This window comes from Sneathiella sp. (assembly GCF_036960985.1).
Lineage (GTDB): Bacteria > Pseudomonadota > Alphaproteobacteria > Sneathiellales > Sneathiellaceae > Sneathiella.
Genome location: NZ_JBALWD010000001.1, coordinates 171,737 through 214,496, shown reverse-complemented (window position 1 = coordinate 214,496; position 42,760 = coordinate 171,737). Strand labels below are relative to the sequence as shown.

Genomic DNA, 42,760 nt, shown 5'->3' with positions numbered 1-42,760 from the left:
CTGACGCCAGAATCAACGGGAATGAAATCGCAAGCAGAGATTAGCGTTTTGACGCGTCTTGCTGCTTCAACAGTAGGCGCGACCACTATGGACAGACCTGAATGGGTTGCAGCACATCCATCAAAGGCTGAAGTCTATGTGGCGCTAACGAATAACAAAAACAGAGGCAATAAACCCAATAAAGGCGGCGATGAAACGCCAGTTGGCGGTCCAAACCCTCGAGCAGCAAATAATTACGGTCAAATTGTCCGGTGGCGCCCGGATAATGGTGATCACTTGTCACATGAATTTGAGTGGGACCTTTTTGTCGTAGCAGGCAATCCGACTGTTCACAAAGACGCTTATGCGGGCTCAAAAAATATCAATGCAGGCAACATGTTCAATGCGCCGGACGGCTTGAAATTTGATTCGAAAGGCCTTCTGTGGATCCAGACGGATGGCAAGTATTCAAACAAAGGGGACTTTGCCGGAATGGGAAACAACCAGATGCTGGTGGGCGATCCCGAAACAGGGGAGATCCGCCGCTTTATGGTAGGGCCTAACGAATGCGAAGTGACCGGTGTTACCTGGAGCGCAGATCGTAAGACTATGTTTATTGGAATTCAGCATCCCGGTGCAAAAGGCGGTGGTCATTACCCTGAAGGTGGACAATCTGTTCCAAGATCAACCATCATCGGCATCATGCGAGATGATGGCGCGGTTATGGGATAAGAATTTCTAGATGAGTTTTGGTCAGGGTAATCCTGACCAAAAGCTGACTAAATGCTATTGAAATCTCCGCTACGACCTTTGCCTGCAGCAAATCGGGCAGCGCCGGCTTGTGTTTCCTTGGCTAGTGGTTCCAACCCGCCTATTGCCTCATTTACTAACGCGGCGGGCAAACCCATATTCCATTGTTGATGCGCAGACATCCGGTCGGCACGCATACAAAGTTGTGGAAATTTAGCTATTTCACGGGCCAGTTCGAGAGCTACGTCCAATGCTTGCCCCGCAGCCGTTTTACGATTAGCCAAGCCAAATTCGTAAGCTTCTTGAACTTTGACGGGTCTACCCGTCAGGACCATATCCATGGCTCTGCTTTGCCCGATAAGACGAGGAAGACGAACCGTACCTCCGTCGATGAGAGGGACGCCCCAGCGGCGGCAAAATACGCCGAAGATAGCGGTTTCTGACGCGACGCGAAGGTCGCACCAAAGCGCTAATTCTAAGCCGCCGGCAACGGCATGGCCTTCGACCGCCGCAATTACCGGCTTTGATAAAAGCATTCTTGTGGGCCCCATTGGCCCTTCGCTATTTGGATCATGACCGATGTCAGGGCCGCTTTTTGCAGCAACTTTTAAGTCAAAGCCGGCACAGAATGTCCCCTCCGCACCCGTTAAAATGGCAACAGATTGTTCGTTGTCTTCGTCAAAAGCCTTAAATGCTGTCCTCAATTCCTCCGCAGTTTCCGGGTCGACAGCATTGCGAGCATCCGGGCGATTTAGTGTGATAATCGTAATGGGGCCGTTATAGTCGATAATCAAAGCCATATTATTTCTTCCTTAAATTGAGCATTAATACAGTCGAACAGTTCGGAAAATTGCGTTGAGTTCTCAAGAGCTGTTCAATTCCTGAAATGGTACTATATGAGTTCTAGTATATCTGAAGAAAGGGCGATGCGTGAGATCTGTTGGTGAAATAATTAAAGTTCAGGACAAAATGCAACAGAATTATGTCTATGAATTAGTGGCACCCGTTGGCAAGAATTTTGATGAAAGTTTTCAGCCGGTTTTTACACCTAAGCAAATGCTGGAAATGGGAGTATTCGAAGGAAAATACTGTAATGATTGCACGGATGAATTTCCGGTCGACTGGTTTGATAAAGCTAAAATCAGTAATATTCCGGATGTAACGTTAAACTATTTTGGCATAAAAAGCCGACAGTCGCTGTCCGTCTGGAACGAAAAAGGATGGATATATGGACCTGACCCTCGAGGATGGTTTCAATGGTATTGTCGATATTTTCTGGGACGCCGAATTGATGAACTAGACAAGATTCAAATCAGGCGTTGGCGTGCCTTCAATCGACATGCCGGGCAAATTAGGGCTAACTGTGAACCTGGCAATATTTTCTGCCGTCGCCGACAACGACAAGGTCTTTTACAATGGTCATATGATCCTTTGATTTAGTTTCTTTTGAACTCTCGTCTGGAAATGTAAACACCGCTTGCGATTACTATCGTGATCCCGATCCACGTCCAGAGATCTGGGAATTGGCCGAAAACGATTAGACCGAAGACACTTGCGCTGACGATCTCTGCATAGGTAAAAGGTGCAAGCATTGGCATTTCGCCCAATTCAAAAGCTTTGATAATCAGATAGTGACTCACAGTTCCCAGGGCTCCCATGGCCAGCATAAGTAGCCAACCAGTCAAGTCGGGGGAGGACCAATAAAAAGGGACGACAGCGGACATTATCGCCGTTCCAAAGATCGCGGTTACAAGCAATGTAACCAGGGGTGGGCTCGATTTGGCGAGCTTACGCGTGTAAAGTAAATAAAGGGCGTAAAGGACCGCAGAAGCAAGTGCTAAAGCGTATCCCCAGCTGATACCCTGGATATCTGGACGCAAAATGACAAGAGCACCTGCAAACCCGATAAAAACAGCAGTCCATCTCCGCCGGCCTACTTTTTCTTTGAGGATAAAAGGCGAGAGGGCCGTCATAATCAACGGCGCCACAAAGAATACAGCCTTCCCATTCGCCAGGGGAATAAGGGCAAGAGCTGCAAAAAATAAAAACGTATCGCCCAGCAAGAAAGCGGCGCGAACTATTTGCAGTTTAAAGTTCTTCGGTATGGAGAATTCGATCTGATTGCTCATAGCCAACAGCGGGATGAGTGTCAGAAAATGAAAGGCGTAGCGGGCCCAAACAACTTGGACCACGTCAAAGCTTTGTGTTAGCAGTTTGGCTGTGCCGTCCATAACTGGAACCAAAAGCATGGCGATCACCATAAAAGAGATAGCGAGCGCGGGCTTTTGACTACCAGTCACGTTTGAAGGCTAGCGCGCTTGCTGGATCGCATCCCACACTTTCTGAGGTGTGGCAGGCATATCTAGATGGTCAACGCCAAGTTCTTCTAGGCCATTCAGTGCTGCGTTGATAATCGCTGGCGGGGCGGCGATGCAACCGGCTTCTCCACAACCTTTAACACCCATCGGATTCATGGTGCAGGGAATTTCAATTGTCTCGTAAGTAAGGTCCAGCGGAATATTATCGGCCCGCGGCATACCGTAATCCATATAGGACCCGGTAAGAAGCTGTCCATCTTCGCTATAAACGGTGTTTTCAGTTAGTGCTTGCCCAATTCCTTGGCCGACACCACCAATCACTTGGTGCCTCACTAACGCCGGATTCACGATGGTGCCAAAATCGTCGACGATAACATAGCGCACAACATCTGTTGTGCCTGTATGTTCATCAATCTCAACTTCGGCGATATGGCACCCATTTGGATAGGTGAAAGCTTCCAGCGTGATACTGGCTTCTGAATCCAATCCTTCGGCCAAGTTCTCTGGCAGTTGTCCCAACCCACGTGCCCGGGCCGCAACTTCCAGTATGCTTATCTTCCTGTCCGTACCGGCAATTGAGAAATCCCCCTCTTCAGCGGAAAATTCAATATCTACAGTTGCTGCTTCTAGAAAATGACCGGCAAGTTCTTTGCCTTTTTCGATCACTTCATCACTGGCTTTGTGGATTGCTGGCCCCTGAACTGTAAGTGATCGGGATCCGCCGGTGCCGCCGCCAGTTTTTATTTTATCCGTGTCGCCTTGGACAATTCGAATATTCTCGAAGGGGACTCCAAGCCGCTCGGCAACAATTTGTGAATAAGCAGTTGAGTGGCCTTGCCCCGAAGACTGGGTACCAACGGAAACCGAGACGATGTCATTTTCTTCAAATCGAATAAACGCAGATTCTGTTGGGTTTCCTGCAGTTGCTTCAACATAAAAACACATGCCAATGCCGCGACGTAAACCTTTGGCAGCAGATTGGGATTTCCGGCTATCGAAGCCATTCCAATCAGCCTTTTCAAGCGCTCGGTTCATAATACGTTCAAAATCGCCACTGTCATAAACACAACCTGTTGAAGTGGTGAAGGGGATTGCTGCCGCAGGAATAAAGTTCTTTCGCCTTAATTCTTCGGGCGGCACACCGAGGTCCTTTGCGGCCGCATCCATTAAGCGTTCGATTATGTAGATTGCTTCGGGTCGCCCAGCGCCACGATATGCATCTACGGGAACAGTATTCGTGAAAACCCCTATGCAACGATAGAAGAAATTTGGAATATCATAAACACCCGGCATTACTTTTACCGTTGCCACCGTTGGGATAAGCGGCCCAAATGTTGATAGATATGCTCCCAGGTTGGCGTTCGATGTGACCTTCATTCCTGTAATTTTAAAATTCTCATCAAAGGCCAATTTCGCATAAGTGTAGTGATCGCGCCCTTGTGTATCCGAAAGAAACGCATCGGAACGTTCTCCGGTCCATTTTATTGGTTTTCCAAGTTTGCGAGATGCCCATACGGCGGTTGCACATTCCGAATAAAAGAATAGTTTCATGCCAAAAGCGCCACCCACATCCGGTGTGACAACCCGCATTTGCTCCTCAGGAATATGTAAAACTGCATTGGCCAGCAGAGATTTTAAGACCCAGCCACCTTGCGTACCCGAATATAAGGTCATCCGTTCTGTGGCAGCGTCCCAATCGGCGATGACGCCGCGTGGTTCCATGGAATTAACAACAACACGGCTATTGATCAGTTCCAACGAGCAGACATGTGCCGCTGTGTTGAGGGCGTTGTCAGTATTACCTTCTTCTCCTTGTGCCCAGTCAAAGGCCACATTATTTTCTACTTTATCATGGACCAGAGGATTTCCGTTTTGATTGGCAGTCTTTGTGTCGATTACGACACCCAATTCTTCAAAATCGATAACGATAAGTTCAGCGGCATCCTTCGCTTGATCAAGGGTCGTGGCGATAACAAAAGCAATATTGTCTCCAACATAGCGGACCCTATCTATTGCCAATGTCGGATGCCCTGGATCAGCACGGTCACTACCATCCTGATTTTTCAACGGGATCATACAGGGGAGCTCGTTTGCATTATCTGCTGCAAGCTCTGCACCCAGAATAATGTCGACGACCCCGGGCGATGCTTTCGCATCTGTAATATCGATGGATTTAATGTTGGCATGTGCTACTGGCGACCGAAGCATAAAACTATGCAACTGGCCGTCAATGTTGATGTCGTCCGTATATTCACCGGCACCTGTAACAAGACGGATATCTTCTACTCGCGCGACAGACTGATTTACACCGAATTTCACCATTCTTTTGATCCACTTTTATGCTTGATGATCTCGTTGACCACATGTTGTTTATAATACTATTAGGCGAGACATTGATAACTACAAGAGCTGATTTTCTGTTCGCGCTATTTTGGGTGTTCCCAGACGATTCCAGTATCGATTAAATCTTCTATTTCGGTTTCTGCAAAGCCGAGCTCTTTCAAAATATCTCGCCCATGCGCGCCGAAACCGGGCGGAACAGATTTGACGGATCCAGGAGTTCTGCTCATCTTCACCGCAACACCTGTGCCAGAATAACCGTCTTTTTCAACAACCATATTTCGGTGCCGAGTATGAGGATGGTTTAAGGCTTCCGGGACGGTCATCGCAGCGCCCGCGGGAACCCCGGCAGCAAGTAATTGTGTTGCGACGGCGACACCGTCTTTGTCTTTGAACATTTGATTGAGCGCATCGTTTAGTTCAGCGCGGTTTTTAACTCGAAGAACGTTATCCGCAAACCGTGGGTCATTTGCCAATTCCGGTGTGCCCAGTGAGGTGCATAATTTAATGAATTGTCCATGGTTGCCGACGCCTAAAAATACGGGAACTGTGCTCGTTTCATACAAATCATAAGGTGCAATATTAGGATGAGAGTTCCCGGTAAGTTTTGGGGGGTTATCGGACATTAAATAATTAGGCGCATGAGGATGTTGAAGTTGAATGCCTGTATCATAAAGGGACGCTTCAACAGATTGACCCTTACCTGAGGTATGTCGTTCGTTGACGGCCATCAAGATACCGATTACGGCGTTCATCCCCGTACCTAGATCAACTAATGGAATGCCGAGCCGAACTTGTCCAGATTCGGGAGAGCCGTTGATGCTGATAAGACCAGCCCAGGCTTGGATAACGGCATCATATCCTGGAAATCCGCCAAAAGGCCCATCGGCGCCAAACCCAGTTACGCGACAATGAATGAGGCGTGGAAATTCCTTGGATAAAAAGTCTTCGTATCCCAATCCCCATTTTTCGAGGCTGCCTGTTTTGAAATTCTCGAGCATAACATCAGCTTCGGATAGGAGTTTAAGTAGTATTTCTTTGCCCTTATTTTGCCTAATATCCAGAGATATCGACCGCTTATTGCGATTGGTTCCGGAGAAGTAAGCAGAAAGCCCATTTTTGTCGAAGGGAGGACCCCATCCGCGGGTTTCGTCGCCTTGCGGAGGTTCAATTTTTATGACTTCTGCACCATGATCGCCAAGAATTTGCGTACAGAAGGGGCCGCCCAACACGCGGGAGAGGTCGACCACTTTCAATCCGGTTAGGGCACCTTTACTTGACATGACAATCCTTTTTTCTTTTATTCGATGGTATATTGGTGAAGTCCATATCTACTTATGCGTTTCAGCCAGTTTTTGCAAATATGGTCTCTGTGAAATTCGGATAAACCTCCGCAATCTTGCTTCGTACCTTATGATCTAAGATATGGAGAAGAGCGGGATCTGGCGGGTCTGTAGCCGGAACATCGACGGAATAATCAAAATCGAAGCCAGTATTATCAAGAATATCTTCCAGGGAACTACTTGGGTGAACAGAAACAAGGGAAAAGCGTTTTTTGTCTCTACTGAAATGGAAAAAACCCTTGCTCGTCAATAAACCGAAAGGGCCACCTTTTCTATAAACATGATCTTCCGAAGTTCCGGGTGCGCTGACAAAATCGACATTTTTGACTAGCGTTCGACGTGAGTGCTCTTCGCGAAACAAGATAACCTTCGGTACTAGAAAATAAAGGTAAGCGGACCCAAAAGTGCCGGGCCATCTTGGTTGTGAAAGCGGATAGTCACCCCGTCCCATTAAGTTTATATTTGCTTGTCCATCGATTTGCCCACCGCCCAGGAAAAACGCATCAATACGGCCTTGCGCCGCGCAATCGAAAAGTTCGCCTCCACCGCCCGTGAAAAAGTTATTGGAAACGGACCCCAGAATATTTACATGCCGAGGAGCTCCCCAAGCGGCTTTTGCAAGAAGTGCGCCGGCACCCGGTATCGGTGAAGCTGCACCAACGGCCACATGATTGCAGTTACGCAACAGGCCTGCAATCAAGCAAATCAAGGCTTTTTTTTCATCACTCAAGCTCATGCCGGGATGCTTTCATTATAAACATAACGTTGAAGGTATTCTGCAAAGCCTTCATCAGACCCTGCCATTTGCATATATGTCTTTAAGTGTTCATCATCCCCGCCACCGGTAAACCAAAAGGGTAGCGGCCAGCTCCCTCCGACGGCTTCAGAAATTTTATCAACATAAAGAGCGGGCAGGACACCTGCAGCCATCTTCTCGTCATCAAACAAGCTTCCATCGATGACTTCATCGACGGTTACCAATGTTGATTTGGAGGCATGTGACATATTGATAAGTTCGCGTTTGCGACCTACCCAAACATTTCCTTCTTTGTCGGCATAAGGCGCATGAAACAGGGCAAAGTCCGGATTAATTGCCGGAATCGCCACTATTGGATCTTCTGATTCATTGAAAGGGTTTTGTAGTGTTATCCAATCCGGGTGGTGATCGAGAATGTGGCTTCCGATGATGCCGCGTAACGGCATAAAAGGGATTCCTTTTTGTGATGCTTGCAACCCGGCATGAATGGCTGGGCACGTTGCATCGACAAGTATTAATTCGCCTTCCCGGACAGATTTGGTAAAGCGTGGCGCAGGGCCATATTCACCCAAAGTAAGCGCAGAGCTTTCAAGCGTTCTGACACAGCCCGCGCCAATCAATAATTCAGCCTGTAACCCCGTCGTCGGTGCCCCGACAATATGTAAATCCTTGACACCCTTGCGAATTAGGGCCCGCGTCGCCGCCATGGAAACTCCAGCGTAATCAGCGGGTATCGCCATTTTTGCGCCATCTTTAATGGCGATAACCAGTTCGTCAATCGCCACTATCGTATCTGATAAGGACATATGCTTCTTATTTCCTGTCAATTTGCCCGTTTCTATTATGGTTGCTTTCTCATCTCTCTGACAAGGATAAATGGCGCGGCGCCGATCAGTAGGGATATACCGGAATATAGGAAAACCGCATCGTAGGTTCCAGTCAGATCATACAAAAGGCCGGAAAAATACGATCCGCTGGCCATACCGATGCCACTGCCCACTGAAATGCTACCATAAATCGTACCAAAGTTCTTCCCCCTGTAAAGGTGGGAAGCGATGGTTCCTATCATGGGCCCGCGGGATCCCATTGAGAGGCCAAAGCAGAGTATAAAACCGTATAGCGCCCAAACTTGATCAGGTGTTTCAAAGGACCATAGAAATAGAATGGCAGCAAGGGTTACGATATAGCTTCCCATCGCCGTTGTGAGGAGGCCGATACGGCGAATAAGGTACCCCGACCCAATCATCCCAACCGGGATAAATAATCCAGTTATACCAAAACTAACGGATGCCTCAATTGGCGGCAATCCAACTTCAATCAAGTAAGTGACGGCCTGAATTATGACGGAAAACATAGCACTGCCGGTGAAGCAAAAAACAGCGGAGAGGCCCCAAAATGGTATTGTTCTAACCGCTTTTGACATGGTCCAAATGACCGGCAACACTGCATCTGCTTTGGGAGACGCCGTTGCAGCGCTTTTCCGCCCGGCTGCAAGTTTTCGCCAAGGTAAAAACAAGATTACCGGAAGCGCAACTAACACACATATGCCAAGTAAAAATTCGGCCTGTCTCCAGCCGAAGTTCGAAATAAAAATCTGAGATAAGCTAAGACCAAGAAGGGTGCCCGCGCCGAGAGCAGAATAGATTATGGCTAACGCCAAAGGCAATTTTTCGCGAAACCACCGACTGGCAAGGGCTGAATTGGTGACGTTGCCACAACAAGCAGCTGAGAATCCGACAAGGATGCTTATACTCAGATAAAAGAACCAGATATTGTCCGCCATTGCCGCTAGCATGAGGCCAGCGCCACCAGACAGGATACCGATACTGTAGACATTCCGCGGGCCCAGACGATCAAATAAAATACCGGCGATCGGCCCCGTCAGACCCGTAAAGAGTGCGCCAAGAGAGTATATCGAAGCAATGGTTCCGCGAGACCAACCGAACTCAACACCCAATGGGGAGACTAGATTCGGAAAATTTTCATAGGAAAAACGGCCGATCATGCCAATCAGAAAACAAACGGCTAGAATGCCAATCGCAATCGCCGTAAATTCTGACGGTTTCGTAGTTTTCAAGAGCCTCGCTCCAATTTTATTCTTTTTGTTTGAGCAGATGAGGTCGTAGTCGCGAAATACTGAAATCGTAAACTCGACAAGAGAGTGTTTCTAAAACTAGCAGATATTTTTCAAGATTGAAATATTCATTGCTTTAATCCTTGCGGAAGACTGCTGAGGCTAACCAGCCAGCGAATAGTGCAACTAAAATTGCCGCAATGCCGTACAAAGCTGGGTAATCTTGAGCAAAATCAAAAATTGTGCGGCCAACGCCGGATTTTTTTATGAACAAGGGTGACGTTTGAGCACTGATCAAATCACCGCCGCGAAACAGGTAAAATTCTGCGACATAATTGCCAACCGGTACATTTGCAGGGAATTCGATATTTGTTCTAAACAGAGTGTTTCCAAGAAAATGAATATCCGTTTCCTGGTCGGAATAAAGATTTTCTTCTGTTTTCTTGCGAACTATGGCTTCCTGAAATGGCTGGCTCTCTTCGGCATTCTCCGAAGATTGAAAGCTTAGCCGGGTCGGGCCGATTTTCAACCGGTTTAATACATTCGCAGAAGTAATATCTGCAACCGGCTTCGTGCTTACCATTGCGTAAAAGCTGGGAACCCTAGTGAATTCGATTGATTCCGTATTTACCCAGATACCGGCAACCCTGTCTTTCCGGCGGACCACTACTTTTTCTTCCGGCCCTCGCACGACAATGATGACGTCGCCATGTTCTGCATAGTTAAGATCAGCGCCTGTTTCCGTTGCGCCGAACAACAGCAACTCGGTTCCAGTGAAATCTGATGTAACGGAAATCAAATGCGATGAAATATCTGTTACTAAAGGAGTGCTGGCGGGCGCCTTTTGCGAGGTCGTCATGCTGGATGCGGCAACTACTATCAGGAACAAAAAGAAATTTTTCATATATCTCAATGCCCCCCCGCTATGCCTAGAGAATAGAGATCATCGGGCGTCACGATTAAGTCAAATGCCAGTTTCGCACAAACAATTAGAACCATAAGGGCAAGGAGGCTACGGAGTTGCTCTCCTTTCATCTTCGTTCCAACCCGTGTGCCAATTTGGGCGCCAATAACTGCGCTGCTCATCAGCAACATCGCCAACATGACGTCGACGGTTTGAGTATTAATTGAATGTAACAATGTCACGTTAGCTGTGACGAAAATGATCTGAAAGAGAGAAGTGCCAATAACAACGGTCGTGGGCATTCCTAGTAGATAAATCATGGCGGGAACCATGACAAAGCCGCCACCAACCCCCATTATCGCCGATAAAATGCCGACGAGCGTGCCGATGCCCAAAGGCATGAGTGCGCTAATGTATAGTTTTGATTTACGAAATCGCATCTTGAAGGGCAAGCCGTGAATCCAATAATGTTGATGCAATTTCTTTCGGCGTGTCGTTCCCTTTTTGCTTTTTATTAACGCGTTTATACTTTCGACAAACATTAAGCTGCCAATTACGCCTAGAAAAATGACGTAGGAAAGTGAGATCAAAAGATCGACCTGACCCATATTCTTGAGGACGGTAAATATCCATGTACCAAGGCCGGATCCAAAGATGCCGCCGACCAACAGCACGCCACCCATCTTGAAATCAACGTTGCCGCGTCGCCAATGGGCAAGAACGCCAGAAACGCTGGCTGCTGTAATTTGATTTGCTTCGGTTGCGACAGCGACGGCGGGCGGGATACCGATGAAAATCAGCAGCGGTGTCATAAGAAAACCGCCGCCAACACCAAACATTCCAGATAGCAATCCGACTGCTCCACCCATACCCAATATCAAAAATAAATTGACGGATATTTCAGCAATGGGCAGATAAACGGACATGCGGCAATAGGAGCCTTTAAAAGGAGTAGACGGGGATCGTTCTAACGATTCTCCCCGCTATACTATAAAAACAACGTAATTGTAATCACTTGCTAATTTTTTTTTGAATAGGCGCCTACTATATTGGTAATTGATCGTTTTACCAAAGGCGATAATCTAGTTAGATTGGTGGAAATATAGTGGGTGCGTTAGTGCCCATACCCTAATCTGTTTTTGAGTTTGAAAAAGGACCTGTTGTGAGATGCGCATTCTGTATGTCGGCAATTTTAATGAAAAGCACGATGGAACTGCGTATTACGATTCCAACAGAAAGCTTGCCAACGGATTTGTCAGAAATGGCCATCAGGTTTACCAGTTCAGTGATCGCGATATTGCCCGTGCATCAACTGTATTTCGATCCAGAAAATTTGGCGTAATACCGGCCAATCTTCGGCTGGTTGAAACGGCAAAAAATATTTGGCCTGATCTGTTGTTTATAGGCCACGCCGATCCGATTTATGCGAGAACTTTGAAGCAGATCCGTAAGGCAGTTCCACATATAAAGATTGCTGTATATGATTTTGATCCTCTCTGGCAGGAGCAGACGGTCCAAAGAACGTTGAAACATGCTGAATTGGCGGATGCAACTTTCATTACGACAGCTGGACCAGAATTACAAAAATTTGCATTAAACGAAAATGTAGTGAGCTTTTTTCCAAATGTATTGGATGAAAGTATTGATAGTGTTCGTGCATTTGAAAACCCGTCGCCGAAACATCGACTGTTCTATGGTATGGGAAATGCGAAGCCAGATAGCGAACGGTTTCAAATAGGCACAAAAATATTGGATGCTTTTCCGAATGAATCCATGGAGATCCTCGGCATGCGTGGAAAACCTCCGTTATCCGGAATTTCCTATCACCGTGCTATTGGAGACTCGCGAATGGGCCTAAATCTTAGTCGAGGGGAAGTTTTCCCGCTTTATAGTTCTGACAGAATGTCACAATATACTGGAAATGGGTTAATGACACTTGTCCATCGTCGAACAGGCTATGATCAAATTTTTAAAGACGATGAATTGGCTTTTTACGATGATTTTGACGAGTTGATCAAATTAATAGCCTATTATAATTTACATGATGATGAGGCACGCGAAATAGCCCAAAAAGGATGGCGCCGTAGCCATGATATATTCAGTGAAACCCTGGTTACAAAATATATTACAGAAGTTACATTTCGGGAAAAATTGAGCGAAGATTATCAGTGGCCGACCGATTTGTACTCAGCTTGATTTTACGAACATCGGCGTCTTTCAATTCGTTAGGCAGACGGCCGATTAGCCACATTTAAAACATTCGAAAGTCACTATATAGTGACCAAACATGATAAGTGAATGTGGCGGGCCGGTTCTTTTCCGCAAAGAGAATGTGAGGACTAAGCAGGTCGATATCCGCCGATGACGTCGACTACTATTAAAATTGGATTGAAGGTGATCAAGGATGTAACGAGTCCAATGATCGCCAAGGCCGTCCCAAAAGATGTAGTCGGCGACAAAGGGAAGAAGAGTGTTACCTTAATTAACAGGGCCAAAACTCGGACTATGCCCGTATTCTATATTGCATGCAGTATTATTTCTTGAAACCAGTCGCTAACGCAATAAGAGACGTAGGTCGGTCACATAAAAAATTCTTCTCGATAAGATTGACGTTTACGTAAACGTAAACTATATTCATTGTCAGCAACAATAATGAGTATGATATGAACGCGAACACAAGAATCAGCCTTGACGACAAGGCCCATTTTTCGATAGCAGATCTCGCCGAAGAGTTTGGCGTGACCTCTCGAACTATCCGGTTTTATGAAGATAAAGGGCTTGTTAGTCCAGAGCGGGATGGATTAACTCGAATTTACTCTCGCAGCGACCGCGGACGGCTCAAAATTATTCTCCGTGGTCGACGCCTGGGTTTTAGTCTGCAAGAAATCAAAAAGATGTTGGATATGTATTCTCCAGAAGGAGAAGCGACAGATCAGCTGAATTACACTCTTAAAAAATGCAAAGACCAACTATCGAAGTTGGTCAGCCAGCGTTCAGATATAAATGAAGCTATTTCGGAACTTGAAGAAGGGATCCGAGATCTTGAGGCTCATTTGTCGTCTGGTAACAATGCTGGAAAAAAAAGTAGTAAAAAAATCGCTTGATGAATAAGCGTTAAGATTAGGCAGATTTAGAACAATCATCCTTGGTCAAGCCGAGGATTGCTGGAACAACAGTGAACCGGTCCCTATAAACCGATCGCAATAAACGATAGTCTGAAAGGAAACTTTGATAATGAAGAACGTAGTAATAGCTGGGTACGCTCGTTCCCCCTTCACGCTTGCCAATAAAGGTGAAATGGTCAAAATTCGACCTGATGAAATGTCTGCACAGGTTGTTCGGGGCCTTATCGAAAAAACAGGTTTGAACATAGAAGACATTGAGGACGTGATTTTCGGAAGCGCTTTTCCAGAGGCTGAGCAAGGTCTAAATGTTGCGCGGATGATCAGTTTTCTGGCGGGAATACCAAAGACAGCAGCTGCTACGACCGTAAATCGGTTTTGCGGTTCCTCCATGCAATCTATCCATATGGCTGCGGGCGCTATTCAAATGGGTGCGGGTGACGTTTTCATTTGTGGTGGCATCGAAAGCATGACACGTGTGCCAATGGGTGGTTTCAACCCGTCTCCACATCCACGATTATATAAAGAATATCCAGAAGCATATGTCTCGATGGGCATTACGGCAGAAAATCTCGCGAACCAGTATAATATTTCCCGGCAAGAACAAGAAGAAATGGCTGTTGAAAGTCACGCACGAGCTGCGGCAGCGCGTGAAGCTGGAAAATTCTCAGACGAAATAATTCCGATTGTCGAAGGAAATATTCGGGTTGAGCAAGATGGTTGTATTCGGCCTGAAACAACGTTGGAAACACTGGCAGGTTTGAAACCTGCCTTCGATGCAGAAGGGTCAGTAACAGCGGCGACGTCGTCGCCTCTGACGGACGGTGCATCGGCAACTCTTGTATGTTCAGAGGAATATGCAGATGCCAATGGCCTGACAAAAATGGCACGGATTAAGTCCATTGCCGTCGCGGGCTGCGCGCCGGAAGTCATGGGTATCGGCCCTGTTCCAGCAACTGAAAAAGCCTTGGCGCGCGCCGGGCTTACCTTAAAAGATATCGATATCATTGAACTCAACGAAGCCTTTGCAGCTCAATCGTTGGCAGTTTTGAAAGCCGCCGGCATGAGTTATGACAATACAAACCTCGACGGTGGAGCCATAGCTTTAGGCCACCCTATGGGGGCGACAGGAGCTCGGATCACAGGCAAAGTTGCAAGCCTGCTACAGCGCGAAGGAAAATCATTAGGCCTTGCTACCCAGTGTATTGGCGGCGGTCAAGGCATTGCGACAGTTCTGGAGGCTTGCTAATCATGGCTATTGAAAGAGTAGCCGTCATTGGCGCTGGTGTGATGGGTGCCGCAATTGCCGCTCATGTCACCAATGCAGGATACCCAGTTGTGCTTCTGGATATCGTGCCAGATGGTGCTAAGAACAGGAATATGCTGGCTGAAGGCGCGGTGGCTACCATGCTGAAAACCAAGCCAGCGCCCTTCATGCATAAAAAAAACGCGCGACTTGTTGCTACGGGAAATCTGGAAGATAATCTCGATATGGTCGCCGATTGCGATTGGATCGTCGAAGCCATTATCGAGCATCCAGGCTTGAAACAGGATCTATACAAACGACTGGAAGCTGTCCGAAAAGAGGGTTCAATCGTCTCCTCTAACACGTCAACAATTCCATTGAAAACGCTGATGGACGGCTTGCCGGAGAGTATTCAAAAAGATTTTGCCATCACTCATTTTTTTAATCCGCCGCGGTATATGCGGTTGTTTGAATTAGTCGGCGGCGCGCTTACGCGTAAAGAAGTGATTGAAGATCTCCGGAAATTCGCAGACGTGGCGTTGGGCAAAGAGGTCGTAGATTGTTACGATACGCCCGGATTTATTGGCAATCGTGTCGGTATCTATTGGTCATCCGTTGCAATTCGGGCGGCCTACGACCTGGGATTGACTGTTGAAGAGGCGGACACTGTTTGCGGCAAGCCGATGGGCATTCCGTCTACCGGAATATTCGGTCTTGGCGATTTAACCGGGATCGATTTGGGCCCAAAAGTAACGGCATCGATGCTCGCGGAATTGCCGAAGAGTGATCCGTTCCCAAAAGAATATGATGAAAATCATCCGATGAACGCTATGATTGAGATGATGATTGCCGATGGATATACAGGCCGCAAAGGCAAAGGTGGTTTTTACCGTATCAACAAAGAGGGCGGCAAAAAAACTAAGGAAGCTCGTAACCTCCAAACGGGTGAGTACGCCAAAGCTGTTAAGCCCCAACTGGGATCGGTTAAAGCGGCCAGAAAAGGTCTGCGGGCTCTAGTGGAATTTGACGACAAAGGCGCAGAATACGCGTGGACAATCCTGTCCAAGGTTATTTCGTATGCCGCGTCGTTAGTTGGCGAAATTGCCGACGACATCATCGCAATCGATTTGGCAATGAAAACAGGGTACGCGTGGAAGTACGGCCCGTTTGAACAACTTGATCAGTTGGGAAACCAGTATTTCGTTGATCGCCTTATAGCCGAAGGGCTTCCTGTTCCGGAATTTTTGAAAAAAATAGGCGATCGTCCGCTGTTCAAAGAAGAAGGTACAGACGCTTTCTATATGACAGCGGAAGGTGAGTATGCCGTTGTCCCCGCAGAGGATGGCGCCTGGACGCTGGCCGATATCAAGCGTGGCAATGAACCTATCAAAGCGAACAAGGGCGCCAGCCTTTGGGATCTTGGCGACGGAGTTGCCTGCCTTGAACTTCACACGAAAATGAATTCTATCGATCAGGATGTCGTTGCCATGCTGACCGAAGCTAGCAAAATTGACAAAAAAGGCTTTAAGGCTCTAATCATTGGCAACGATGCGGATAATTTTTCCGTAGGTGCAAATGTGGGCCTTGCCTTATTTGCCGCTAATGCCGCTATGTGGCCTGTCATCGAGAATTCCATCAGTGAAGGGCAGAACGCCCTGATGAAATTAAAATATGCACCTTTCCCAGTTGTCGCCGCACCTGCGGGCATGGCTCTTGGCGGGGGCTGCGAGATTGTTCTTGCGGCTAATGCCGTACAAGCTCATGCGGAAAGTTATATGGGCTTAGTAGAAGTCGGTGTTGGTGTTCTTCCGGGTTTTGGCGGCTGTAAAGAACTTGTAATGCGGGCCATGACAAACAAAAGGCGACCGGGGGGTGCAATGCCAGCATTGTCTGGTGTTTTCGAAGCTATTTCGACAGCGAAAGTCGCGACAAGCGCGGCGGAAGCACGGGATATGCTTATTTTACGTGATGGAGACGCGGTTACCATGAACCGCAAGCGGGTCCTTGCGGATGCGAAAGCAAAAGCGTTGGCCATGGTTGACAGTTATGAAGTGCCTGAGCCAATTGAGGTGAATTTGCCTGGACCAACGGCTGCTGCTGCTTTTGATATGGCGGTCAGCGGATTTGTCACGTCGGGACGAGCGACAGCTTATGATGCGGTTGTTGGCGCTCAGGTGGCTCATGTGGTCACAGGCGGAGACACAGATATCACGGAAACGATTACTGAAAAGAAAATGCTGCAATTGGAACGTGATGGCTTCATGACTCTAATCCGCAATCATAAAACTCTTGATCGTATTGAGCATATGCTCATGACCGGCAAGCCACTCCGTAACTAGAAGGGACTTCTGAAATGCCAATTTATAATGCCCCCGTAAAGGACATCAAATTTGTACTCAATGACCTTCTCGGCGTTGACAAAATGACCAATATGCCTGGTTTCGAAGATGCAACGCCAGATATGGTGGATGCCATTTTGACCGAAGGCGCCAAATTAATGAGCGAGGTAATCCAACCGCTCAATTTGGTTGGTGACTCCGAAGGGTGCACGTGGAACGATGGAGACGTGAAAACACCGACTGGTTTCAAGGAAGCTTACGACGAGTATCGTCAAGCAGGCTGGATGGGACTGGACGCGGATCCAGAATATGGCGGGCAAGGCCTACCTCATGTTATCGGAATTGCGTTTGCAGAAATGATGAGCTCGGCGAATATGGCGTTCGGCATGTATCCGGGCCTAACGCACGGTGCCTATGCCTCCATTCATCGCCACGGAACAGACGAACAGAAGCAGACATGGTTGCCAAAAATGGTGACCGGCGACTGGACCGGAACGATGAACCTGACGGAACCTCACTGCGGTACGGATTTGGGCCTTATGCGGACAAAAGCGGTTCCGCAAGAGGATGGCAGCTACAAAGTCTCTGGCACGAAGATTTTTATCTCGGCCGGTGAGCACGATATGGCCGATAATATTGTCCATCTAGTTCTGGCTAAAATTCCTGGCGGTCCAGAAGGCATTAAAGGCGTGTCTCTATTTATCGTGCCGAAATTTCTTCTAGATGCCGATGGCAATCCAGGCGAGCGCAATGGTGTTGCCTGTGGTTCCATCGAGCATAAAATGGGTATCCATGGAAATTCGACTTGTGTCATGAATTATGACGACGCAACAGGTTATCTTTTAGGGGATGCCCACAAAGGGATGCGGGCAATGTTTACCATGATGAATGCCGCACGCCTAGGTGTTGGAATTCAGGGATTGAGCCAAGCGGAAGTTGCCTACCAAAATGCCGTTGTGTATGCGAAAGACCGTATTCAGGGACGCTCAATTTCTGGTGTGAAAGCACCGGAAAAAGCCGCTGACCCTATTATTGTCCATCCAGATATTCGTCGTAATCTCCTTATGATCCGTGCTTTTACAGAAGGGGCTCGGGCGCTGGGTCTTTGGGCTGGTTTGCAGGTCGATATGGTTGAAAAACACCCGGACGCTGATAATCGTAAAGCATCAGACGAAGCTCTCGGCCTTCTGACACCTGTAATTAAAGCCTATTTCACAGATATGGGTTTTGATTTAGCTGCAACCGCAATGCAGTGTTTCGGCGGTCATGGATATATTCATGAATGGGGCATGGAACAGTTCGTTCGTGATGCTCGGATCACACAGATATATGAAGGCGCCAATGGTGTTCAGGCACTGGATCTAGTCGGTCGGAAACTACCACAGAATCTGGGCAGAAATCTGCGTCAGTTCTTTCATCCTGTTGACGCTTTTATTCAAGAAAACATGATGGATCCTGAGATGAAGGATTTTGTCATGCCGCTCGCTAAAGCTTTTGCCAAGCTTCAGCAGGGAACAGCAATGCTGGGCGAGAAGGGGATGAAAAACCCTGATGAAGCCGGTGCAGCATCGACGGAGTATCTTCGGATGTTTGGTCTGGTGGCTCTTGGGTTTATGTGGGCTCAAATGGCCAAGATTGCAAAACAAAAGCTGGCTGACGGCGCAGAAGATACGCAGTTCTTTGAAACGAAACTTGTCACCGCCCGCTTTTTCTTTGAGCGGATGATTCCGGACGTATCGTCACTTCTGGTGAAAATGAGTGCCGGATCGGCAACTATGATGGAACTCGACGCCGAAGCATTTTAATCGTCTAAGGTACCAAATGCGAAAGGCGGGACTTTGTCCCGCCTTTTTATGTTTCGAAGCGAATTTTTGGGTATCTGATCTTTTTGATTGGTGTCTGTTCACCGTGTCCGTTAGAATAAGACAAGAAATTGACAAATTGTCATTTATGAAAAATGTCGCAAAAATAAAAAAATCGAGGTGACGAAGATGATTGAACGTTCCATTTTTAGTGAAGAACATAATATCTTTCGAGGAACAGTCCGCCGGTTCTATGAAGAACACATCATGCCTCATCACAGTCAATGGGAAAAGGACGGGCAGGTAAGCCGTGAGGCTTGGCTTGAAGCCGGAAAACAAGGTCTGCTTTGTATGCCCATCCCTGAAGAATATGGCGGGGCTGGTGCCGACAAGCTTTATAGTATTATCATGATGGAAGAGCAGGCGCGAGCCGGTGCGACCGGACCTGGTTTTGGACTGCATTCTGAAATTGTGGCACCGTATATTCTCAATTACGGCACGGAAGAGCAGAAGAAAGAATTCCTGCCAAGAATGGCGAGGGGCGAAATCATTGGCGCTATCGCCATGACGGAGCCGGGAACAGGTTCGGATTTGCAAGGAGTAAAAACCCGGGCTGTGAAGGATGGGGATGATTACATCATAAATGGATCTAAGACATTTATCACCAACGGTTTTATGTCCGACGTTGTGATTGTTGTAACGAAAACTGATCCGGAAGCTGGTGCAAAGGGAACCTCTTTGTTTCTCGTGGAAGCAGATCGCGATGGTTTTGATAAGGGCCGAAATCTCGAAAAATTGGGATTGAAGGCCCAGGATACTGCTGAATTATTCTTTGACGATGTTCGTGTGCCGGCTACCAATATGCTGGGTGGTGAAGGCAAGGGATTTTTCTGTCTGATGCAGGAACTGGCTTGGGAACGGCTGCAAATTGCCATTGGCGCCACGGCGACAATGGAAGCTGTATTGGATGACACAATCGAATATACGAAGAACCGAAGTGCTTTTGGTAAGAATATCATCGAGTTTCAAAATTCCCGATTTAAGTTGGCTGAGGTTAAAACGGAAGTTCAAATTGCACGCGTGTTTGTCGATAAATGTATCGAAGAGTTGTTGAAGGGTGAGCTTGATGTGGCGACCGCCGCCATGGCGAAATATTGGACTTCGGATCTCGAAAACAAAATTATTGACGAATGCCTGCAATTGCACGGTGGCTATGGTTATATGTGGGAATATCGGGTGGCTCGTGCCTATGCAGATGCGCGAGTCCAGCGCATTTACGGCGGAACGAATGAAATCATGAAGGAACTTATCAGCCGTACATTATGACGATTGTCGGTTAGTAGCTTGCTCGACTTGCCGTCATTTTAGTGCTACCTCTTACTGAAAAAGGAGAGGCACGTGGACGCATATGATCTTGTCATTAGAGGCGGACTAATTGTTGATGGGACGGGCAATCAGCCGTATATCGCCGATGTAGCGATAGATGCCGGGAAAATTTCCAAGATTGGCGACATACCCGAAAAAGGTGGTGAGGAGATTGATGCGCAAGGATTGATCGTTACGCCAGGCTTCGTTGATATTCATACGCATTATGATGGGCAAGCAACCTGGGATGATCGGATGACACCGTCGTCACAGCATGGCGTAACCACCGTTGTTATGGGGAATTGCGGTGTCGGTTTCGCGCCTTGTAAGGCAGAAGACCATGATCGTCTCATCCGACTGATGGAAGGTGTCGAGGATATTCCTTTTCCGGTCCTAACAGAAGGCCTGCCTTGGAACTGGGAAAGTTTTGAGGATTACCTTTCCAGTCTGGAAGTAAGACGTTTTGATATCGATGTTGCAACGCAGCTTCCGCATGCTGCGCTTCGTGTTTTCGTTATGGGGGAGCGCGGTGCCAATCGGGAAGAAGCGACAGAAGAAGATATCGCGCAGATGGCGGCAGTCGCGCGAGATGCGGTTGAAGCCGGTGCCCTTGGTTTTTCCACCTCCAGAACGCTCAATCACCGCACATCTGACGGACAACCCACACCGACATTGACAGCAAGTGAAGCTGAATTGACCGGCATTGCTATGGCGCTGAAAAGTGCGGGAAAAGGTGTTTTGCAGTTTGTTTCGGATTTCGATGAACCAAAAAAAGAAACAGCGATGTTACGCCGTATCGTGGAGAATTCTGGGAGACCCTTGTCAGTATCTCTTGCGCAATCAGATGTCGCGCCGGAAGGTTGGCGGCATACACTCCGTACGATGGAGGAAGCGACAGCTGACGGTTTAACCATGAGGGCTCAAGTGTGTGGTCGACCGGTAGGTGTTTTGTTGGGACTGGAGCTAACGCTAAATCCGTTTTCTGGACATGATGTTTACAAGGAAATTGCAAAACTACCGTTTGAAGAACGGGTGGCGAGACTCAGGGAACCAGAATTCCGTACCCGCTTGCTCAGTAGCATGCCAGAATCCAAAAACCCGTTTGTGACTAACATGCTTCGTAATTTTGGGAAAATTTTTGTCTTGAATGATGCGCCAGATTATGAACCTTCAGAAGAATGTACTCTCGCCTATATGGCTGTGGAGAAAGGTGTTTCTCCACAGGAACTTGCTCTGGATTTGATGATGGAAGACGACGGTAAAGGGATGTTGTATTTGCCGTTCCTGAATTATGCAGGTTCGAATCTGGATCCGTCCTACGAAATGCTAAAGCACCCGAACACAGTACCCGGGTTGTCTGATGGTGGCGCCCATGTGGGAACTATATGTGACGGATCTTTTCCAACAAGTATGCTGACCCATTGGACGCGAGATCGAACGCGCGGTCCAAAGTTTCCGTTGGAGTGGATTGTCAAACGGCAGTCTTTCGACACCGCGGAAGCTGTTGGATTGATGGACCGCGGCTTATTGAAGTCGGGCTATCGTGCAGATGTAAATGTCATTGATTACGAGAACCTGACCCTGCATAAGCCCGGCGTTGCATATGATCTTCCAGCCGGCGGCCGCCGTTTGACCCAGACAGCGTCAGGATACGTGGCTACGATTGTTGCGGGTGAAGTCATAAGCCGGAATGGTGAACCAACAGATGCCCGGCCCGGTCGCCTGGTTCGTGGTGCGAAAAAAGCGCCGCAAGCAAGCACCTCCGCGTAGGAGTGGCTTAGCGTTCTTCTGATGACGTTTTGTCGGCGATGTTCAGAGCTTCCGTTGGATCTGTGTTCAGATCCGCTTGTAAAAATGCCTCTGTTTCCGGAATAGCAATATGCAAATCTGTTTCAAAATGCAGCATTGCGGTAAGATCTCTGGCTTTTACCTTCATTAAATGGCCACCCTTTGCCAAATCTTTCGAAATAAAATGAAGATGGTATCCAGAGATATTTAGTGTTTTTGCATATTCTGGCGACCAGAATCCGACCAAAGTGCCTTCAATATTCTCGAATGTAAATTCGCTTTGATGGGCTGTTGCGGCGACGAGATCTTCTCCCGAATGTGCTTTGCAGGCAGCACGTAAATCGATTTTTTCGAAGAAACCTTCAAGACGAACACCGACGAAAATATTTTCGGACGGGCGTGAAGAATTAAGGAATTGTTCTAGTTCACCTATATTGCCGACAAAGGGTATCTCTTGCGTTTGGTCGGTTTCAAAACGGGTTACCGTCGCGAAAGGGGTTGTCCAGTCATCCTCCGCCTCTCGTGTGATCCCATCTGCTCCTGCTTGATAACAGCGGCCATCCAGCATCACCATTTCGCCGTCCAAATTGTCGAAAGTCCCGAGACCAAAATCGCCATGGGATTTTAAGTCACTGACACGGGTGCAACCTTGAAAAACACCTTGGACAAGGGCACCGCTGGTCGACACCTGAAAAATGGAATGATGCTCAAGCCCCAAGGCAGTGGAAACAGTTTTTTCCAGAATGTGGGACAAACTATCGCCTGTCCGCTCGACTTCTTTTTGAAGAGCAGACCAAACACTTTCAGAAACACGGCAATTCAACTGTTTCTGCATCTTCTTATCCCATGCCTTCCTATCCCGATCCCGCACCGACTAAATCTATCATGATATAAACAATCCAGGCATAACTAACGCCAATAGAGAAGATAGTCACGGGCAGAACCAGCCGTGAAAACTCCCAAAAGTTAAAAGGCTGGGCCCCAAATTTCTCGGCTTGCTGAACAACGATGACATTACTTGCGGCACTTATGATAAAAAGATTGCCAGCAAGCGTACTCATGCTGGCAAGCAGCATTAATGTCGCTTCATTCGACTTTGTTAGTAAGTTGAGATAAATTTCCACGACCGGAACATTTGAAAAGAGCTGACTGGCCCAAAAAGCAATATTGGTGACAACAGCGGGCTCATTCAATCGTGAATGCCAAGGGCCTAAGATGGTTTGTAAAGCACCTGATTCAAGAACAGAACCGGTCACGACAAACATCGCAACAAAGAAAACAAGGGTTGCCCAATCAACTTCTCGCGCGACGGTTATGCGCTGCGGGGAAAATAAATAGACCGGAAGGCAGGCAATTAAACTTAGCCAGCCTAATGGGATATCAAGATTAGGCAGGCTGTCTTGCAGAACACTGTCACCAATCACCAGCACGGCGAGTAAAATCGTACTAAGGTAAGCTGGCCAGGACTTGTTGGCGGTAGGATGCGGTAAATCGACGGGTTTTTGGTCTGTTGGTGCTTCACGATCGAGACAATATTTGTACCAAAAATATGCGAATATCATCGACAGGATAGTCGGAACGGCAAGCCAATATAGGAAAGTTCCGATTGGATTTGTGAAATGCCCATCGGCAACAATCAAAATATTTTGGGGATTGCCGACGGGTGACATCATGCTCCCCACCGTTACGGCAACACATAAGGCTATGAGAGGAATAGCCGGACGAATCCCAAGACTGGCCGCAATTGTAAGCGCAATGGGCGTACCAATTACCGCAGCTGCATCATTGGTTAAAGCAGCGGATCCAATGGCGACAAGTGCCATGAAATGAATGAGTGTACGCGAGGTCTTGATTTCGCCCTCGCAAAGAAAAGTACTGATCCTATGTGGTAATCCACAATCATAAAGCGCATGAGCGATTGAGAATACGCCGAAGAGGTAAGCAATAACATTCCAGTCAATAGCTGCTAACGCTTTCGACGGCGTTATTTCACCAATTAACAGTAAGATAATAGCGCCGGCCAGCATGATCTGCCAAATTCGTACACGATCAGGAAGCCACTGCCGAATTGAGATAAAGAAAAAAATTGCAATAGCAATGGCCAGACTGATCGTCATCGGATAATTCTCAACACGCTTTTAAGCTATTTTTACGAACTGTAAATTTTCAGAATACTAAAAGTTTATTTAATACAATCATATCATTCCTATGCTAAAGGTAATATTTCGCGAGACCAGCATTTTTTTTGCACTTATGGGTAGAATAAATAATATTTTTAGAAACGCCTCTTCTTGCTTTTTTGCGGAGTAAGCAATGAATTTAAATAAACCTCTCCTTGGTGTGAATTTTTTTGCCGGGGATGTGCTTGCTGGATTAGGTCCATATTTGGCCATCTACCTGTTGTCTGTTTTGAAATGGTCTCCGGGGTCCATTGGTATCGCCTTGGCTCTTTCTACGATCTGTACCGTCATTGTCCAAACACCTGCTGGAGGCATCGTAGATACGGTGCGCTGGAAGCGAGGTTTATTGGCGATTTGCGCAGTAACAATTGCTGTCAGTGCGGTTGCTATTACTTTCTTTCAATCACCCTTTGCGATTTATGCTGCGCAAATGGCTATCGGCGTTGCGTTGGCTTTCGTCGGCCCAAGTATTGCTGCCATTACATTGGGGCTTGTCGGACCCGATAAATTTACGGCGCAGACGAGCGCTAACCAGGCCTGGAACCATGCGGGCAATATGATTGCCGCAGCCCTGGCCGCGGGGATAGCTCTGTGGATTTCAGTGCTAGGTGTTTTTTGGCTAATTGCAATGATGACCATTGGCATGGTTGTTTGTATTTGGATGATTAAGGCCGACGCCATCGATCATGAGGTCGCGCGGGGGGGAGAAACTCTCGAAGGCACTGCTGAGAAGCAGCCGTCCGGCTTTGCAACGCTTATCAATGATCGACGATTGCGTATTTTCGCTATTTGTGTCGTGCTTTTTCACTTTGCCAATGCGGCAATGTTGCCCCTTGTCAGTCAAAAGCTATCGGAAAATAGTGACGCGGAACATGGCATTGCGTTTACGTCAGCCTGTATTATTGCGGCGCAATTGGTCATGATACTGATGGCTTTATTTTGTGGGTGGAAAGCTGATGTGTGGGGACGTAAACCTCTCTTTCTCCTGGCTTTTGCCGTACTTCCAATTCGCGGCGTCCTGTTCACTCTCGGCGATGATGCGGTGTATCTCATCGCAGTACAAGCATTGGATGGCGTCGCGAACGGTATTTTTGCGATGTTGTTCTTGTTGATTTTAGCCGACATAACGGCAGGAACGGGACGCTTTAACCTGTCTCAAGGCGCTTTGGCAACCTTGGTTGGTGTCGGTGCTTCCCTGAGCAATCTGATTGCAGAAGAAGTTGTCGAAATTACAAATTACACAACAGGTTTTTTAATGCTGGCCGGAATTGGCCTTACAGGTTTGATTATTTTTGCCGTGTTCATGCCAGAAACGGCGCCACATATCACGAACAAGACGAAAGATACGTAACGTTCTAACTTAAAAAAATGAATATGGGAGCGCCAAGATTGAGCGCTCCCTTATTTTATGGATGTTCTTCGTAGCCTGGCAATTCCTCTTGCGGATGAGATAGTCGAGAAGCGGGGTTGTCCCCAGGATATTCATCCAGTTCTATGACGTTTCGATCCGGGTCCCGTATAAAGATAGCGTTCATATCTTTGAATGAAAAACGGCCCGTTATTTCAATGATATTTTCGTTCAAGAAGTTTTCGGCGTCAGGTAGGGACGATATCTTAAGCGCTATATGGGTATAGCCAGAATGTTTCTCAGGTACGTCCATCAGGATATTTTCTTCATTCTGCGAGCTACTTGGTCCGAGAAGATTTAGAACAACGCCGGATGGGTGCTCCATCATGATCGGATGGCCGTTTTCGAAGCCTGCATCGGTAATGAACTTAAACCCCAATAGCTCGTAAAAGGAAATGGATCTCTGTTTCTCTCGGATGCGGATTCCGATATGGTCGATTTTTAAGACATCTAGCAAAGTGCTTCCTCCAGTGATAAATCGTCTTCAACTCAATTGACATGGAAAGTACAAGCTATATTATTCTCCAATGCGACATAATATCTAATTAGAGTATAGATTATTTCCAAATGAGTGGTAATAAGCAAGCCTTAGATGGCATGGCGGTGTTTGTACAAGTTGTGGAAAGCGGTGGTTTTTCTGCCGCTGCCCAGGTTTTTGGAAGTTCCCCTTCCTTTGTCAGCAAACAAATTACGCGCCTTGAAGATCGACTAGGTAGCCGTCTTCTCAATCGTACGACACGTAAAATCAGCTTGACCCATGTTGGTACACAGTATTTTCAAAAATGTAAGCAAATATTGGACGATGCAAACGAAGCGGAACGGAGCATTTATCAGCTTACAGATGAACCCCGTGGTATGTTGAAAATAAGTGCGCCTGTCAGTTTTGGGCTTGGATATCTGCGAGACGAATTGCCTGTTTTTATGGGCAAGTTTCCGGATATAAAGCTGGATATTGAATTAAACGATCGGTTTGTGGACGTCGTTGCCGAAGGGTTTGATCTTGTGATAAGGGTTGGCAGAATGGCTGATTCAAGCTTGATTAGCCGTATTATTATGGCTTCTCGAGGAGTGGTGGTTGCATCTCCTGACTATATAGAATCACGCGGCGAACCTCAGCATCCTTCAGAACTTATAAATCATGACTGTATAAGTTACGCTTACACTAAAACACCCAATTATTGGGAGTTTAACACAGTGGAGCAAAAACTATTCGGGCAAAAGGTTGAGCCGCGTGTGTTATGCAATAGTGCTGAGCTTGAACTTTCCTTCGCACTTGCAGGGACCGGGATTGCCAGAATGCCTCACTATATGTGCGAGCGAGAATTACAATCTGGTCAGTTGTTGGAATTGTTTCCGAAATTTGAAATGCCACCCTTAGGCGTCTATGCCGTATATCCAAATAGGTTGCATCTTTCCGCAAAAGTTCGGGTTTTTATCGATTTCTTTGCGAGTAGATTTTAGGGTTATTTATCGCCAAGCGCCCAGTTTAATGGCGAATGCGATTGTGACGCCGAGGGTTATCATGCCCAGAGCGACCAAAGCGAAGACGTTTTCAATTGTTGGACCCCAATAATAAATCAATATCAAACCGCCGATACTGACCACCAATAAGCGGAAGGCTCCAGCTGCCACAGGCCAGAAAAGCCGGCGGGCTCCTTGCGACGCAAAATACAATGCCAAACCAAGCCCAAAAAATCCATAACTCGGGCCAGCTATTCTTAAATATAGACGACAGGCTTCGCGAACGGTTTCTACATCCGTAAATAGGTTTGCCCATAAATCTGGAAACAGGGCAAGGACACCGCCAATAAACCCCGTTACCAGTGCGGCACCAAATGCGCCGATCCAGGCGATTTTGTGACCTCGGTCAACCTCATTTGCTCCGAAATGAACACCAACCAAAGTTATCAACGTTGCGCCAATACCAAAGATTATAGGAATGAGGAGAAATTCCAGCCGGACTCCAATTCCGTATCCCGCTAAAACTTCTGGACCAAGCCGGGCTACCAACGCCGTAATGACAATTGCGCTTCCAACGGACGATAAAGGGGAGACACAAGCAAGAAGACCAGGGCGCAGTAAGTGAGCGAATTCGGCTTGTCGAAAAGAAATTGCCCTAAGACTTAGCCGAACGGCAGCTTTACCACTCATTAGATAGAGAAGTAGTAATATGGCGCCAAAAGTTGATCCGAGAATTGCGGCGAGCGCAGCGCCGGTAATACCCATTCCCGGGATCGGGCCCCATCCGAAAACAAATAGAGCTCCTAATCCGATTTGGGTGAACGATGTAATAATCATCATTGTAGCCGCCGCACGCATATGGCCGCATCCTCGTACAACACTCGACAAGAAATTCAGGAGCCAGATGCTGATACAGCCGGCAAATAGCATATTTGAAAATGCTAGCGCCTCTTTAAGGACTTCGTCAGATCCACCAAGCAATCCGTAGATTGAAGTTCCAAGGGTGAGGAATATTAGAGAGAATAAACCGCCAAGTACGAGTGCAATTAGTATGGCATGCATAGCAAGCCGTTCAGCGTGGTCACGATTACCTGCGCCAAGTGCTTGAGCGACCGCACCGGCGACAGCACCGCCCATAGCGCCAGCAGACATCATGGTCATCAGCATGAACATAGGGAAAGCTAACGCTAAACCAGCTAATGCTGCCGTTCCCAATTGGCCAACATACCACGCTTCTGCAGCAGAAGTTGCCAGCATAACTGTCATTGCCAGCATATTCGGTGCCGCAAGCCTTAATATAGAAGGAACTATCGGGGCTGACAGAAGAGCGATTGTGTTCATTATTTAGTACCCTTTTTGAACTTAATGCGCATATTCGTAAAAAAAGTTCAAAAAGTCAACTAAATATGGTATTTGGTTTAGATAGTTGTCCTAGGGAGGATTAGGCTAGAGATGTCAAAAGAGAATTACAATCGTCAGAAATGCCCTGTCGCAAAGTCATTGAGCGTATTTGGGGATCAATGGACATTGTTGATTGTGCGAGATGCTTTGCAAGGAATTGACCGTTTTGAGGGATTTCAGAAAAGTTTGCGAATCTCGCGGAATCTTTTGACAATTCGTTTGAAAGATATGGTTGAAAGCGGCTTATTGCGGCGCGAAATAATCTCTGGTTCAAAACGGTTTGCCTATAAACCAACGAATAAATGTCGAGATTTACGGATGACGCTTTCTGCGTTGGCAGGCTGGGGGGACCGCTGGGCGCCGGAAGAGGGTGGCGCTAGAATAGAACTGAGAGAACGTCAATCTGAGGCGCCAGCGGCTCTTGGATATTATCGAATAATCGATAATACGCTAATTAATCCTGAGGAAATTGTGTCTCGGCCAGGGCCGGGAGCCAGTTCCGACCTTATAAGGCGACTTGCTCGGAAATCTTGAATAAGCCACCAATGCGGCCAAGCCATTTTCCGATGTCAGAAAAGGTATGATCGAAATGCGTAGGACGCTCGCAATTGATCATATAATACGCCGGCCCAGAATTAGTTATTTGTCAGGAATCCTTTGTAGAAGCCGTGAGCGAGGTACGTGAAACCTACCCGTCAAACGATGACATCGATCTTGAGGAACTGGCCGATATGATCTCAACGGTGATTGAAGCTGGTATCATTATGTCAAAAGTGTTGAACGATCCTCAAAAGCTTCCAGAACAAGTGGTCCCACGCTGTTCTGGAATAAATTGCTTTTTAGCCCTCGAGCAATTTGACGCGTAACTAGCTACTAATATCGATGAGTTGGCCTTTTGGGAAATTCGTAAATTCCGCGGGTAGAGCTACAGATTTACGCAATGCCATATCGAAATAACAACCGAGTACAGTTGTTGTTACTGCAATCTCATTTGTGTCGAGATCAACAAGATTGTGACCAAAGCGGAATATTTTCCCCTCTGCTCCCATTAACCCGCTTTTTAACGCAATAGGTGAGGACATGCGAATAGGTGCGTGAAATTCGGAATAGTAGTCCAAGGCAGCGGAGCCAAGATTGCGTTCGCGCACAGCTTCTCGGGTCAATCCGACGGCTCCTAAGATATGCGTCGCTGCATCAGAAAAATAGCCAATGACATGCTGAATTTCTACATGCTTGAAAATATCGCATTCCCAAACATCTACTGACGAGCGAGCGCTTTCAAACATATTGTCCAGATGCTTCGCAGGCATCATGTTGCCGGCGAATGGCGCGGGTTGATACATATCGGAATGACTATCCGTCATTTTTTCTGAGACCTCTCGCAGAAATGCGGGAAGTGCAAGAGGGAGATGTTCTTGGAGGTTCATATAAGTCGCAGTGAACTCGAAAGCAGCTGAAAGCCGGTTGTAAGCTGTGTCAAATAAGTGAATAAAGCCTTTGATATTTTCACCTTCGATCCGACGAATTCCAGCTAATCCGTTAAGAACAGACCCGGCGTGAACTTCTGCCTTGTATTGAATTCGAAGATCTTTAAACCGTAGCCCCTTTTTCTCCTGGCGAATATAGGCTGGGCTTAATCCAAGGGAATTTTGTAAATGGCCAAAGGCTTGTGCCGCTTTCGATGTGTAAAACTGAACATTCATGTGGCCCATCTGATCACATTCCCAGGCATCGACAGCGCCCCGGTAACAAGGAACAAGCTTATTCATGCTGTAACCTCCTCATTGACACTTAGATCGACTATTTTCTGACGCATCACATCAGTGAGCGGGACAGCTTTTCGTAGCTCAAGATCCATATATGCTACTGTTGAAACATTATTGAAAACCAGGTCTCCCGTTGCGCTGTTGAATAATTTGTGGCTCAGGGTAATTGTTTTGTTTGATGAGCGGAGTACGCCTGTATCCATGTGGATTATGTCACCTGGCATGAGTTCAGATAAATAGGAGCTATCTTGCTGCACAGTCGCGAGCGCCCGTTTTCCATTCTTAATTTCCTCTGGGGTCATTCCGATGAAATAACACGTATTCCATGTGGCATGGCTTAGGCGGGAAATATAAAACTGTATATTCATATGGCCCAATAGGTCACATTCGCTGGCGAGAACTTGCCCTCGATAGCTTTCAATATATCCGCTCATGGATGGAAGTCTCCTGTCAGCACGATTTGTTAATTTTTTTTGTTTTATCGATCACACCTTAATAGCATTTGATCAAGGTATTGGTCGACCATTTCTTCTGGTGATTGGCCGATAAGTAGTAATTGTCCCGATGAACTTAACTGTAATATACCTAGCAAAAATGTTACGGCCTGCAATGTTTCTGATTGTGCGTCGTCGGCCGCAAGCTTGCCGTTCTGATGAACGGTATTTGCTAAAAACCCCAATACTGAGAGGAAGCGGTTATTAAGTTGGTGCAGCGTGGCTTCCGAAACATCATGTTTGCTTCCATTTCTTCTCGCGTAGAAGGAAAATAATAATTCTTGCTCCTCTTCTGATGCCAAAAAGTACTGAAGAAATGCAATAAAGGCATGCCTTGTTTTTTGCGAACCGGTGGTTTTTTGTTGGAGTTCAGATCGAATGAAACGAAGTAATTCGATTAAGGAGGAGGTTAGTAATGCTGCATATATGTCTTCTTTTGAGGAGAAGTAAGCGTAGACGGCACCGAGAGAATAGCCAGAGCCTTGGGCAATAGCCCTCATGGAAGTTCCTGCTAATCCATTCTTCGAGATACAGGTCCTTGCGGCAAATAGAAATTTCTGCCGTTTGAATTCCTTTAAGTCCTTTTGTCTGGCTAGACGTTCTCGCATTTCTTTGCTCCTTACTACCATAATTGAACATACTATAAAAAAATGAATTATGTTCATAATTAGTTAGAATATTTTTTTCGACGGAAAAACGAAGGTTGCCGCGTTGAAAGGTTAAGTCACACAAACAAGGAGACTTGAGTAAATGAAACGTAAATTGATTATTGGCAGCATGATTGCCGCACTTGCTTTACCGACAGCCGTTCTTGCGGCCAAAGATGGCGATAGAAAAGGTCACCACTCCAAAAATATGTTCGAACAACTCGATGCGAACAAAGATGGTGAAGTGAGCCTAGAGGAAATGACTTCGCGGACGACGGAGAAGTTCGAGAAACTGGATAAGGATGGAGATGGCACTATCAGCGTCGATGAAATGTCCGTTCGTCAAAAGGAGTTTTTTACAAAACTCGATACGGATGGCAGCGGCACGATAAGCCAAGAAGAAGCTAAGGCTTTTAAGGAAAAGAAACGCGAAATGAAACAAGAACGCCGTGCTTCTCGATTAATGGAACGGTTTGATACCAATAAAGACGGTAAAATTTCGAGAGAAGAGTATCAAGCAATAGTCATGGAACGATTTGACACAGCAGATAGCAAGGGGGCCGGCTTTCTGACAATTGAAGAAGTGACAGATCTCGCACCGAAAATGGGTAAAAAGCATTCCGGCTAAGTAGTTCCTTTATAGCGGCGATAAGTTCTCCATCGCAAATGTACGGTCCGCCATCACTCTTCCCCATAAAACGGCGGGCCGTCGACTATCTGCATTTACTGAAAATTCAGATCCGGTCCCTCTGCCAATTTTTTCTTAGGAAAATAGGCTTCGATAAACCCCGTTGTCGCAGACCCAGCGATAAATTCAGCATGTGTAATGCAGCTTAAAAGGAACAATCGGTTTGTTGTCAGGCCGTCGTCAACGGTCTGCTTTAGCCCTTCCTGAAGATTTGCCCGCGCCGTTTCACGGTCGGCGCCATAGCCAATTATTTTGGCGATCATGCCATCATAATACGGGGTGACTTCAAATCCCGTTTCCAGACCATGATCTGTACGAATTCCTTCTCCTTCTGCCGCCGACCATTTAGACAAGATACCGACTTTAGGTATAAACCCTTTATATGGGTCCTCGGAATATAATCGAGCTTCGATCGCGTGTCCCTGAACGGTGATCCCGTTCTGTGACAACGGTAAAGGCTCTCCCGAAGCAATTCTAATTTGCCATTCCACAAGATCGAGGCCGGTGATGCATTCGGTGACAGGATGCTCTACTTGCAGCCGCGTATTCATTTCCAGAAAATAGAAATTGTGTTGCTGATCTAAGAGAAACTCGAAAGTTCCAGCCCCGGAATAATTTATGGCTTTCGTGGCAGCGATGGCTGTTGTTCCCATTTCTTCACGTAACTTCGGCGAAACAGCTGGTGAGGGTGCTTCCTCGATGATTTTTTGGTGTCGCCTTTGGATGGAGCAATCTCGCTCGCCCAAATGAACAACGTTTCCATAGTTATCTGCAAAAATTTGTATTTCAATATGTCGCGGTTCAATAATCGCTTTTTCGAGGATGAGCTCTCCTGAACCAAAGGACCGTTCGCCTTCTGATCGCGCTGCTGTCAATCCTTTTAGGAGCTTTTCGGGTTTCGAGACGATCCGCATGCCGCGGCCGCCACCACCAGCAGAGGCTTTCACCATCACCGGAAATCCAATTTCATCCGCTGCGGAGAAGAATTTATTGTCGGATTGGTTTTCTCCTTCATAGCCTGGAACACAGGGAACACCAGCGGCAATCATTTGTCGTTTAGCTTCAGCTTTGTTTCCCATGAGCGTAATTGCGTTTGAAGAAGGACCAACAAATATTAAACCAGCTTCTTCGCACGCATCGGCAAACAAAGCATTTTCAGACAAAAAGCCGTAACCAGGATGCACAGCATCCGCATTGGTTTGAACAGCCGCCGCTATGATATTTTTAATGACCAAATAGCTTTCGCCTGCCGGTGATGGTCCTATGGCGACGGCCTCCGTCGCCATTTTCCGGTGCGGCGCATTCGCGTCAGCCTCTGAATACACGGCTATTGTATCAATCCCCATCGAATGTGCGGTTTTCATTATCCGGCAGGCTATTTCACCGCGATTGGCAATCAAAAGCCTTGATATCTTTTTCATCTACTGTTTCAGCCTTTAGCCTCGACGTTTTTGAGGAAGCGTTTCCATATATTTACAAATAATGCCGAGCATGACTTCGTCCGCTCCCCCACCAATGGACCAGAGTCGGCCGTCACGATATTGTCTGGTAATCGGTGTTTCGTTCATAAATCCCATACCGCCATAATACTGAAGGCATGCGTCTGTGATCTCGCGCCCAAGACGACCTGCTTTTAATTTTGCCATGGAGGCAAGCATCGTAACATCATCACCATTCATATATTCTGCAACGGCTCGATAGGTGAGGGATCTGAGAAGTTCTAATTCGGTTTTCAATTCCGCCAGCCGAAAATGGATATATTGATTATCGAGGAGGGGTTTACCGAAGGCTTCTCGGCTTCGCGTATAGTCAATTGTATCATTGATGGTTTTTTCCATTGGGTATAAGCCTGCCCCGGCCGCCCATAACCGTTCTTCCTGAAATTGCTGCATTTGATAGGTGAATCCCAAGCCTTCTTCACCAATGAGGTTTTTCTGCGGTACACGGACATCCTCGAAATAAAGCTGCGCAGTATCCGATGACCGCATGCCAAGTTTATCCAGTTTTCTGGCGACGGTGATACCGGGCGTGTCCATGGGTACGACGATCAACGATTTGCTGGAATGCATGGGGCCATCACTGGTGTTGACCAGCATAATCATGATATCGGCTTGTATCCCGTTAGTAATCCACATTTTTTGCCCGTTGATGATGTAGTCATCGCCATCTTTTTTCGCCGAACTTTTAATGCCGGCGACATCGGATCCAGCTGAAGGCTCCGACACGCCGATACAAGCGACATAATCGCCCGAAATCGCCGGGCTGAGAAAATTCTCTCTTACATAATCTGATCCATGGAGAGCGAGCGCCGGTGTAGCCATATCGGTCTGAACACCAATCGCCATGGGAACGGCACCGCAGTTAATGCGCCCTAAAGTTTCCGACACAGCTAAACTATAGGAATAATCAAGTCCCATTCCGCCAAATTTTTCGGGCTTACAAACACCAAGGAATCCTTGGTTTCCCATTTTCTTGAACAGATCGTGGGCAGGAAACTGGCCTTCGGCTTCCCATTCATCCACATACGGATTTACTTCCTGGTCGATAAATTTGCTTAAGGATCGAATTATTTCTTGGTGCTCAGGGCCGTATATCATTCGTTCTCTCCCTCTTGAAAAAGTTTCGGCGTAACGGCCAAATGAAAACCGTTATATGCCTTATTGTTCTTGTGATCGGGCATGTCCCAGTTCATTCGGATATTTGGCGCAGCACCATCAACCCGGAGACAACTTCCGGAAATAAAAGTTGCCGCTTCAGAAAGCAGAAATACAATACCTGCAGAAATTTCGGATTCAGTTCCCATGCGTTTTACGGGATTAGATTTTACGCGGATTTTGACACGTTCCTTCCACCAGTCTGGATAGGTATCCATGCCGGAAGAAACGATCATTCCAGGGGCAATGGCGTTAACGCGCACCCCTGCAGGAGCCCATTCTAATGCTGCCGTCTCTGTGAGGCTAAGCATGCCCTTTCGAGCCGCGCCCGAATGTGCCATTCCTGGCATGGAGTTCCACATATCGGCGACCATATTAACGATTGGTCCTCCGCCATTATCTTTCATCCACTGGGTGTAGCACTCTCTTGCAAATAGAAAACCACCTGTCAGGTTGGTTTTGATGACGGCATCCCATCCTTTGAGAGTTATGTCCTCCAAAGCAGCTGGAAACTGGCCCCCGGCGTTGTTAACGAGCCCGGAAATCTGGCCTTGCTGTTCTATTATTTCAGAGACGCAGCGTTTGACTGCGTCTTCATCTCGTATATCGCATGTATGAAGAGTAGCTGAGCCACCTTCAGCGATAATTTCCGCAGATACCGTCTGGAGTTTTTTAAGATCACGGCCGACAAGAGCAACACGTGCTCCGAGCGAAATGAGCTCATGCGCCGTGCAGCGTCCAATTCCGCTACCACCACCGGTAATGACTATTGACTGCCCATCAAATAATCCGGGGCGAAAAATAGAACGGTAACTCATCTTTATTGCCTTCCACGGTTTTTGTTATTTTTATCGCGGGGTAGGAGCTTAACCCAGACCGGTTTGGGATTCCAGAACAGTGTTTGACAGATTCAATCTTGACGTTTACGTTAACGTCAAATGGGCACTCGATCGGGAAAATCGAATGTTGCAGCACCAGATTAAAACGAAAGGAATTGACATGGCAACGCTAGAAGAAATCACTGATGGTATGCGGGAACGTATTGGAGAAGACTGCGGTTTGGATGCCACGCTAAAATTTGATTTTGGAGATGATGGAATAGTGTTCGTAGATGCAGCTTCTGTTCCGAATGTTGTGTCTAATGAAGATAACGAAGCAGATTGTACGATCACCATTACCCAGGAGAATTTCGAAGCCTTGGCGGCAGGCGAGCTTGACCCCACAACGGCCTTTATGATGGGGAAACTAAAAATTGGTGGCAATATGGGAATTGCGATGAAACTACAGAGTGTTTTTTCTTAACTCTCTGATTCTAAAGTTTATTAAAAAGGCGGTTCTTTCGAGCCGCCTTTTTAATTTTAGTGGGAAGTGCAGGCTCAAAAATGGCCGCAGAAGGCTATTTTTTCGGTTAATGTTCTCATTAATTGAAGATTTTTGATCCTCAGATTAAAAAACAGGCCAAAAATGCTCATTAAGGTAAAGTTTTTCTGTACCTTTTGTCTTTATGCCCTTATGAAAGGCGCTTCGAATTTAAGTTATCAGCGAGTGGAGCTAGTCACATGACAGCGAGATCAGCACGGAATGGCCGTAATCAAGGCGGCAAGAGTCGTAAAAAAGGCGGCGGCGGTAGCGGTAGCGGTTTGACGAAAAGCAGTCGTTCAAACGAGCAACGCGCAGCACGTAAAGTAAATGCCAAGGCACATGGTCGGCATGCAGCTCGGCGGCTTTTGAAAAAAGTTCAGGCAGCAACAAGCATAGCTGCCTAGCTTTTTTGCTTCGTAAAAATATGCGGCCGTACCGACTTATCGGTGCGGCCGTTTTTTGTGCTCTCGCAGAAGAGGCGCATTTTTTGAGTATCGAAAAGCATCATAGGTTTGTCTACAAACCAATCTAAATGCCATTTGCTCCTCAGCTGTTTTAACCAGTAAGTTGGCGAGAGAACCCGGGGTAAGATATCTGATGCGGATCAATGGAAACTCCAATATGCTAATGATAATCATTATTAAAACAAGAACCCAGCTTGTCGTCAATAGTTTTTAGGAATCATTCTCAAAAACAGTCAGAAAATTTATAGAAGAGATTATTGCGGCTCGGCAGCGATGTAACGTTCGCCGACATTCTCGAAGCCAGTAAAAAAATCCCAGCCATCGCGTTCTGCGGCTATGACGATATTCGCGCAGGCACGGCTATCAGACAGAGCGTCATGGTGATCCAGATCCAAGCCGAGAAAATGAGCAACATTAGGTAATTTTGTCGGTCGGACTTCCCACATTTTCCTTGCCAATTGGACAGTGCATGTAAAAGTACTCGCCGGCATAGGGACCCTGAAAGTCTGGCAACAGCTTTTCAATACTTTTGCATCAAACCCTGAATTATGCGCGGCCAAAAAATCCACGTCCTCGAAGAGTGGTACTATTTCTGGCCAGATTTCACCGAAACTAGAGGACTCTTTCACGCTATCCCAGGTTAGTCCGTGGATTTGCGTGAAATAGAATTCTGGGGTGGGAGGCTTGATTAGATGTACTTCTTCATGGCTGATTTCCCCGTTCTCCACTCGCACGAGACCGATAGCGCAGGCGCTGTTTGCGTTATAGTTCGCTGTTTCAAAATCAATGGCAAGAAAAGAACTCATGGAAATACCCTGAAGGAAAGCATCGATGTTCAAACGATGCTTTCCAATAATTAGATACTGTATTTATGTAGAAGCGTCAGCCTTTTTGCGTTCTTCATATTTTATTTTTTCTTCTTCCACCAATTCCTTTTTCGATAGCTTTCCAACCAGTGTTTTGGGAAGCTCAGGCCGGAATTCAACTGCAGCAGGCAACTCATGTTTACCGAGCTTGTCCGCCAAGAATTCCCGCAGCTCATCTAATTCGAATGCTTTGCCGCCAGGTGTCAGCTTAATGAAGGCTTTTGCTGCTTCTCCTCGATAATCATCCGGGATACCGACTACAGTTACTTCTTCAACAGAGGGATGTTCAAATATAGCTTCTTCAATAATCCGCGGATATACATTAAATCCGCCTGAAGTAATCATATCCTTGGTGCGATCAACGATATGCATATAACCATCTTCATCGAGATACCCGGTATCCCCCGTCAAGAAAAAGTCTCCGATAAAACTTTCTTCTGTTGCTTCCGGTTTGTTCCAATATCCCTTCATGACATTCGGACCTTTTATGGCGATTTCGCCAATTTCCCCCGTTGGCATGATTTTCGATTTATCATCAACGTCAAAAATAATAATTTCCACACCGGGAACAGGGACACCGGCAGCGCCGGGTACGCGTTTGTCTGTCAATGGTGTTGAGGTGCCTGATGGAGATGTTTCCGTCATTCCCCATCCTTCCAACAATAGACAGCCGGTTACGCGTTGGAATTGCTCCTGTACTTCCACAGGAAGTGGTGCACCTCCAGACGCGCAAAATTTAAGGGACGATAAATCGTAACTTGCAATATCCGGATGGTTGGCAATTGCCATATACATGGTAGGAACACCTGGAAATATGGTAGGTTTCTTTTTACTTAAATCCTTCATCACCTCATCCAACTCGAATTTCGGATGAAGGATGATTTCTGACCCGCCAGCAATGCCATAGTTCATTATTACCGTGAGAGCATAGATGTGGAAAAGTGGTAAAACAGCCAGTACTTTTTCGGTCCCATCGGTCAAAATCGGATCATCGCTCTCCTGCATGGCTCGGAGCTGCTGACAAGCCGCGATGAGGTTCTTATGAGTCAACATGGCTCCCTTGGGTAAGCCTGTCGTGCCGCCAGTATACTGTAAAACCGCTACTTCTTCCGCAGGGTCGGCTACGGGAACGACTTCTATTCGACCATCATTTGCAAGCAATTGCTTAAAAGTAACATGCTGATCATCATTGGGGACTTTCGCGATGTCCTTGCTCTTTACCAAAGGGTAGAGCAGGTTTTTTGGGAACGGCAATACTTCTTTCAGGCAACCGACGATAATTTTCTTTAACCGTGTACTACCGAGCATCTTGGCGATATTTGGATAAAGCACTTCAAGATCTAGCGTGACGATAAAATCAGTGTGGCTATCCTCAATTTTGTGGCGGAGTTCCCTCTCTGCATCGAGTGGCGAATAATTAACTACCGTTCCACCCGCTTTCAAGATACCGAAAAAACAAACAATGTAATGAGGCGTGTTTGGCAGATATAAGCCGACATGAACACCTTTCTTGACGCCAAGTTCGGTAAAACCCTTCGCCGCCCGATTTATCATATCATCTAATTCGTCATAACGAATTCGCTTATCCATAAAATCGACGGCGTAATTATTTGGCCATTTTTTTACGGCTTCGTCCAGTAGTGAATAGACGGGTTTTTCTTCAATTTCGATTTCCCATTTCACCCCTGGTGGATAGGATTTTTCCCACAAAAAGTCAGACATGATTCTCCCTTTAGCGATTGTTCTTTTCCCAGTTGTTTAAAAGATTACGTTGCAAACGCCGCAAGGGTCAACGGAAACCGTAATGTATCCAAGCGAAAGCCCTCAATGTAAGGATTCCGTAGCGTTAACGAAAGATTAATGTCCGTCGGGTCCACTACCACAGATTATTGCGCAAACTTTCTTGTTTTTAGGTGGGGTAAAGGCCCCGAAACGCAGAGCAGCGATTGCCGCCGCTGCAGAAAGCTCCAAGCCCAAACCGCAATTCTGCCAGAGCCAGTGCGCTGACGCCTGCATTTCCTCATCCGAAACGAGGACGATTTGGTCAACATTTTTAGAAATAATATCAAAATTCACTTGTGCGGATTGTCGGGGCGCTAATGTATTGGCTTTAGTGTCGATTTTTTCTAATGCTACAAGTTTTCCCGCATCGAGGCTATTTTTTAGGGTGGGTGCACCAACTGCTTCGACACCGATAATTTCGATGCCAGGTTTAATAAGTTTTGCGGCTGAAGCTACTCCAGAAATTAATCCGCCGCCGCCAATCGCGACCAGCATGATATCGATATCAGGATTGTCTTGCAGGATCTCTAAGCTCAATGTGCCTTGGCCAGCTATAACACTTTCATCCGCAAAGGGATGGACATAAGTTTTACCGGTCTTACGTGCGTCTTCCAGCGCGAGGTTATTGGCGTCGTCCCAAACATCACCGTCAACAATAACGTTCGTCGCAATTTTTTTAAGTTTCGCTACTTTTAAGGCAGGCGTATTTCTGGGCAGATAAATAGTTGTCGAAGCACCTGTCATTGCTCCAGCTGTCGCAACGCCCAGCCCATGATTGCCACCCGATGCTGTTACCAGACCTTTTGCGAGTGTTTCGGATTGCAAAGATAATACGGTATTAAGTGCACCACGTATTTTGAAGGAGCCGCTGATTTGTAGATTTTCCAGCTTAGCCGTAACGGTTTTCCCAGTATCAAGAACGATGTCCATTTGCGGCGTACGGCGAATTCGTCCGGTGAGATTCCGCTGAGCAGATTTAAATAAAGAGAGCGGCAGGGTTGGATTCATTTTGGCTATGCCCCTATTATTTTCCATATACCATCGGCGGTCATAATTCTATTCCCGTCAACTAACAACTCGCCTCTGATAAAAACAACGGCTTGTCCTTTACGGCTTAAATCCGCTCTTAATTCGATCCAGTCGCCAGGTTTTGACGAGGAAACGAAATCACAATTTAGGCTTATTGTCGCGCAGCGCTTTTTCCCAACGAGACGCCAAACAATTTGTCCTAAGGCCTCGTCCAGAAAACTCATGAGCATACCACCATGAACAACACCGTGGTAATTCGCGTGGCTTTCTTCGGCCAGAAATCCGTATGAATAACTGTCGCCGTTGTGTTTAAAATAGAGGGGGCCAATTTTCCCGGGGAAAGTACCGTCGGTTACGAACGGTCGGTAACCATACGGTATAGAAATACGCGTCATACTAAGTCCATTTTGTAATAAGAACCCAGTATGACATGTCTCATAAACCGTGCAAGAGGTCGATGAACAATTCAGGACGGTTTGTTCAGCTCATCTATTTTTGGCCGGATCAAGAATGATCGCCCCTAACAAATCCGTTCCGTTCGGCATTTTCAATGCACTCGAATTTATCCGCGTACCCTTGTGTTGATGCGCCAACGATCCGCCCGTTCTTAGCAGTACGCCGCCAGCGCCATTTGTGATGTTTCTGTTTGTGATCTTCATAGAATTCCCACTTATCGTCGGCGCCTTTTTCTGTCATCTTAATCTCCATATATTAATTATGTTGGTAAGACGCGTGTATTGTGATTTTGTGATCTTATCTAGAAGAGAAAAGTTACAGTTGACAGAATTTTTGATCGGCGCTGACATACGGCATTTGCCTGAAAGACATTATGAAAATTATTAGCATTGATATTGAGAAAATCTACGCCCCGGTAAAAACTCGCAAAGACTTTAATATTTCGCGTGTGGATGAGTTGGCCGAAGATATTTTAGAAAACGGCCAAAAAACACCAATCCAGGTCCGAATGGGCCAGGATCGTTATGTGTTGATTGAAGGGTTGCATCGTGTCGAAGCTTTAAAAGCGTTGGGAGAATCCAAGATTGACGCAATTATCGTACAGGCACGAAAGCACTGATTTTTCACCCACCCACATTCGTCATCAATTGCCTGTAGAATTGGATGACTTCACCGTAATTCTCAATCAATATTCTCTCGTTCGTCCCATGGACGCGAGATAAGTCTTCTTTACCAAATCTAACCGGCATGAAACGATAACTGTTGTCTGCAATATTCGCATAATTTTTGCTGTCAGAACCAGCGAGCATAAGGCCAGGCGCTATTAGTACCTCCGGAAAGACCTGCTGAATTGTTTTCTCAATAAGTTTAAAGCCTTCCGCAGATGGATCTGAAATTTGCGACGGTTCATTGCCTTGTTTTATGTCTATAGAAATGTCTGTATCATCGATCACCGTTTTTGCATGTAAAATAACGTCGTCAATAGTGGTTCCTGGCAAAAGCCTGAAATTTACCATTGCTATCGCTTCTGCCGGTAAAACATTATCTTTCGTTCCACCGTCTACGATGGTAACTGCGGTTGTTGTTCTGACCATCGCATTTGTTGCCCCGCCTTTCCCCAATTCATTAATGAGCACAGGATCTAATAACCATCGATTTGAGATAACAGCTTTAAGTGGCAGTGCCATATGCGGTGCCAACGTTTCGAACATATCCGATGCGGGGCTCTCAAGAGATGCGGGAAGCCGGTTTTCTTCAAGACGATTAACAGCCCGGGCAATTTTCCCAATTGCTGTTTTTCTAGGGGGTATTGAGGAATGACCACCTTCCGCGACCGCTGTCAATTTAAGTGTCAAGTATCCCTTCTCAGCCAAAGCAATGAATGCAATTGGTTCTTCAACACCAGGCATAATTCCATCCACGATCACCATGCCTTCATCGAGCGTAAAAGCTAATCGAATGCCACGGCTTTCTAATAGCGCTGAAATCTTGGCAGCACCGTTGCCTCCGCCCAATTCTTCGTCATGGCCAAAAGCAAAAAATATTGTTCGTTTTGGGTTGAAGCCGGCAGCCAGCTGTATTTCTGCAGCTTCCAAGATTGCGAAGACGGAAAATTTATCGTCCAACGCCCCGCGTCCCCAGATTGCATTCTCTTCAATTGCACCTGAATATGCTTCATATGACCAGTTTTCTTCTGTACCCGGTTCAATCGGCACCACATCCATATGGGCGAGCAGCATGGCTGGCAACAAGCTTTGATCACTTCCTTGCCAAGTATAAAGAAGGCTATGGTCGCTGATGACTTCGCGTTTTAGATTTGTTGCTACTAGGGGATAAAACTGATCTATCAGGGCATGAAGTGCATTAAATTCGTCTGCCGCGGGCGGGTCTTCTTTCGATGTTGAGATCGTTTTTAGTTTTAATGCAGATGATAATCTTTTTGCTACTGCGGCAGTATCTATTGGAGAAAGCACAA

43 protein-coding genes (1 of these 43 only partly in view) are annotated in these 42,760 nt (G+C 46.7%); 17 read left to right on the top strand and 26 right to left on the bottom strand.

Translation table 11 applies throughout. The features are described 5' to 3' along the window. Window positions 1-711 (top strand): PhoX family protein (locus V7723_RS01060; protein WP_335682555.1); only part of this gene is annotated, 711 nt, incomplete at its 5' end. A 47-nt stretch (window positions 712-758) separates the two neighbouring features. On the opposite strand, the gene V7723_RS01055 is transcribed toward V7723_RS01060, so the two are convergent. Beyond that, the gene (locus V7723_RS01055) at window positions 759-1,529 is read right to left on the bottom strand and encodes a crotonase/enoyl-CoA hydratase family protein (protein ID WP_335682554.1); all 771 of its coding nucleotides are present in this window, start codon (window positions 1,527-1,529) and stop codon (window positions 759-761) included. Window positions 1,530-1,698: 169 nt separating this feature from the next. On the opposite strand from V7723_RS01055, the gene V7723_RS01050 reads away from it, so the two are divergent. After that, a complete protein-coding gene (locus V7723_RS01050) occupies window positions 1,699-2,169 on the top strand; it encodes a hypothetical protein (protein ID WP_335682553.1) in 471 nt (156 codons plus the stop codon). Here the strand turns inward: V7723_RS01050 and V7723_RS01045 are convergent. The 8 genes from V7723_RS01045 to V7723_RS01010 all read right to left on the bottom strand — a co-directional run bounded on the left by V7723_RS01045 (window position 2,166) and on the right by V7723_RS01010 (window position 11,391). Beyond that, window positions 2,166-2,990, bottom strand: coding sequence for a DMT family transporter (locus tag V7723_RS01045; protein WP_335682558.1), 825 nt, complete (start codon window positions 2,988-2,990; stop codon window positions 2,166-2,168). The two genes, V7723_RS01050 and V7723_RS01045, sit on opposite strands and share 4 nt — an antisense overlap. A 48-nt stretch (window positions 2,991-3,038) precedes the next feature. Next, window positions 3,039-5,369 (bottom strand): xanthine dehydrogenase family protein molybdopterin-binding subunit, encoded by a 2,331-nt coding sequence (locus tag V7723_RS01040; protein WP_335682552.1) that lies wholly within the window; start codon window positions 5,367-5,369, stop codon window positions 3,039-3,041. 104 nt (window positions 5,370-5,473) lie between these two features. After that, on the bottom strand, window positions 5,474-6,670 hold the full coding sequence (locus V7723_RS01035) for a CaiB/BaiF CoA transferase family protein (RefSeq protein WP_335682551.1): 1,197 nt from the start codon (window positions 6,668-6,670) through the stop codon (window positions 5,474-5,476). Between the two features lie 61 nt (window positions 6,671-6,731). Next, window positions 6,732-7,466: a CoA-transferase gene (locus V7723_RS01030; protein ID WP_335682550.1), complete on the bottom strand. Its 735-nt coding sequence runs from the start codon at window positions 7,464-7,466 to the stop codon at window positions 6,732-6,734. Then, window positions 7,463-8,293 (bottom strand): CoA transferase subunit A, encoded by an 831-nt coding sequence (locus tag V7723_RS01025; protein WP_335682549.1) that lies wholly within the window; start codon window positions 8,291-8,293, stop codon window positions 7,463-7,465. The genes V7723_RS01030 and V7723_RS01025 overlap by 4 nt, the downstream gene beginning before the upstream one ends. Window positions 8,294-8,328: 35 nt before the next feature. Then, window positions 8,329-9,564 (bottom strand): MFS transporter, encoded by a 1,236-nt coding sequence (locus V7723_RS01020; RefSeq protein ID WP_335682548.1) that lies wholly within the window; start codon window positions 9,562-9,564, stop codon window positions 8,329-8,331. A gap of 133 nt (window positions 9,565-9,697) precedes the next feature. Next, a complete protein-coding gene (locus tag V7723_RS01015; protein ID WP_335682547.1) occupies window positions 9,698-10,465 on the bottom strand; it encodes a TIGR02186 family protein in 768 nt (255 codons plus the stop codon). A gap of 5 nt (window positions 10,466-10,470) precedes the next feature. Continuing rightward, entirely contained in the window at window positions 10,471-11,391 is a 921-nt protein-coding gene (locus V7723_RS01010) for a sulfite exporter TauE/SafE family protein (protein ID WP_335682546.1), read from the bottom strand. Window positions 11,392-11,632: 241 nt separating this feature from the next. Here V7723_RS01010 and V7723_RS01005 point away from each other — a divergent pair, with 241 nt between their 5' ends. Further along, complete coding sequence (locus tag V7723_RS01005; protein WP_335682545.1) at window positions 11,633-12,661, top strand: glycosyltransferase; 1,029 nt, start codon at window positions 11,633-11,635, stop codon at window positions 12,659-12,661. 55 nt (window positions 12,662-12,716) lie between these two features. Here the strand turns inward: V7723_RS01005 and V7723_RS19730 are convergent, their stop codons facing one another. Beyond that, window positions 12,717-12,797, bottom strand: coding sequence for an Mpo1-like protein (locus V7723_RS19730; RefSeq protein WP_443024156.1), 81 nt, complete (start codon window positions 12,795-12,797; stop codon window positions 12,717-12,719). Between the two features lie 331 nt (window positions 12,798-13,128). Here V7723_RS19730 and V7723_RS01000 point away from each other — a divergent pair, with 331 nt between their 5' ends. The 6 genes from V7723_RS01000 (at window position 13,129) to V7723_RS00975 (ending at window position 22,109) form a co-directional block, all read left to right on the top strand. Next, entirely contained in the window at window positions 13,129-13,569 is a 441-nt protein-coding gene (locus V7723_RS01000; RefSeq protein ID WP_335682544.1) for a MerR family transcriptional regulator, read from the top strand. Window positions 13,570-13,699: 130 nt separating this feature from the next. Further along, window positions 13,700-14,836: a thiolase family protein gene (locus V7723_RS00995; RefSeq protein ID WP_335682543.1), complete on the top strand. Its 1,137-nt coding sequence runs from the start codon at window positions 13,700-13,702 to the stop codon at window positions 14,834-14,836. Window positions 14,837-14,838: 2 nt separating this feature from the next. After that, window positions 14,839-17,172: a 3-hydroxyacyl-CoA dehydrogenase/enoyl-CoA hydratase family protein gene (locus V7723_RS00990; RefSeq protein ID WP_335682542.1), complete on the top strand. Its 2,334-nt coding sequence runs from the start codon at window positions 14,839-14,841 to the stop codon at window positions 17,170-17,172. Between the two features lie 14 nt (window positions 17,173-17,186). Next, window positions 17,187-18,977: an acyl-CoA dehydrogenase C-terminal domain-containing protein gene (locus V7723_RS00985; RefSeq protein WP_335682541.1), complete on the top strand. Its 1,791-nt coding sequence runs from the start codon at window positions 17,187-17,189 to the stop codon at window positions 18,975-18,977. 186 nt (window positions 18,978-19,163) lie between these two features. Further along, window positions 19,164-20,300, top strand: coding sequence for an acyl-CoA dehydrogenase family protein (locus tag V7723_RS00980; RefSeq protein ID WP_335682540.1), 1,137 nt, complete (start codon window positions 19,164-19,166; stop codon window positions 20,298-20,300). A gap of 72 nt (window positions 20,301-20,372) precedes the next feature. After that, window positions 20,373-22,109, top strand: coding sequence for an N-acyl-D-amino-acid deacylase family protein (locus V7723_RS00975; protein WP_335682539.1), 1,737 nt, complete (start codon window positions 20,373-20,375; stop codon window positions 22,107-22,109). Window positions 22,110-22,116: 7 nt separating this feature from the next. Here V7723_RS00975 and budA read toward each other — a convergent pair whose 3' ends face one another. Beyond that, window positions 22,117-22,962 (bottom strand): acetolactate decarboxylase, encoded by an 846-nt coding sequence (budA, locus tag V7723_RS00970; RefSeq protein WP_335682538.1) that lies wholly within the window; start codon window positions 22,960-22,962, stop codon window positions 22,117-22,119. A 19-nt stretch (window positions 22,963-22,981) separates the two neighbouring features. Beyond that, window positions 22,982-24,244, bottom strand: coding sequence for an SLC13 family permease (locus V7723_RS00965; RefSeq protein WP_335682537.1), 1,263 nt, complete (start codon window positions 24,242-24,244; stop codon window positions 22,982-22,984). A gap of 196 nt (window positions 24,245-24,440) precedes the next feature. Here V7723_RS00965 and V7723_RS00960 point away from each other — a divergent pair, with 196 nt between their 5' ends. Continuing rightward, window positions 24,441-25,658 (top strand): MFS transporter, encoded by a 1,218-nt coding sequence (locus V7723_RS00960; protein ID WP_335682536.1) that lies wholly within the window; start codon window positions 24,441-24,443, stop codon window positions 25,656-25,658. 55 nt (window positions 25,659-25,713) lie between these two features. On the opposite strand, the gene V7723_RS00955 is transcribed toward V7723_RS00960, so the two are convergent. Next, a complete protein-coding gene (locus V7723_RS00955) occupies window positions 25,714-26,172 on the bottom strand; it encodes a VOC family protein (protein WP_335682535.1) in 459 nt (152 codons plus the stop codon). Between the two features lie 110 nt (window positions 26,173-26,282). Between V7723_RS00955 and V7723_RS00950 the strand changes: the two genes are divergently transcribed. Then, window positions 26,283-27,176 carry a LysR family transcriptional regulator gene (locus V7723_RS00950; protein WP_335682534.1) on the top strand — a complete coding sequence of 298 codons (894 nt, stop codon included), beginning with the start codon at window positions 26,283-26,285 and terminating at the stop codon, window positions 27,174-27,176. A gap of 6 nt (window positions 27,177-27,182) precedes the next feature. Here V7723_RS00950 and V7723_RS00945 read toward each other — a convergent pair whose 3' ends face one another. Next, on the bottom strand, window positions 27,183-28,517 hold the full coding sequence (locus tag V7723_RS00945) for an MATE family efflux transporter (protein ID WP_335682533.1): 1,335 nt from the start codon (window positions 28,515-28,517) through the stop codon (window positions 27,183-27,185). Window positions 28,518-28,628: 111 nt separating this feature from the next. Here V7723_RS00945 and V7723_RS00940 point away from each other — a divergent pair, with 111 nt between their 5' ends. Together V7723_RS00940 and V7723_RS00935 are read left to right on the top strand one after the other, a co-directional pair. Next, complete coding sequence (locus V7723_RS00940) at window positions 28,629-29,111, top strand: winged helix-turn-helix transcriptional regulator (protein WP_335682532.1); 483 nt, start codon at window positions 28,629-28,631, stop codon at window positions 29,109-29,111. Between the two features lie 134 nt (window positions 29,112-29,245). Continuing rightward, the gene (locus V7723_RS00935) at window positions 29,246-29,443 is read left to right on the top strand and encodes a hypothetical protein (protein WP_335682531.1); all 198 of its coding nucleotides are present in this window, start codon (window positions 29,246-29,248) and stop codon (window positions 29,441-29,443) included. Here V7723_RS00935 and V7723_RS00930 read toward each other — a convergent pair whose 3' ends face one another. From V7723_RS00930 to V7723_RS00920, 3 genes are read right to left on the bottom strand one after another with little or no spacing between them, the layout of a single operon-like run. Next, complete coding sequence (locus tag V7723_RS00930) at window positions 29,444-30,346, bottom strand: thioesterase family protein (RefSeq protein WP_335682530.1); 903 nt, start codon at window positions 30,344-30,346, stop codon at window positions 29,444-29,446. It abuts the gene before it with no gap. Next, window positions 30,343-30,777, bottom strand: a complete 435-nt coding sequence (locus V7723_RS00925; protein ID WP_335682529.1) for an acyl-CoA thioesterase — start codon at window positions 30,775-30,777, stop codon at window positions 30,343-30,345. The genes V7723_RS00930 and V7723_RS00925 overlap by 4 nt, the downstream gene beginning before the upstream one ends. Window positions 30,778-30,821: 44 nt before the next feature. After that, window positions 30,822-31,445 (bottom strand): TetR/AcrR family transcriptional regulator, encoded by a 624-nt coding sequence (locus tag V7723_RS00920; RefSeq protein WP_335682528.1) that lies wholly within the window; start codon window positions 31,443-31,445, stop codon window positions 30,822-30,824. 142 nt (window positions 31,446-31,587) lie between these two features. Here V7723_RS00920 and V7723_RS00915 point away from each other — a divergent pair, with 142 nt between their 5' ends. After that, complete coding sequence (locus V7723_RS00915; protein WP_335682527.1) at window positions 31,588-32,112, top strand: EF-hand domain-containing protein; 525 nt, start codon at window positions 31,588-31,590, stop codon at window positions 32,110-32,112. 95 nt (window positions 32,113-32,207) lie between these two features. Here V7723_RS00915 and V7723_RS00910 read toward each other — a convergent pair whose 3' ends face one another. From V7723_RS00910 to V7723_RS00900, 3 genes are read right to left on the bottom strand one after another with little or no spacing between them, the layout of a single operon-like run. Then, a complete protein-coding gene (locus tag V7723_RS00910) occupies window positions 32,208-33,593 on the bottom strand; it encodes an acetyl-CoA carboxylase biotin carboxylase subunit (RefSeq protein ID WP_335682526.1) in 1,386 nt (461 codons plus the stop codon). A gap of 15 nt (window positions 33,594-33,608) precedes the next feature. Continuing rightward, window positions 33,609-34,769 carry an acyl-CoA dehydrogenase family protein gene (locus V7723_RS00905; RefSeq protein ID WP_335682525.1) on the bottom strand — a complete coding sequence of 387 codons (1,161 nt, stop codon included), beginning with the start codon at window positions 34,767-34,769 and terminating at the stop codon, window positions 33,609-33,611. Beyond that, window positions 34,766-35,644, bottom strand: coding sequence for an SDR family oxidoreductase (locus V7723_RS00900; RefSeq protein ID WP_335682524.1), 879 nt, complete (start codon window positions 35,642-35,644; stop codon window positions 34,766-34,768). The genes V7723_RS00905 and V7723_RS00900 overlap by 4 nt, the downstream gene beginning before the upstream one ends. Window positions 35,645-35,825: 181 nt before the next feature. On the opposite strand from V7723_RS00900, the gene V7723_RS00895 reads away from it, so the two are divergent. Next, a complete protein-coding gene (locus V7723_RS00895; protein ID WP_335682523.1) occupies window positions 35,826-36,128 on the top strand; it encodes an SCP2 sterol-binding domain-containing protein in 303 nt (100 codons plus the stop codon). A gap of 257 nt (window positions 36,129-36,385) precedes the next feature. Beyond that, complete coding sequence (locus tag V7723_RS00890; RefSeq protein ID WP_335682522.1) at window positions 36,386-36,592, top strand: hypothetical protein; 207 nt, start codon at window positions 36,386-36,388, stop codon at window positions 36,590-36,592. Window positions 36,593-36,906: 314 nt separating this feature from the next. On the opposite strand, the gene V7723_RS00885 is transcribed toward V7723_RS00890, so the two are convergent. The 5 genes from V7723_RS00885 to V7723_RS00865 form a co-directional block, all read right to left on the bottom strand. Next, window positions 36,907-37,458, bottom strand: a complete 552-nt coding sequence (locus tag V7723_RS00885) for a 3'-5' exonuclease (RefSeq protein WP_335682521.1) — start codon at window positions 37,456-37,458, stop codon at window positions 36,907-36,909. A gap of 63 nt (window positions 37,459-37,521) precedes the next feature. Then, window positions 37,522-39,240, bottom strand: a complete 1,719-nt coding sequence (locus V7723_RS00880) for a long-chain-fatty-acid--CoA ligase (protein ID WP_335682520.1) — start codon at window positions 39,238-39,240, stop codon at window positions 37,522-37,524. Window positions 39,241-39,375: 135 nt separating this feature from the next. Then, complete coding sequence (locus V7723_RS00875; RefSeq protein ID WP_335682519.1) at window positions 39,376-40,308, bottom strand: threonine/serine dehydratase; 933 nt, start codon at window positions 40,306-40,308, stop codon at window positions 39,376-39,378. A gap of 5 nt (window positions 40,309-40,313) precedes the next feature. Next, entirely contained in the window at window positions 40,314-40,724 is a 411-nt protein-coding gene (locus V7723_RS00870) for a PaaI family thioesterase (RefSeq protein ID WP_335682518.1), read from the bottom strand. A gap of 109 nt (window positions 40,725-40,833) precedes the next feature. Then, window positions 40,834-41,025 carry a DUF1508 domain-containing protein gene (locus V7723_RS00865; RefSeq protein WP_335682517.1) on the bottom strand — a complete coding sequence of 64 codons (192 nt, stop codon included), beginning with the start codon at window positions 41,023-41,025 and terminating at the stop codon, window positions 40,834-40,836. Window positions 41,026-41,158: 133 nt separating this feature from the next. Here V7723_RS00865 and V7723_RS00860 point away from each other — a divergent pair, with 133 nt between their 5' ends. Then, a complete protein-coding gene (locus tag V7723_RS00860) occupies window positions 41,159-41,404 on the top strand; it encodes a ParB N-terminal domain-containing protein (protein WP_335682516.1) in 246 nt (81 codons plus the stop codon). A gap of 4 nt (window positions 41,405-41,408) precedes the next feature. Here V7723_RS00860 and V7723_RS00855 read toward each other — a convergent pair whose 3' ends face one another. Then, window positions 41,409-42,760 carry the 3' portion of a M20 family peptidase gene (locus V7723_RS00855; protein WP_335682515.1) on the bottom strand. 109 nt of this gene lie beyond the right edge of the window, so only the last 1,352 of its 1,461 coding nucleotides appear in the window; the start codon falls outside the window, past its right edge; its stop codon occupies window positions 41,409-41,411.

Excerpts from the sequence above, each read along its gene's own strand:
- V7723_RS01055 (WP_335682554.1), bottom strand. The coding sequence starts at position 1,529 with ATGGCTTTGATTATCGACTATAACGGCCCCATTACGATTATCACACTA.
- V7723_RS01050 (WP_335682553.1), top strand. The coding sequence starts at position 1,699 with ATGCAACAGAATTATGTCTATGAATTAGTGGCACCCGTTGGCAAGAAT.
- V7723_RS01045 (WP_335682558.1), bottom strand. The coding sequence starts at position 2,990 with ATGGTGATCGCCATGCTTTTGGTTCCAGTTATGGACGGCACAGCCAAA.
- V7723_RS01040 (WP_335682552.1), bottom strand. The coding sequence starts at position 5,369 with ATGGTGAAATTCGGTGTAAATCAGTCTGTCGCGCGAGTAGAAGATATC.
- V7723_RS01035 (WP_335682551.1), bottom strand. The coding sequence starts at position 6,670 with ATGTCAAGTAAAGGTGCCCTAACCGGATTGAAAGTGGTCGACCTCTCC.
- V7723_RS01030 (WP_335682550.1), bottom strand. The coding sequence starts at position 7,466 with ATGAGCTTGAGTGATGAAAAAAAAGCCTTGATTTGCTTGATTGCAGGC.
- V7723_RS01025 (WP_335682549.1), bottom strand. The coding sequence starts at position 8,293 with ATGTCCTTATCAGATACGATAGTGGCGATTGACGAACTGGTTATCGCC.
- V7723_RS01015 (WP_335682547.1), bottom strand. The coding sequence starts at position 10,465 with ATGAAAAATTTCTTTTTGTTCCTGATAGTAGTTGCCGCATCCAGCATG.
- V7723_RS01010 (WP_335682546.1), bottom strand. The coding sequence starts at position 11,391 with ATGTCCGTTTATCTGCCCATTGCTGAAATATCCGTCAATTTATTTTTG.
- V7723_RS01005 (WP_335682545.1), top strand. The coding sequence starts at position 11,633 with ATGCGCATTCTGTATGTCGGCAATTTTAATGAAAAGCACGATGGAACT.
- V7723_RS01000 (WP_335682544.1), top strand. The coding sequence starts at position 13,129 with ATGAACGCGAACACAAGAATCAGCCTTGACGACAAGGCCCATTTTTCG.
- V7723_RS00995 (WP_335682543.1), top strand. The coding sequence starts at position 13,700 with ATGAAGAACGTAGTAATAGCTGGGTACGCTCGTTCCCCCTTCACGCTT.
- V7723_RS00990 (WP_335682542.1), top strand. The coding sequence starts at position 14,839 with ATGGCTATTGAAAGAGTAGCCGTCATTGGCGCTGGTGTGATGGGTGCC.
- V7723_RS00985 (WP_335682541.1), top strand. The coding sequence starts at position 17,187 with ATGCCAATTTATAATGCCCCCGTAAAGGACATCAAATTTGTACTCAAT.
- V7723_RS00980 (WP_335682540.1), top strand. The coding sequence starts at position 19,164 with ATGATTGAACGTTCCATTTTTAGTGAAGAACATAATATCTTTCGAGGA.
- budA (WP_335682538.1), bottom strand. The coding sequence starts at position 22,962 with ATGCAGAAACAGTTGAATTGCCGTGTTTCTGAAAGTGTTTGGTCTGCT.
- V7723_RS00965 (WP_335682537.1), bottom strand. The coding sequence starts at position 24,244 with ATGACGATCAGTCTGGCCATTGCTATTGCAATTTTTTTCTTTATCTCA.
- V7723_RS00960 (WP_335682536.1), top strand. The coding sequence starts at position 24,441 with ATGAATTTAAATAAACCTCTCCTTGGTGTGAATTTTTTTGCCGGGGAT.
- V7723_RS00950 (WP_335682534.1), top strand. The coding sequence starts at position 26,283 with ATGAGTGGTAATAAGCAAGCCTTAGATGGCATGGCGGTGTTTGTACAA.
- V7723_RS00945 (WP_335682533.1), bottom strand. The coding sequence starts at position 28,517 with ATGAACACAATCGCTCTTCTGTCAGCCCCGATAGTTCCTTCTATATTA.
- V7723_RS00940 (WP_335682532.1), top strand. The coding sequence starts at position 28,629 with ATGTCAAAAGAGAATTACAATCGTCAGAAATGCCCTGTCGCAAAGTCA.
- V7723_RS00930 (WP_335682530.1), bottom strand. The coding sequence starts at position 30,346 with ATGAATAAGCTTGTTCCTTGTTACCGGGGCGCTGTCGATGCCTGGGAA.
- V7723_RS00925 (WP_335682529.1), bottom strand. The coding sequence starts at position 30,777 with ATGAGCGGATATATTGAAAGCTATCGAGGGCAAGTTCTCGCCAGCGAA.
- V7723_RS00920 (WP_335682528.1), bottom strand. The coding sequence starts at position 31,445 with ATGCGAGAACGTCTAGCCAGACAAAAGGACTTAAAGGAATTCAAACGG.
- V7723_RS00915 (WP_335682527.1), top strand. The coding sequence starts at position 31,588 with ATGAAACGTAAATTGATTATTGGCAGCATGATTGCCGCACTTGCTTTA.
- V7723_RS00910 (WP_335682526.1), bottom strand. The coding sequence starts at position 33,593 with ATGAAAAAGATATCAAGGCTTTTGATTGCCAATCGCGGTGAAATAGCC.
- V7723_RS00905 (WP_335682525.1), bottom strand. The coding sequence starts at position 34,769 with ATGATATACGGCCCTGAGCACCAAGAAATAATTCGATCCTTAAGCAAA.
- V7723_RS00900 (WP_335682524.1), bottom strand. The coding sequence starts at position 35,644 with ATGAGTTACCGTTCTATTTTTCGCCCCGGATTATTTGATGGGCAGTCA.
- V7723_RS00895 (WP_335682523.1), top strand. The coding sequence starts at position 35,826 with ATGGCAACGCTAGAAGAAATCACTGATGGTATGCGGGAACGTATTGGA.
- V7723_RS00890 (WP_335682522.1), top strand. The coding sequence starts at position 36,386 with ATGACAGCGAGATCAGCACGGAATGGCCGTAATCAAGGCGGCAAGAGT.
- V7723_RS00885 (WP_335682521.1), bottom strand. The coding sequence starts at position 37,458 with ATGAGTTCTTTTCTTGCCATTGATTTTGAAACAGCGAACTATAACGCA.
- V7723_RS00880 (WP_335682520.1), bottom strand. The coding sequence starts at position 39,240 with ATGTCTGACTTTTTGTGGGAAAAATCCTATCCACCAGGGGTGAAATGG.
- V7723_RS00875 (WP_335682519.1), bottom strand. The coding sequence starts at position 40,308 with ATGAATCCAACCCTGCCGCTCTCTTTATTTAAATCTGCTCAGCGGAAT.
- V7723_RS00870 (WP_335682518.1), bottom strand. The coding sequence starts at position 40,724 with ATGACGCGTATTTCTATACCGTATGGTTACCGACCGTTCGTAACCGAC.
- V7723_RS00865 (WP_335682517.1), bottom strand. The coding sequence starts at position 41,025 with ATGACAGAAAAAGGCGCCGACGATAAGTGGGAATTCTATGAAGATCAC.
- V7723_RS00860 (WP_335682516.1), top strand. The coding sequence starts at position 41,159 with ATGAAAATTATTAGCATTGATATTGAGAAAATCTACGCCCCGGTAAAA.